Source organism: Sporosarcina limicola (assembly GCF_014873855.1).
In the GTDB taxonomy this organism is placed as follows: domain Bacteria; phylum Bacillota; class Bacilli; order Bacillales_A; family Planococcaceae; genus Sporosarcina; species Sporosarcina limicola.
Window position 1 is genome coordinate 1 of record NZ_JADBEL010000001.1, and the last position, 57,671, is coordinate 57,671.

Consider the following 57,671-nt stretch of genomic DNA (forward strand, 5'->3'; position numbering starts at 1 on the left):
CAACTTGACTATCCATTTATACAATCATTTATTCATGGCATCGAACAAGATATTAGTTCTGTCAAGTTAAGCATTCAGGAGCCGTGGAGTAACGGCCCGGTAGAAGGGCATGTCAATCGGTTAAAAACAATCAAACGAATGATGTACGGAAGAGCAAAATTTCAAGTGTTGAAAAACAGGGTTCTTTATGAACTATAATTATATTCTAATACTATTAACTTCTAGCAATGGAGCGGAATAGACCTTTTCCCCAAATGAGCGTAAGAGCCAGTAAACGTACCGATATTGATTGGATATCATCCATCTTCTTTGGATATTTTTCAATCGCAGCACTGAGCCGCTCCTCTGTTTTCGGACAATGATTGGGAAAATAGTCCGCAAAAATCGCTGGATACCTTTCGAAATACGTTTCCAAATCGACAACGGTGAGATCCTCTTTTGATTCAACTAATGATAGAAAGTCTGGAATGATATTGTGGATTTGCAAGTGAACTCCCCCCTTTCCTTTAGTTTACCTCATTCGTTTCCACTTTTCAGTTATTTTTGTTATATGAGTGACTGTCACTTTGCACTAGCATACTTAACGTCCCCATTGCATATGTTGGACTCAAGGGGGTTGTGCCGTGGCAGTGATAAAATCTACAGAGAAGGAAGTCGATCTTCTTGCACGATTGATGCGTGCCGAAGCTGAGGGGGATGGCCTTTTAGGTATGCTGATGGTTGGTAATGTCGGGGTAAACCGTGTGCGTACGGGTTGTCTTGATTTCAATGATATTCGTAATTTGGAGCAGATGGTGTTCCAGCGTCCTGGCGGCTTTGAAGCGACGACGAAATCTTACTTCTATCAGCGAGCGCGCGAACAGGACCGAAAACTAGCGAGACGGGTCATTGCTGGCGAACGTTTCCATCCGTCGACCCGTTCATTATGGTTTTTCATGCCTACCGGTGATTGCCCTGCCCAGTGGTATGGCCAGTGGAATACTGGTAGATTCAAATCACATTGTTTCTTCTCCCCTACGGAAAGCGATTGTCCGGAAATTTAAAATTGACGACGAGAGGATGACTAAATGGTCCAATATTATTGGAACCCTAATTTTCAACAGCAGCAACAACAGATGATACCCCCTCAAGTGACAATCCCGAGCGGAAGACCGCCTGGCTTACCTCAGCGAGAAGAATCCTACATCGAAAACATTTTGCGGTTAAATCGTGGTCAGCCGGGAACTTTTCACTTTTCGTTCGAACATGCCCTCGATTCGGGTAAGAATACGAAAACCGTGCGCGGCGTCGTGGAGGCGGCTGGTCGTGATCACGTCATCTTGAGCGAACCGAATACGGGACATCGTTTCCTGTTCCCGATGATCTATTTCGATTATGCCGAATTTGATAATGAAGTAAAGTATTTTACGCAACAACCATAATGAAAAAATCTTCCGACTGCCCGATGTGGGTTGCGGAAGATTTTTTGATTAATTATCAAGTTTTTGCTCTAGTGAACGTTGGAAGCTTTCGGGCTCATCCACGCGAATTGCAGCGGCAACAAATTCTTTTTCCCTTCCAAGGAACAACATCGCTTTGAGTGGGCGTTTGAAGTGAATAACACATTGTGGTTTTACCACTTCAAAATCACGGGCGATGAAGTCAATAATCCCTTCCTCTTTTAGGTTACACATTGACGCCTTTTCACCCCAATCAATCCGGTCAATTGCAGTGTATGGAATCTCCATACGTTTGCTGAGTCCGAGTGAGATCCTCATGTGATTTTCATCCAGAGTAAGTGGATTCAGTCGCACTGTTTGAATATCGGCAATGAAATAGATAACAGAATAGACATTGAGAACGAGAAGTACGATGGATAAGACCATCGATTTGTCGTGCAACCACCAATGAAATCCAAGTGTTTCAATGACAATCGCATGGATAAGCATCACATTGAATGCGATAAGGCTCGTTTTTTGATGGAGATAAAATCTTGATTCACCGATTAGCGGTTGTTGCTTCCAGGTTGCGAATGCATAGTAAAACATGAGTGTTTCAGCAGCAATCATTGTGATAAGCGGATGGGTGGATACTTTCTCTTTCACCATTACCGGAAATGCAAACAGGCTACTTACCTGGTCATTCTTAATTTCACCTACAATAGCGGGTAAATGCTTCATAAGAAGAATGATAAGACCCATTTCTGCTAGGACAATCAATCCTTCGATACCAATTGCAATATAGGGAATAAATTTGAATGGTTCGAAGTAAGTGGCGGGAATGATGAAGCGTGCTGCAACGAGCCCCAAGACCATAAATGTGATAAACCGTTTGATGGTGAAGCCTTTGTTACGGGTCATCGCAAGAATAAGAAGCGGCGCAACAATCGCCAAATCGAGCAAAGAGCCGAGGACAACCCCACTTGAGTCGGCTGGAATAGGCATAGCCGGTAACCGATAGATTATAAAATTGCTAACAAGAACGAGCAGGAGTACTAAACCAAATAGTCGTTGCTTTGATTGTGAGTGTGTCAAAATCAATGAAATCTCCCCCTTGTCTCTTAGTTTATCAAAAAAGGTTTGGGATGAACTACCAATAGTGTGACATATTGATGAATTTAAAAAAGACAAGGAAGATTTCCCTTGCCTTACTTACCAAATTTAACAGCTGCGACAATCAACATAATCCAACCAACAATGAATGCGACGCCGCCGATTGGTGTGATAGCGCCAAGAATCCCAACACCTGAGAGGCTTAGTACGTACAAGCTACCGGAGAAAATAATGATACCGGCCAATATCAGATAGCCTGCCCAAGATAACTGGGTTGACGGACCAAGAACAGCTGGACTCATGAGAATTCCGATGGCAATCAATCCGAGTGCGTGGAACATCTGATACTGGACAGCAGTTTCCCAGACTGCCAAATAATGTTCAGACAGTCTATCTTTTAGCGCATGTGCCCCGAATGCACCAAATGCAACAGCAATCGCCGCGTTGATAGCACCTGCAATAATGAAAAATGGCATGTTTCCTCCTACTTTCTTAGTTAAAATCGGCTTCACTTAGGAAAAGGGCTTAATGACTTCTCTAATCATATCCGTTTTAAAAAAATCATCTCTGCTCAAATGATGTAAATTTCCGTAATTTGAGAATACATCGTAATTTCCCCCGTTTGCTATCCGTCAGTTTCACATTTATATTCTCCAAGTTCACAAGGATATTCATCACTTCCCCTTGTTTATTCATCAGTTTCGCAAAGATATCCGTCAAGTTCACAATTTTATTCCCGAAACAAGACTTTGGAACTATTAAAAATCGAACAACGAGCCACCATTTGCGTCCTCTTCCTCGAGTAGCGTTCCTTCAAGTGAAGTGAGCGATTGTACTTCATTGCTGGAAGAGAGCATTTTAGGGACAATCCGCTCTTCCCGTTTCACTTCCCCACCTAGCGCAACTTCACAAAGCGATCTGACAGCGGATAATGCTTCCCGCATGGCGCGCTCGTCACCCGCACGTTTTGCGACGGACAATTGACGTTCCATTTCTGAAATGATCCGATCGTATGAAATCATCGCCTCACATCCCCCTTCTTCTGTGCGAAATTCAAACAATCCATGCCAGACGATCTTTTGACGACACTCGAGGGCAGTTCACGCGTTTTGAATCCATACGCCTTGCAACCACGCGGATTCCGCGGATCCCATGTTACGAAGAAATAGTGGCATTGAAAACAATTTACTGCCACAATGATCAACCTCTTTCCTCTTCACAGTATCACTGTTACTGTGCAAATTAAAGCGCGCCGCCTGTTTTACACCAGTCAATCGGCATTTCATCCCATGACTGCAAAATTCGGTTCGTTTCTGAGTACGGACGGCTGCCGATAAATCCGCGACTTGCGCTGAGCGGGCTCGGGTGGACCGATTCGATAATTGCGTGACGCGACGTATCGATGAGTTTCTTCTTATCCTGTGCTGGGCGCCCCCATAATATGAAAATGACTGGCTTTTCACGCTCCGATAACCGTTGAATCACTTCATTGGTAAACGTTTCCCATCCTTGACCGCGGTGCGAATTTGCCTGGGCTTCACGTACGGTAAGCACCGTATTGAGCATAAGTACGCCCTGTGCCGCCCACCCCGTAAGCGTGCCGCCAGCCGGTGGTTCACAACCGATATCCGATGCCAACTCTTTGAACATATTGCGGAGACTCGGAGGGATTTTCACACCCGGTTTCACTGAGAAGCTCAAACCATGTGCTTGTCCAGGACCGTGGTAAGGATCTTGTCCCAAAATGACGACCTTCACCTCATTAAACGGTGTCAATTTGAAAGCGGTCCACAGGTCATTCATATGTGGATAAATTATTTTCTCCGCGTATTCTTCCTTCAGAAATTCGCTTAGCTTCACATAATACGGTTTCTCAAATTCATTGCCGAGTAGTTTATCCCAGTCGTTACCGAATCTTTTTTTATCCATGCTTTGTCACTCCTTGAAATTGATTGTCACATCATAACCTGCGAATGAAAACATTTCACGCAACGTCTTCTCGGCGTTTTGTTGCGCCATTGTCAAGACACCGTGTTCCGCGGTTTCTTTCATTATCAGTTCTTTCGCTTCAGCAGCGAGTTCATATGCCTCTTCGATATTCGCTTTTTCACGAAAAATGCCTTCATATGAATACACTTCGACTTTATCGAAATAAATTTCCGCACCCCCTAAAAAGGTTGCAGGAGGCAATAGAAGTTTCGCAGTTTTCTTCTCTTCATCCACAATAACATCCTTGTCCGTCAACGTGGACAGATTAACACCTGCTTTTACGGAACCTGGGATGACGACGAGTAACTGCCGTTTTGTGCCTGGCAAATTAAGCCCAATGCTTTGGCCGAACAGCGTGTTATCTTGTCTTTCAATGACCACTTTTGTATAGGCCTCCGCTGTCGCCAGTTCGTTCAACTCCTGGATTTGCTCAAGGAATGCGCCTTTTGCTTCTGTGTATGTACTTCCCTGTTTCAGAAAATACATCGTCGCGAACGGTAAAGCAACGACAAGGAGTAAAATAAGTAGTGCGATTGCAATGAAGGTTTTTTTCCATAATGAAAAGAAAATTTTCCCTACGCCCCAGAAACCGGATGGGCGGTCTTCAATTTCATCCACCGTGACCGCGGTTTCATTCTCAGAAGCCTTCAATTCTTTCAGCAGTCGCTCGATTTCGTCCAACTTCCGCTCATCCGTCATGTCATCCCTCTTTTCCTCTTAATCCGACACTATCTTATACGTTTAGACTATAGGAAAGTTTCGATACAAACAACTAGAAAGACATGGTACGATTGAGTGGGAGGGATGCGATGTGGCCGATTTGGGGTTACGAGAAAAGATGAAAATAATTGCGCAAGCCGCAAAACATGGTGAAAATATACCTGAGGGCTCCAAAGGTGCAGGGCTTATCGCCTTTCTAATTCTTTTTGGATGCGCCATTATCGTCCTATTTGCACTCGCCATTGGGTTGATGATAAATGGACATAGAATAAGTGCGGCTGTCTTTTTCATCATCGCTGTACTCTTGACCTACTCCATCTTCAAAATGATGAAGGCTGACGACATTCAACATTTGTAATTTTTGTTCATCTTGATTAAGATTAATTGTAAATCCATTTAAATTAAAAGGGGACGTTCCACTATGACGTTGAAAAAGACTTTAACAATTGCAGGTTCAGATACATCAGGCGGCGCAGGAATCCAAGCCGATTTAAAAACATTCCAGGAGCATGGAACATACGGCATGACAGCACTTACGGTCATTGTGACGATGAATCCGGACAATCATTGGAGCCATAACGTTTATTCACTACCGATTGATGTGTTAAAAGCGCAAATTAAAACAGCATTATCCACAGGAGTCGACGCTATTAAGACGGGTATGTTGAGCACGGAAGAAGTCATCCAAACGGCGGGCGAGGCAATTACAGAATCTGGACTTGACCATGTTGTCATCGATCCGGTCATGGTATGTAAAGGCGAAGACGAGGTACTCAATCCAGGAAATGTCGACGCGATGGTCAAATACCTGCTTCCGAAAGCAGAAATCGTGACACCAAACTTGTTCGAAGCAGGACAGCTTGCAGGAACAAAAACACCGAAAACGATTGACGATATGAAAGTAGTCGCGGAAAAAATCCATTCACTTGGCGCACGCAATGTCGTCATTAAAGGCGGCAAACAATTGGAACATGCTAAAGCAGCAGACTTGTTTTATGACGGCAAGACGTTCACACTTCTTGAAGCAGAAAAGTCGGAAACACATTATAACCATGGTGCGGGTTGTACGTTTGCAGCTGCAATCACTGCGAATCTTGCAAATGGGCTTGCTGTGAAAGAAGCTGTCATCGAAGCGAAGAAATTTGTTACAGCCGCAATCGCGAATGGCTGGAAACTGAACGACTATGTCGGCCCCGTCATGCACGGCGCAAAAAACCGTTTTGGTGCACCTGAAATTACGACAACTGTAGTTTAATGAAATGAAACTTTTATCAGTGGGGGATCCCTTATCCCTCGCTGATTTTAAAATTGGCAGGGCAATCGGTTAAACTGTCATGGTTCGTACGAACTGACATGGCAATTCGGGGAACTGGAAGGGCAATCGGTTAAGCTGTCATGGCTCGTACGAACTGTCATGGCAATTCGGGGAACTGGAAGGGCAATCGGTTAAGCTGTCATGGCTCGTACGATGCTAGTCACATAGACAAAGCTGCATGACGTAGTCAATTTAGTCAATTTAGGATAACTAGATGCAACGACCAGGAGATAATCTTTTTCCCGGTCGCTTTTCTTGTTGTCCAGCTTCAGGCGCCAATCCCTCGGAGGCCCACAAGATGTGGGTCACGCAGCCGTTGCCGCAGGAAGCGGCGCCTTACGCTTTTCTTGTTTCAAACAGGGAAATCGCATTCAACATTCGTTTTCGATATACTTATTATGAAGTACTCTTTAAGGAGGTTTTTACATGGAGAAAGTTAAACCCGAACACTTACAGGAACTCATCACTTCCTTTGCAAATAAAGATGTCTACATCCATCTTGAAACAACGAATGGCTCCTATGCTGCTCATTTCAATGAAGGATTTTTCAATGCCGGCGCATTCATCCGGAATATCGTCATCAAATACGAACTCGGAAAAGTGGCTGGTGAGTCGCCACACCGCATCGGTTTGAAACTACCCTCCGGTTGGATTTATGCACAAGGAATCACCCATTATAAAGTCGACGAACACGGACGCCTTCTCATGGCTGGACTTGATCCTGAAGGGAAATTGGCGGTGGCGCTTGAAATAAGCGAGACACCATTCACGTATTAAGGAGGATTTATTGATGATAAAAAAAGAACGTCATGTATTGGTCATATTCCCTCATCCTGACGACGAGGCTTTCGGTGTATCCGGCACAATTTCCCTCTACAGAGAAATGGGCGTCCCCGTTACCTATGCTTGTCTGACACTCGGTGAAATGGGCCGGAATCTTGGAAATCCACCGTTTGCAAATCGAGAAACATTGCCACAAATTCGGAAAAGCGAGTTAAAAAAAGCGTGTGAAGCAATGGGGCTAGACGATTTACGAATGATGGGGTTACGGGATAAAACAATTGAGTTTGAAGACGATGAAAAAATGGTGCAGCTCGTCACAGATCTGATGGAAGAGACAAATCCTTCACTCGTCATTTCATTCTACCCCGGCCTGTCTGTTCACCCCGATCATGATGCCTCTGCACGCGCAGTTGTTCGTGCAGTTCGGAGAATTTCTGAAACAGAACGTCCCACTCTCTATACAATTGCATTCGCTAATAATACAATCGAGGTACTTGGTGAACCTGATATCACTCATGATATTACAACTGTTTCAAAGAAAAAATTTGCTGCACTGCAATCACATGCATCCCAAACCGTTTGGATGATGAAGGATATGGAAAAGAAATTAGAGGCGCAAGATCCTGATGCGATGAAATGGTTCCAGAATGAGCGTTTTTATACGTATCGATGGGATCGGGACTTTGAATAAGTTTTCTAACGGGGCCACAGTCTTTATGACTGTGGTTTTTTGCGAAAATTATAGACTGGAAAATAAAAGTAGGTTATACTTTATTTATATATGAAAAAAGACTGATAGCTTGTATACTTATACAAGCTATTCATTTTTAAAGAAGGGGAGAATTCAGTTGAAAAAATTTGGTCTTTCTACATGGCTATTGTTTCTATTACCATCGATTCTCGGTATTATTTTATTCATGATCCCCTTAAAGTTTAACAGCGGCTGGAAAGTACCGATTGCCAAACTAGCGGATCTTCTATCAGGCACGATTGCTCCTATCATGCCTTGGACTGCGACAATTATTCTTATGGTTGCTGCACTTGGTTCGATTTTATTTTTAGCTGTGAGGCCTAGTAAACGTAAACCATCATTTATTACGGGTTTATTCAAAGTATCGTTCTTCTGGACGGTTGTTCGGATTGTCGGAGCCGTGTTTGCATTACTCGTCATGCTCAAAGTTGGACCTGAAGCAATCTGGAGTGAGAATACCGGTGGCCTACTACTCGATCCAAATGAAGGACTTGTCACGTTTCTCTTCACCATTTTCCTTTTTGCAGGATTGTTGTTGCCACTTCTCCTTAATTTCGGGTTACTCGAATTTTTTGGAACGATGATGGTGAAAATCATGCGTCCACTATTTAAATTGCCTGGCCGTTCATCGATTGATGCGCTTACGTCATGGATTGGGGACGGAACAATTGGTGTACTGCTCACAAGTAAACAGTATGAAGAGGGCTATTATACGAAAAAAGAAGCGGCAATCATTGGAACAACATTTTCAGTCGTATCCATCACGTTTTCCATTATCATCATCGGATATGTTGGACTTGAAAAATATTTCCTACCGTTTTATGGAACTGTCATTTTGACTGGTCTCATACTCGCTTTTATTATGCCACGCATCTATCCGTTAGCTGGAAAAAAGGATGAATATATTGACGGAAGACCCTTTACTGGCGATGATGAAAAATTGCCTAAGGGATATAATTCATTATCTCACGGTCTTGAAAATGCATTGATAAAAGCGAGTACAAATCGCTCGTTTTTCAAAACGTTTACTGAAGGATTCAAAAACGTCCTTGATATGTGGATTGGTGTCATTCCTGTCGTCATGGCTTTCGGGACGGCCGCCCTCATTTTTGCGGAATATACGAGTGTCTTCACAATTTTAGGAAAACCATTCGAACCGATTCTATCCGTTCTAGGCGTTCCTGAATCAGCAGATGCCGCGCAACTTATGGTGGTTGGATTCACGGATATGTTCCTGCCAGTTATTTTGGCTAAAGGACTTATCACATCCCAATTGACATTGTTTGTCGTTGCTACGATTTCTGTGACACAACTTGTTTTCATGGCTGAAGTCGGCGGTTTACTACTAGGGTCAAAAATCCCAGTAAACTTTGTCGATCTCGTTGTCATTTTCCTTTTACGAACATTGATTGCGTTGCCTATTATCGCTGGAGTGGCACATCTTTTATTTTAATGGAATACGGAGAGGCCTCGCTTATCGTTGCGGGGCTTTTCCTGTTGGATTACTTTAAGTTTGAGTCGTAAGTTTCATGCGCGGTAGCAAGGCTCGTTTGCGCTTAGGCCTGCCTGATTTGTTACTTGGATGCGAGACTTCATTCCACACTAAAAACCACGGAATATATTCCGTGGCCTTTAGTGTTATGCACTCAATTTCAGCTTCAATTTCAACAGCATATCCGCTGTCATTTTATCCAAATTATAATTTGTTTTAAAACCCCATTCAGCAATGGCAACTGATGGATCGATTGAATCAGGCCAACTGTCAGCAATTGCTTGACGTACAGGGTCAACATCGTATGCGATTTCAAACGACGGAATATGCTTCTTGATTGAAGCGGCAATTTGCGATGGTTCGAAGCTCATCGCTGTCACATTAAACGCATTCCGATGATCCAATTTTGTAGGATCCGCTTCCATTAAATCAACAATCGCCTGCAACGCATCTGGCATATACATCATGTCCATATATGTGCCTTCCGCAATATAGGATGTATATTTCCGTTCTTCCAATGCTTTGTAATAAATATCGACCGCATAATCCGTTGTCCCTCCACCAGGTTGCGCTACATATGAGATAAGTCCCGGGAAACGGACGCCCCGTGTGTCGAGTCCAAACTTATGGAAATAATAATCGCAAAGTAATTCACCCGCGACTTTATTGACCCCATACATGGTCGTTGGGCGTTGCAGCGTATCTTGCGGCGTATCTTTTTTCGGCGTTGACGGGCCAAATGCACCAATCGAACTTGGTGTGAAAAATTGCATATTCAATTCGCGTGATACTTCAAGTGAATTCATCAACCCACCCATGTTGAGGTTCCATGCAAACAATGGCTCCTCTTCCGCTTTTGCAGATAATAGCGCCGCCATATGCATCATCGTATCTGCACCGAAATCTTTTGCAAGGGTATGCATTTTATTGGTATCTGTCACATCAAGAATTTCGAAAGGTCCCTCTATTGCTGAATTCGTACGACGTATATCTGTTGCCAATACATTATCCGTACCATATTCTGAACGAAGCTTTGCAATCAATTCGGAACCAATTTGCCCGAGAGCACCTGTCACCATTATTTTCTTCATTTCTATACACCCCATTAGTAGACGTTTGTGTTTTTGGAGAGAACACTCAATTCGAAGTTAATCATTAACTCATATTTAATCGATTAATTTCATTATAAGTTGTTCGTTCCAAAAACACAATAATGATTTCATTATATATAAAGTTATGTCGGATTTTTCTGGTATAATGAAAGAAAAATGCGAGGTGCATAATGTCTAAAAATAAGCCTTTCTTCTTTTCAAAAGTGTTCAAATTCGTTCTACTCATTGTTATCGGGACTCTACTTACGCTTATTTTATCTGCATATGGCGTTTCCAAATGGATTACCATTGTTGCGGTACTCACGCTATATGTTTCTGTCACCACCCTATGGCCGATTCACATCATCTACAAATCAAAATCACTCCGTTTTATTGACAACTACATTTCCAGCAATTATAAGAGACCCATTTTCGGTTATTCCTACGCTCTAGCCTATGGTAATAAACGCGATGTCGAAGATTCCTTGAAGCGCATCATGAACACATATAAACAAAAGGATATACAGGATGTATACGGAGCGAATCTGGCTATTTTTCAAAATGATTCCAGAAAACTGCTAGATCATGCAAATCATATCGCCGGACAGGAATTCAAGGATTATTATCAAGGATTTGCCTATGTGATGACTGGTAACTTTGAAAAAGCTGGGGAGTTTCTCGCAAAACTGCATACACCTTGGATGATTCATGCATTGAAAGCCCATCTTGCCCTAAAACGTGGCAATCAAGATGAATTTCGTCTGGAGGCAGATCAATCCATTAATAGTGCGATTGGTATGCAAAAGTATGTCCTGCATCATACATTGAGGCGAATAGAAAATGAAGAGTTTTCAATAGTTTGAAAAGGAAAAGTCTGCTTGGCCGCGGACTTTTTTGTTTGAGTGAGTATTTGCGTGATTGGGATGGTCTATTCGCATGACAGTTTCGGCGGTTGCCATGACAGTTCTGCGATTTGCCATGACAGTTGCCACGCGCCATTACAGTTTACTCGATTGCCCTCACAGTTCTGCGATTCGCCATGACAGTTGCCACGCGCCATTACAGTTTACTCGATTGCCCTCACAGTTCTGCAATTTGCCATGACAGTTGCCACGCGCCATTACAGTTTACTCGATTGCCATGACAGTTCTGCGATTCGCCATTACAGTTGCCACGCGCCATTACAGTTTCGACGGTTGCCATGACAGTTCTGCGATTCGCCATGACAGTTGCCACGCGCCATTACAGTTTCGACGGTTGCCATGACAGTTCTGCGATTCGCCATGACAGTTGCCACGCGCCATTACAGTTTACTCGATTGCCCTCACAGTTCTGCAATTTGCCATGACAGTTGCCACGCGTCATCCAATTCAATTCAAAAACCCCGGACAGCCTTAGCTACCCGGGGTACGTTTACCAATTCAATTATGAAATTACGCCAAGTTCTTTTCCAACTTTAGCGTAGATTTCTAGTGCATTGTCGAGCATTTCTTTCGTATGGGCTGCAGTCGGCATATTGCGGACGCGGCCTTTTCCTTTGGCAACTGTTGGGAAGACGATTGATTTTGCGTAGACGCCTTCTTCCGCGAGACGCTTTGAAAACTGTTGTGTCAACTTCTCTTCGCCTATGATGCAAGGGGTAATCGGTGTTTCCGATACGCCAATGTTAAAGCCGAGCTTGGAGAGTCCAGCTTTCAAGTAGTTACCATTTTCCCACACTTTGTCATGGAGTTCAGTGGATTCCATGATTTTATCGAGCGCGCCCATGATTGCCGCAACGTCGCCAGCTGGAAGTGCTGTAGAGAACAGGAAGGGACGTGAACGAACTTTCAACCAATCAATTAATTCCTGCGTCCCTGCGACATAGCCACCTACGACACCAATTGCTTTCGACAAGGTACCAATTTGGAAATCAATCTCTTTTTCAAGACCGAAATGTTTCACGGTCCCTTTTCCTTTGCCCATGACGCCAGATCCATGCGCATCATCGACATAGGTGATCAAATTGAATTCCTTCGCAATCTTGACAATTTCCGGAAGATTGGCAACGTTGCCGTCCATCGAAAAGACACCATCCGTAATGTACATTACTTTCTCATACAAACCAGATTCCATCGTCGCTTTCGCTTTCGCACGAAGGTCATCCATATCCTGATGATTAATGCGGATGACTTTCGCACCAGAAAGGCGGCAACCGTCAATGATTGAAGCGTGGTTCAGTTCATCCGAAAGAATCGCATCCTTTTTGTTCATAACTGCAGAAATCGCCGCCATATTACAATTGAGACCAGATTGGTAGAAAATCGCTGCTTCGGTTCCTTTGAACTCCGCAAGCTTCTCTTCAAGTTTCACATGGATATCGAGCGTACCGTTTATCGTGCGAACAGCCCCTGCACCGACGCCGTATTTTTCAGTTGCTGCAATCGCAAGCTTCTTTAAATCTTCATCAGTCGCTAACCCCAAGTAGTTATTTGATGATAAATTAATAAGGTCATTGCCTTTTATTTTAATAATTGGGCCATTTGGACCTTCAACTGGATCGATTTCATTATAGAGGCCTTGTTCACGGAGTTCTTTTAAATTTTCCCGTAAAAATGTATCGAGTACTTTTGACAAAGCAATCTTCCTTTCAAACTGATGATACCTCTATTTTACCACACGTTGAACCCTTGTGTAGAATGAGGTACATCCCGGTCAAAAAAGGTTAAAGAGTACTTTTGATTTCTCTTCAAAAGCGGCTTGCTTAATGGCAGAATCCATTGTACTAATCATGCTATTTTCAGCTTGTGCATAAGACTGCATATACCCAGTCGCGTCGAGGATTTTTTCTCTATAGGCCTCACTAATACGGCTGATTTTCTCTTCCGCATCCGTATCATCCGTACACATCTGTACGAGGTCCAGCAATTCATCTCCCGGACGTTCCGGATCGTAGGCATGCGGTTTCGTCGCGTCGAGAATGCAAACCGACAATTCTTTGAAAAGGACGAGATCCACCCCACTCGGATCGAGTCCGCACCATCCGTAAAGAACGTCAAATCCTCGTTTTTCTGCTACAGCTCCAAGCGCTTTCATCAGCGTCGATTTACCAGTGCCAGGAAGACCCTTAATAAGGATCCGCCTTTCCGTCCGCTTTGTAATCGAGGGAATGAAATCCTGCGCCCCACCCGACGTCAATGAACCGATAAGCCTATGTGAAACAGTCGATTTTTTATTTAACTCGACTATTCCAAACAACTCTTCTATTAACGATTCAATAAGTTTTTCATGTAGATCCCACATCATCCGCTCGATGTTCACCACTTCCCACTCGTCGTGGATTTTCTTTGCAGCGGCAAGCGTTTCTAAAGATTTTACAAGCGCGGTCTCCGCTTCTCCCAATTTTCCTACGACAAATCCGTTCTGCTCACGTAACTTTGCTTCATCGTACACATCGTAAAAGCTGACTACTTGGTGCCGCCCCCCTATATCCACAGGTTCTAGTGCAACCGGATGTGACGCTTGAATGAAGAGGATATTTGGACCTTTCACGAAAATGGCATCCGTCTTGTCAGGTTGCACGGGGTTCATGAATCTGTCAACATCAAATCCCCGTTTCACAAAATGCATCACGGTTTCATTTAATAAGTTTGAAATTGCATTCGTCGGAGGACACTTCAAAAATAACGTTTTAGACGCAGAAGCAATCAGTGTGTCATATTTATGGGAAATCCCAAGTCCTGTATAGGCTGTCCCCATATATTGGGTTATCATTCCGTATATGTCGACCATCCTTTCTGTACATATGATTAACCTATGCGCGGATAACAAAAAAAAGCACCGCTTAGATGCGCGTGCTTCAAAAAATTCATTTTAGAATAAAATCTTTTCGTCTTCCTCACCTATCAATTTCAATAATAATTTCCGAGATTGAGGGAGCGTATAATGGACAAATTGCCCGATAAGGAGAGCGATTATAACTGTACCGACCCCAACAGGACCACCGAGCAGCCAACCAAGGAGCGCAACAACAACTTCAATCATTGTACGTATTCTCTTCACACTAATCCCCAGCTTATCGACTAGTAGAAGCATAAGACTATCACGTGGACCAGCACCAATATTCGGAGATACATAGACCCCGACACCATAGGACATGACTACAATACCTATTATAAAAATAGTTATTTGCCCGATTAGAGTAGTGAAATCTGGAAGCAACCAGTTAAATATGTCTATAAAAATTCCAAGAAGCAACATGTTGAGCCATGTTCCAATTTTCGGCCATTCTTTCAAAACCATAGCCGTCGCAATAATAATAACAAACCCTGTTATAATTCCCCATGTACCGATTGTTAATCCAAATTTTTGATATAAACCAACATGCAAAACATCCCAAGGTCCGATACCGAGACGCTGCCCTTTGATGGTCATTGAAATACCAAGGGAGACTATTAATAAGCCACCTAAAAAAAAGGCCCATCTCCAAAACAAAATCTTTCTCATTCTAATCCTTCTTTCTAAAACCTACACATTAAATGAAAAGCGCAAGGCGACGCTCAGACACTGTTCCATGTCGAAAAAATTTAAAAATCATCCACGAAAAGCATGAATGATTATTTCAATAACCTATTCATTGTAGCATGCGCATCGCCTAAGATACATGCTATCTATCTTTCACGATATCACAAAATGACGCATCAATTGAGTGAGCAAGCGCTTCAGGCACTAGTCTCAATTGTAATCCAGGTTTTCCTGCGCTAACAATTATTTTATCGATTTCCTTAGCAGAATGGTGAATAAACGTTGGATACTTCTTTTTCATACCAATTGGCGAACAACCGCCTCGCACATAACCCGTCTCTTTCGTCAGATCTTTCAACGGTAACATATCCAACTTCTTTACATCTGCTGCTCTCGCCGCTTTTTTCAGGTCAAGTTCGAGTGCCACAGGAACTAAAAAAATGAAAAGCTCTCTCAGTCCCGCAATTGTGACTAACGTTTTATAGACACTATCCACTGATTGCCCCGTTTTTTCTGCGACGGAGACACCGTCCAGCAAGCCGTCGTTTACATCGTACTCCATTAGATCGTAGACAATACTCTCGCCATCCAAAATCCGTACTGCATTCGTCTTTACTTTCTTATTTTGTTTAGCCATCCGTGCATCTCCTTTTCTGAAGTTGTCGAGAGCCAGGGTACCAGACGCTCCCCACTCAAAACGAAAAGGTCGCCATTTTATAGGCGACCTTACATATCTAATTACGCACTCTCATAATAATCAGGCCAACCTATCTCAAATCCATTTTGCTTCATTTGAATTTGATATGTGTAAGTTGAAATTGCCTTCTCGTACCTTTTTTGCACTTGAGGTAGTTCCCGTAAAACGTTAAAAGGAAGTTTCACAGATGCCTCTTTTACAGTTCCTGCCTCATTGATGGCCTTGGCATGATTATGAAGAGCAATTTTAGCTTCCATTCGCATAGTTTTAGCTGATGCTGTTGCTGCAAGTTGGTAATCTGCAGTCGACGGTTCCGGTATGAAAATTGCTTCAGTACGTACAGAACGCCAAATATCTATCGCTTCTTCAAGAGTTTTCCCGATTGGCAACGTAATTTGTTTAACTTGCCCTGCACCAAACTGCTCCGGTTGAGCTCTTCTCTCTAATGGAGCAGTTTCTGGTTCTTTTCTCCCTAACAGTAAAGCTTCTAGATTTTTTACTATTTTTTGATTTTCCCCATTGTATTTCACATTGCGGTCATAGGCACTTTCCGCATTTCTGCGCCTGATTGTATCATAATGTTGCGATTGCTCGCGGGCAGTCGTATGTGTCAAAACGGCATTCATAAACTTCACCTCCAAATAGTCCTTACAACACAAAACTGTTGATTACATTATACTTACTTTTTCAACTTAAATATATCCGACAAAAGTTCCTAAATTCACTCATTTTTCAAATAGCTTCTTAAGTGCATCTGCCATCGCCGTATTTTCTGGCTCTTCCTGCTTCTGCATGAATTTCTGAACATCACGCTTATCCGCCTTCTTTCCGCCAGAATTTTCTCTGCGCTTCTCAAATGCCGATAATTTCTCACGATGGCCGCATTTACAGACGAAAATCTTACCATCGCCCTCTCCACGCAACTCCAATTTCTTTTTACAGACAGGACATCTTGCATTTGTCAATGTGGAAACGTTTTTCCGGTGTCCACATTCTCGGTCCTGACAGACAAGCATCTTGCCACGTTTGCCGTTCACTTCCAGTAGGAGTTTGCCACAATCCGGACACGTTTTCCCAGTAACATTATCATGCTTGAATTTTTTATCATCCGTCTTGATTTCCGTTACCGTTTTTTTCGAGAATCCAATCATTTCTTTCATGAACGCTGCTTTTTTCATTTTACCATTCGCAATTTTCGACAATCCTTGTTCCCACTCCGCAGTTAGTGCAGGTGACTTCAAATCTTCTGGGACGAGTTCTAGTAGTTGTCGACCTTTTGATGTTGTGTAAATATCGTTCCCTTTTTTCTCCATGACGAATGAGCCGAATAACCGTTCAATGACGTCCGCGCGTGTCGCGACAGTCCCTAGTCCGCCCGTTTCACCAATTGTCTTGATGAGTTCTTTCGATTCACCTTGCATGAACTGCACAGGATTTTCCATCGCTCCTAGTAAAGTTCCTTCATTGAACCGTGCAGGTGGCTTCGTTCTCCCGTCCGTCATGACAACAGCATGGGTTTTCAGTTCATCACCTTTTTTGAATGAAGGAAGTGTATCCGTATCAGCTTCTTCTTCATCTGTCGAATAAACTTTCTTCCATCCTTCATCCGTGACTGTCCGGCCTTTTGCATTGAACATCTCACCGCCCACCACAAGTTCTACTAGTACCTGATCATAACGGAATGCGCCAAAGAACACGGCCAAAAACCGCTTAACGATTAAATCATACAGACGTTGTTCCTGGCTAGAAAGATTTTGGAGAATTGGCGTTTCCTCTGTTGGAATGATGGCATGATGATCCGATACTTTTTTATCATCAATGACGCCCTTCTGCGGTTTGACAGTTCCCGAACGAAGTAGCATATTGACTGCTTTCCGGTAGGGTCCGATATCAACTGCTTTAATACGCTCTTTCAACGTATTCTCCATATCTGATGTCAGATGTTTCGAATCAGTTCGTGGATACGTCACTGCTTTATGACGCTCATATAACCCTTGTAATGTCGACAGCGTTTCTTTCGCAGACCATGACCAACGGCGATGCGCTTCCTTCTGCAGTTCTGTCAGGTCAAATAATAACGGTGCAGGTTGTGATTTCGGTGTTGTTTTCACTTCAATCACTTTCCCTGTATGAACCCCGTCCAGTTTCGACAACAACTTTTCAATAATTTCTTTATCAAAAGACTGTGTCTGTCCTGCCTTATCATGCCAAGTAAACTTCGCCGTTTCCGTGAGTGCTTGCATGCCGTAAAACAATCTTGGTTTAAAGTCACGAATTTGCTTTTCCCGTTCCGCAATCATTGCAAGCGTTGGTGTCTGTACACGTCCTGTTGACAGTTGGGCATTGTATTTCACTGTCAATGCCCGCGTCGCATTTATACCGACAACCCAGTCCGCTTCCGCACGAGCAACCGCCGCCTCATATAAATTTTCATATGCACGACCGTCTTTCAAATTATTGAATCCGTCTTTGATTGCCTTATCTGTAACTGATGAAATCCATAACCGTTTAACAGGCTTGCGGACTTTCGCCATCTCTAAGATCCAACGTGCAACAAGCTCTCCTTCACGCCCGGCATCCGTTGCGATGATGATATCTTTGACATCATTACGCTTAAGCTGGGCCTTCACTACGTTGAACTGTTTTGATGTCTGACGGATTGGTACAAGTTTGAACGGCTCCGGTATGATAGGCAAATGTTCGAGCTTCCACTCCTTGAATTCATTGCCATAGCCTTCTGGATCCGCATGTGTCACAAGATGCCCGAGAGCCCATGTGACGATATAATTTGTTCCTTCGAGAAACCCGTTCCCTTTTTTATTGCAGCCAAGAACCCGTGCGATATCGCGTGCCACGGACGGCTTTTCAGCAAGTACAAGTGATTTGGACATAAGTAAATCCCCTTTCTACATACATCGATTATACGGTAGATTTAAGTTCAATGCATGTCGGGTGGATAAAATCAGGCCAAACAACAAAAAAACTCACCATAACCGCAAACATCAACTAAAAGGGAGAATAATGGTTTACTCATGCTGAATTTCCTGGAACTTCTGGGTTAAACTTGACCAACGATGACAGCACTCAATCTGTCCTTGCCGTCTTCCTGTTCAATAAATCTCAAAACCACATTATCCAATGCAATTTGATTGGCGTCGCCGACTTTGTGTGATAATAAACCCGCCCACATCGCTGTTTCTTTCAAAGGATTGGCCACATTAAACACACATTCTTTCACTTCAATCTTTTCATTTTCAGCTGAAATCGTTCCGTCTTCACGCAACTTCGCGAGGCGTACCTCTTCCGCATCCTCCCATTCGATGAAAAACGGATAGGGCAATTCATCCGAAATCGCTTGATCTACAAAAAGCATTTTCCACTTCCGCAACTTGTTATCCACTGTATACCGCTCTGCATTTAGTACGCCAGATGTCTTGAATCCCTTGATTTTAATTTCCTCATTGAATTCCTCAATACAATCCACAGACAGACAAATCGTTCCCCATCCTTCACTTGTTTCCAAATCATGAAGTAGCAAACTTGTAAGCGGATGATTCACATTTTCCGCGATGGCCATCTGTTCAATTGACAACCATTCGATATATGCATTCTTCACGTACATTAGTGCATTATGTGTCCCCCATTTTTCATGGCGACCACCGACAACAGCGTGACGTTCGATCGCTTGTTGCTCAGCCACTATTTGTACAGGTGCTTTTTCTGTGAAGTAAACAACATGGTCCAGTTTCATGGTAATATTCCCTCTTTCTTCATTATAAATGGGTAGAAGAAAAGCCTGCAATCTAACCATTGCAGGCTTCAAATTATTTGTCTTCGTTCAGAATTTTAATTGTTGCTAAAAATTCTTTATCGATTTCAGCGTTTGGTCTGTATGTGGCATTACTAACGACAACTGCAACAATCAGACAGAGGATGAAACCAGGAACGATTTCATAAAGAGTGTTATGCAATGCATCGACATTTCCCCAAATCATAACCATAACGGCACCGGCTATCATTCCCCATAGCGCTCCTTTTGTAGTAAGTTTACGCCAATAAAGAGATAGAAGGATAATTGGACCAAATGAGGCACCAAATCCAGCCCATGCAAACGATACGATATTTAAAATGGATTCATTATTCGGCCAAGCAAGTACCATCGCAATTAACGAGACAACAAGGACAGCCATTCTTCCTAAAAAGACATAATGCTTATCCGTTGCATCTTTCTTCATGAACGTTTTGTACAAATCTTCGACAAGTGCAGAAGACGATACAATTAATTGTGAAGAAATTGTACTCATAACAGCCGCAAGAACTGCCGCTAGCATGATCCCTGCGATAAATGGATGGAAGATAATTTGCCCGAGGACAATGAACACCGTTTCTTTATCCGCCAGCGTTACACCCGCATTCTGCTGAAAATAAGCAATCCCAACAAGTGCTGTGGCAACCGCACCGAACAGGCTTAAGAACATCCAGCTAATTCCGATTCGACGTGCCTTTTTGGCTTCCTTATGAGAACTAAGCGCCATAAAGCGGACAATGATATGCGGCTGTCCGAAATAACCCAGTCCCCATGCAACTGCGGACAAGATACCTAGGAAAGTTGCTCCTGATACGAAGTTCAGCAGTTGCGGATTTACAGTCCGGATACTTTCCGTAGTTTCTGTAAACCCTCCTGTAATGAATACACCTACAATCGGAACAAGGAGAAGGGCAAAGAACATAACGATACCTTGAACAACATCCGTATAACTGACCGCTAAAAACCCGCCGAATAATGTATAAAAAATAACGACAGCAGAAACAATCAGCAGACCGGCGTGATAGTTCAGCCCGAATGAGCTAAGGAAAAACTTACCGCCTGCAACCATTCCTGAAGACACATAAAATGTGAAAAAAGTAAGAATGATAACACCAGAAGCAATCCGTAAGAGACGTGATTTATCTTTCAAACGACTTTCCAAGTAACTAGGAATTGTAATAGAATCACTGGAAACTTGTGTATAGACACGAAGACGTGGTGCAACGAACACCCAGTTCAAGTATGCTCCGAGTGTCAAACCGACAGCAATCCATGCTTCAACAAGTCCATTAAGATAGATTGCACCAGGCAATCCCATAAGCAACCAGCCCGACATATCTGCAGCTCCGGCACTAAGCGCAGTAACAGCTGGACCAAGTGCACGTCCGCCAAGCATATAATCTGTTAGATTGGATGTACGTTTGAATGCATACCATCCAATGAAAATCATCGCCGCCATGTATAAAATAATTGCAATTAATTGATACATTTCAGTTGTCATATTGAATCCTCCTTTTATCAATAAATTCTATTATACCATATTTTATGCATAAAACCATTTCCGGAATACTTTACGAAATAAATTGTATAATTACTAGCTATATAAGTTAAATTTAAGTTTTATACTTCTTTTATTAATTCTATATATACTTGTTTGTCGCGTTTTTTTCAACTATTCAAGTATAAATGGGCCGATGATCTTTCGTTCAACTTATATAGCGACAAATTGTTTGCATCTCTCCGAAATTCCCTGGTAAATAAGGCTAGTCCGACGAGGAACTAGTTGAACACTAATAAGAAAAAGCGCATTTCCTCAATTTTCATAGAAACCCGACTTTCCTCATTGCTATTTATGTGATTTTTCAATAGACATCTCACGCAATTTAAACTTCTGGATTTTTCCTGATGCGGTCATTGGATATGCATCTATAAATTCAATGTACCTCGGAATTTTATAATAAGAAATACTTCCCTTACAAAATTCACGTACCGCCTTTGCATCCAGTTCCACTCCATCTTTCGGAATAATCCATGCCATCAATTCTTCACCGTATTTCGGATCAGGTACACCAACAACTTGTACATCGGATATTCCCGAATGAGTATATAAAAATTCCTCAACTTCTTTCGGATAAATATTTTCCCCACCACGAATAACCATATCCTTGATCCGCCCAGTAATATCGATATACCCTTCTTTATCCATAACGGCAATGTCACCTGTTCGAAGCCATCCCTCTTGGTCAATTGCAGCACGTGTTGCTACTTCGTTATTATAATACCCTTTCATTACATGATAACCACGTGTGCAGAGTTCTCCGGGTATCCCCACTGGAACATCTTCTCCAGTTTTAGGATTAATGATTTTCACTTCGACATATGGATGTGGTTTCCCGACAGTCGATACACGCTTTTCGATTGGATCGTTCGTCCTTGTTTGTGTAATAACTGGTGACGATTCCGTTTGCCCATAACAAATCGTAATCTCCTCGATTCCTAAATCTTCAATCACACGCTTCATCACTTCAATCGGGCATGTTGAACCTGCCATGATTCCTGTGCGTAACGTTGATGTGTCGAATTTCTTGAAATCTGGATGATTCAGTTCGGCTATAAACATCGTTGGAACGCCATGCAATGCCGTGCATTTCTCATCTTGCACGGCCTGCAAAACCCGAACTGGCTCAAATTGCTCTACAATTACCATCGCAGAGCCATGTGTCACTGCCGCAAGTGTCCCTAATACGCAGCCAAAACAGTGAAAAAACGGGACTGGAATGCACACACGATCTTGTTCGGTCAATTTCATATAATCTCCGATAATCTTCCCGTTATTAACCACATTATTATGCGTCAGCATGACCCCTTTCGGAAACCCGGTTGTGCCAGACGTATATTGAATGTTAATGACGTCATCCGGTTCAAGTGATTGAAAACGCTCTTCTAACTCAACATCAGTCACTCCATCCGCGTGCGACATGAATTCCGACCACTTATACATACCTTGTTCTTCACGCTCAGACATAAGGATAATCCGTTTGAAGTGTGGGAGCTTATCAGTTGAAATCCCACCCTTTTCACTAGTCAGCAATTCAGGGCAAACCTTACGGATAACTTCGATATAACTTGTTCCTTTAAAGCTCTCGTCCAAAATCAATGTCGTAGAATCAGACTGTCCCAGCAAATACTCCAATTCCGTTGCCTGATAATTTGTGTTCACCGTGACAAGGACAGCCCCCATCTTCCCTGTCGCAAATTGACTCAGCAGCCACTCTCGTTTGTTATCTGACCAAATGGCGACATGCTCGCCTTTAGCAATCCCCATACCGATAAAAGCTTTGGCAAGTTCATCCGTTTCTTCATCAAATTCCTGATAGGTTTTACGGACTTCATGTTCTGGATAAACATACGCCTCTTGTGTAGGATGCAATTGTGCCTGTTCCCTCACGATTCCCCCCACTGTTTTATGTAACAACATCATATACCATTCCCCTTTCCTAGCTCTACATCTAATGTTATCATATAATTCAGAACCTAAGAAACGATTTTTCTTAAATAAACTAAATAAATTCACAAAAATACCGTTCTCCCCCTCCTTTAGAGTGAACGGTATTCTATATTTCATTCCACAGGAAAAATTCGACCACGTTCGTCTTTATACACAACATGATGACGCGCAAGCTTTGTCGGTGAATCTAGGCCAGCCACTCCAGCGATACAAAACAGTCCTTCTCGCATCGTCAAAATATAATTCGTCACACGGAATTTCTTATCCTCCACAACAAGCCCTTGTTGCAACTTCTTATCCGTTGTCGCAACAGCTGCTGGACAATCATCGGTATGGCAACGATGCGCCATAATGCAGCAAACCGAAATCATGAAACCGCGCGCGATTTGGACAAGGCCTGCCCCATCGCAAGGACAATTGCCGCCTTGTCTGGTGTTGTAATCTTACCCGATGCAATAATTTTCACACAATCTCATACTTCACTCCAACTCATTGTTCCCACCCCTTTTCAAGCTTTATAGGTAGTTTACCGCTAACTAAGTCTGGTATTCTTAATTATATAGAAATTTTCTGGAGGGATTCCATGGTGATTAAATTGTTAACGGCTCATACATCCGTTAGGAAGTATAAAGACGTTCCACTATCGAAAGAACAAGTCCATGAGCTTATTCACGCAGGTCAACATGCTGCAAGTTCCCATTTTGTGCAGGCCTACTCTGTCATTCACGTAACGGATACCAGCAAACGGGAAAGACTAGCCGAGCTATCCAAAAATCCACGACAGTTTTTATCAGCAGGTGCTATACTCATCTTTTGTACGGATTATTGCCGACTAGAGAAGGCGGCGCATTTAATAGGTAGGGATATCGACTTTACACATGCGGAAAACTTACTTGTAGGTGCCATCGACGTTTCATTGTTTGCCCAGAATGTCGCCATTGCTGCAGAATCAAAAGGCTATGGCATATGTTACATCGGCGGCGTACGCAATGCGCCACAGGAAGTTAGCAACTTACTTGGTTTACCAAAAGGCGTTGCTCCGATGTTTGCCATGTCGATTGGCATACCTGACGAGGCGAATGAAGTGAAACCGAGACTACCCATCGAAGCAATCATTCACGAAAATAGCTATGATCCCGATAAATACGACGAACTCATTCCCGCTTATAACCAAACCATGAACGATTATTACGTAAGTCGTGGAGCAAATCAGAAAAATACCAATTGGTCCGAGGACATGGCAAGTTTTCTAGGCGCGCCAAAACGGCAGCATATGAAAGAGTTTTTGAAAGAGCAGGGATTTGAGTTTAACTAGGAGCGATTGCGATGCAATTTGAAGAATTAGTAGATGAACTGACACGCCGTATGATGGATGGCTCATTCATTAGCGGTACAGTTAGCCAACCCCGTACGAAGACTGATGAAGTGAAACGTGTCAAGGTAAAACCCGTGGAACTCAAAGGCGAGCTACATATTCAATTTGAATACCAATTCGAACGCGTTTTAAAACACGAAAACGTAACAGCCGATGAAGTACATGGTAAGCTCGAAGAATTATTGGAACGCTTCAGACAGGTAAACAGTGAGTTTACTGATGAAAAAGTTCATATACAACTGTCAAAAAAACGCAAAGTAATGTGGAAATCGGATAAGGTGCAGTCCAGGAAAGTCGCCGATCTATCGCATAACCGAAAGAAAAATTATTTACTTGATGAGTTCACACCCTACCCATTTTTAGTACGACTTGGCGTGCAGACACCTGATGGTAAAGTAAAAAAACAAAAGCATGACAAATTTCGGCAGATCAACCGGTTTGTCGAATTCATCGACGATTCCCTTGCTCATTTACCAACAGACCGCCCTGTCCGCATTCTCGATTTCGGCTCTGGAAAATCATATTTAACGTTTGCGCTCTATCATTATTTGCGCATTGAAAAAGGCCTCGACATTCGTGTAACTGGCCTTGATTTGAAAAAAGAAGTCATTGAGGAATGTAGTGTCATTGCGCAAGATCTTGACTACGAAAATCTAGAATTCCTCGTCGGCGATATAAACGATTACAATGACGAAACGTCCGTCGATATGGTTGTCACACTTCACGCTTGTGATGTTGCAACCGACATGGCACTCGCCCGCGCAGTGAAGTGGGGAGCGAAAGTTATTTTAAGTGTTCCTTGTTGCCAACACGAACTGTTCAATCAAATCAAGTCGCCCGCACTCGATGTCATGCTTCAGCATGGACTTATCAAAGAACGATTCGCTGCACTCGCCACCGACTCAATCCGTGCTGAATTGCTGTCACTCGTCGGTTACGAAACACAACTATTAGAGTTCATTGACATGGAGCATACGCCGAAAAACATCTTGATACGTGCGTATTATACAGGACAGGAACCTTCTGCTGCTGACTTTACACGCTACAATGAATTCAGAAATTTATTGAATGCTGAGCCGTTTTTGGAAGGGGAATTGAAGGATTTGTTGGATAAATGAGTGAACCAATCCACTAGCGGGAGTTTTTTAATTGTGCGGATCGGTCGCTTCGATGAAGGTATCAGTCGCTTGGGCGTGAGATTGGTCGCTTCGATGCGTGAATCGGTCGCTTAGGCGTGGGATTGGTCGCTTCGATGAAGGAATCAGTCGCTTGGGCGTGGGATTGGTCGCTTCGAAAAAGGAATCGGTCGCTTGGGCGTGGGATTGGTCACACAAAAAGATATTCAATAGATAATAACAACCACTCTTGGTAAACTCACCAAGAGTGGTTATCTTTTCAATCATACACCCAAATAGGCTTTAATGATCTTATCATCTTCACGTAATACATCCGCTGTATCACTCATAATAATATTTCCAATCTCGATTAAATAGCCCCTGTTTGCCAAACGCAATGCAGCTTTGGCATTTTGCTCAATCAGCAAAATCGTCGTCCCTTGTTTGTTGATTTCCTGTATGATTTTCATGATTTCTTGGACAATGATTGGCGCCAATCCCATAGAGGGTTCATCCAACATAAGTAGTTTTGGATCCCCCATTAACCCGCGACTAATGGCGACCATTTGCTGTTCTCCACCACTCAATGTACCTGCTAGTTGCTTCGAACGTTCCTTCAATCGGGGAAACAAATCAAATGAGCGCTCAATTCCTTCTTTCACCCACTTTTTGTTCTTTCTGAATACATATGCCCCTAATTCTAGATTCTCTGTAACGGTTAACCCTCCAAAGATTCGCCTTCCTTCAGGGACATGAATAATTCCTAATTCAACAATTTTATGCGGAGGAAGACCAACAATACTCTGCCCATTCCATTCGATTTCACCAGATTTCGGTCTAATAATACTAGAGATTGTTTTAAGTGTAGTGCTTTTCCCTGCCCCATTACTACCAAGCAAGGTAACAATTTCACCTTTATTTATTTCCAAATTTATATCATTTAGCGCTCGAATTTTCCCGTAATAGGAGTTTACATCTGAAAGTTTTAATAAGGGTTTCAAACAGCATCCTCCTTACCTAAGTATGCTTCAATTACCTTTTCGTCTTGCAACACCTCATGCGGAGTCCCCTCTGCAATCTTACAACCATAGTCAATTACGGTAATATGTTCAGAGATTTGCTTTATCAAAGCCATATCATGTTCAATCATAAGTACGGTAATATTAAATTCATCACGAATACGTCGAATAAGATTTATCAAGTATTGCTTTTCTTCAAAATTCAACCCCGCAGCCGGCTCATCAAGAAGGATTATTTTCGGCTTTGTCGCCAAGGCACGTGCAATTTCCAAATACCTTTGCTCACCATAAGGTAAGTTTTTTGCAGCTCGATTCGTATACTTACGTATTCCAACAAAATCAATGCATTCCCGTGCGACTTCTTCTATTAACTGTTCTTCTGTCTTTTGGTTCTTTGTACGAAATAATGCGCCCCATACCGTTTGTTTTGTTCTGCAATGCATTCCCGATTTCACGTTATCTAATACGGACAAGTTCGGAAACAAACGAAGGTTTTGAAATGTACGAGCCATTCCTAACGATGTTATCTTACTAGGTTTTTTATTTATTAAACTATCGCCGTCTAAGATAATCTCTCCACCTGTAGGCCGATAAAATCCAGTAATCATGTTGAAAACTGAAGTTTTTCCCGCCCCGTTAGGTCCAATAATACTGGATATACTATTTTTTTCAACAGTAAAAGACAAATCATCAACAGCTAGTAATCCTCCAAATTGAAGTTTTAGATTCTTAACAGTTAAAATAGACATTTGATACCCCTCTCTTTCGAAGTTAGCGCCTATTAATAAGCCTTCTCTACTCCGAACCACGCTATAATTTATAGTGCATCAAACAGGCACTGATTGCTTCTTATCTTTAGATTCATCCTCTTCCAGATCGTCCTCATCGTCTGCTTCATGTTTTGCTGGCCATATTCCTTGAGGACGGAATACCATCATAACAATTAAGGAAACCCCAAATATTAAGTGACGCCAGTCATCTACACCACGTAAAATTTCTGGAAGTACAATGACCAAAGCAGCACCAACAACAACGCCTCGGATACTACCAAGCCCACCTAATACAACAGCGAGTAAAATCATAACCGATTGCTGGAAGCTAAAACTTAATGGTGCAATTGCAGTCATTTTAACAGCGAATACTGAACCTGCAAAACTACCAATAACCGCTCCGGATGCATACGATAATAATTTAAGACGGATACGATTAATACCCATTGCTTCGGCGGCGTCCTCATCTTCACGTATGTATACCCACGCTCGGCCTATTCTGGAATTACCTAACCGATAGACAATGATGATTGAAAGGATGGCGACCACTAAGATTAAATAATAAAAATCTTTTTGAGTTGACAAGACATAACTACCAATAGTAGGTCTAGGAATACCATAGATTCCTGAAGCTGATCCCGTAATCTCTAAGTTAATCGCCAATATTCTTACTATTTCACCGAAACCAAGTGTTACAATTGCTAAATAGTCACTTCTTAACCGTAGAGTTGGCGCACCAACAATGACTCCTGCAACGACCGCAAACAGGAAGGCCACAGGTAAGGTTAACCAGAAGGACCAGTGGAAAGTTGTCATTAAAATTGCTGTCGTATAAGCCCCAACTGCAAAGAATGCTGCATAGCCCAAATCCAATAACCCTGTATAACCAACAACTATATTTAATCCTTGAGCTAAGACGACATAAAAAAGAACGAACGTTAAGACATCTAACCAATAGATATTTAGAACGAATGGAAGGACCAACATTACAATGATAAGTAGTGACAGAGATTGTTTCTTATTTTTCATAAACTTTTTCATAGTTACATCCTCTCCATTTCTTTCGCTCCAAGTATTCCCGTTGGTTTAAATACTAAGAACAAGATGAGAATGCCAAATGCCAATACATCTTTCCATGATCCGCCTAAGTAAAAGGTTCCGTATGCCTCAACAATTCCAAGAACAAATCCACCTAGCATTGCACCTGTTATATTCCCGATTCCTCCTAAAACAGCGGCTGTAAAAGCTTTCAACCCAATAATGAAGCCCATCATGAAATTTATCGTTCCATAATAAACACCTGACATAATTCCTGCCCCGGCAGCTAAAAATGCCCCGATAAAAAAGGTTAGCGCAATAATTCGATACACATTAACCCCCATTAAACTAGAGGCCGTCTGATCTAATGCAATGGCACGCATTGCCTTTCCATAAATCGTTTTATCGATAAACAATCGTAGACCAATCATCAATAAGGCAGATAGTACAATCATTCCAATTTGGGCATATGAAATTTGAGCTCCAACTATTTCAAATCCATTTTTAGGCAATGAAATCGGATACACTTTATAAGATGCTCCCCATCCAAGCATTGAGGAGTTTTCTAGCGTTAAAGAAACACCGAGTGCTGTTATAAGGATAGAAAGCCGTGGTGCCAAAAGTAATGGACGATAAGCAAGCCTCTCCACGCCCATTCCTAGAAGTCCAACAATAACCATTGTGATGATAAACACCATTCCAATACCTAACAAACCTGTATTAAGTCCTCCATCCCCAGTTACAAGGGAAAGTAATGTAAATCCTACGAAAGCGCCGATCATATACAAATCACCATGTGCAAAGTTTAAGAGTTTAATAATTCCATAAACCATTGTATATCCTAAAGCTATTAAACTATAAAAGGCACCAATCACTAGTCCATCGAATAGAATTTGTAAAAAAATATCCACTAACTCACACCCTTTTCTATGCTGTTTTTCGTTAACTTAACAGTAGTAAAATGAGGAAAGTACCAATTGAGTGAAGTTCCATTTCGTTATGTAAAAGAATAAGTATCGTTGGAGCCGTTTACTCATTTCACAATGTTTAAACGCTCCAACGATTAAATACTTTTATTTTTCTAAAGTGAAATCTCCATCTACTACTTTCATAACATGGAAGTTTGATGAATTTAATGAATTCGTATCATTAAACTCAATCTCTTGTCCAATTCCTTTAAAACCCTTTGTCTCTTTTAATGCTTTTCTAAGCGCATCCTTATCTGTGGAATTTGCTCTGCTCAGCGCATCGACCAATAGATTTACACTATTATAAGATAGGGCAGAAAATGGTCCTGGGTCCGTGTCATATTTACTTTTGTAATCCTTAACAAAATCTTCTGCGCCAGGGATGAAGTTTGCTGTAGGTGTTGCCGTTACTAATAGATCGCTCGCATATTCTGTGCCAGCAATTTTGATAACATCCGGCGAATAACTTCCATCACCAACCATAAATAAACCTGGCACGCTCTTCTCTTTAAACTGTTTCACCATAAGACCAGCAGCAGCATAATAACCAGTAAAGTACGTCCCATCCGGATTAAGTGACTTCAGCTTCGTCATCAAAGAACCAAAGTCTTTTTCTTCAGGATTGATTGCTTCAAAAGCGATTACTTCTCCACCATTTGCTTCAACAGCCTTTTTGGCGAAATCAGCCATATCTTTAGCATATGCAGAGTTATCGTGAATAATCGCAATCTTTTTTGCGCCTTTTTCATTAAAATAATCGGCACCTGTTTGAGCTTGGTCGGGAACTAGCCCATTGATTAAAAATAGGTTTTCATACCCTTGCGCAGGTAATTCTGATGAATTGGCTGCTGCAACAATAATAGGAATCTTTGCATTTTCAAAAACGCCTGATGCAGGCAACGTTGCCCCTGAACAATAGCCTCCAACAACCGCTGTCACTTCCTGAGAAACAAGCTTATTGGCTGCGGTAGTTGCCGTTTGAGGATCACATGCATCATCAGCGACTTTCAGTATCAATTTCTTCCCTAAAACGCCGCCATCTGCATTCACTTTATCGACTGCCATTTTCATCGCATTTAACATGTCTTGCCCATCCGTTGCATTATTTCCTGATATAGGAAGAATAACGCCTATAGAGATCTCGCTACCACTGCTTTTCTCGCCTTCATCCGAACAACCGCTAAGAAAAAGTGAACAGATTAGCATAAACCCAATTATGAACATAAAACTTTTTTTCAAATTAATTCCCCCTACAATTTTTATAAGAAGCATACTTCTCCTAACTAACCTCCAAAACGTCTGTCGGAAAAACCGATCCGAATACCGCTAATTGTTCACCTCCTTTTTTTCACTGAAAAGTCAATTAATAAATAGCATTATAATGCCTAAATGTGAATCAATATGATTTTCACACAGCATAAAAAACCACTTATACGTATTTAAATTTGTATTATTACGCTATATTTCAATTATTTCAATATCTTAACAGTTGTAAAACCGAAAGTCTACAAGTTTTTAACAACTTCTTTTCGAATCGTTAAGGCAATCTCCTCGCCCAAGATAGTTCCACCACTGATGAAAAATTCCCGTTTTGAGTGCTTTCCATAATAATCCTTCTTCCACTTTTATGATCATATAATACTTATTGCAAGTTGCGTGCCAATAATCAAATCATTCGATATTGTTGCTATCTACCGAATTTTCCCCCCTATAATTGTATAGAAATTTATACATGTATATTATAAGGGGTCGTCCACAGTCACCCACACAATTAATATACTATTCCAACAATTATAAAAGGACGAAAAAAACAGGCTGACAAGGAATTCTCCTCGCCACCCTGGTAAATTTATTCGACTACACTTATAACCGGTTTATCGTAGCTGTTACCAAACAGTTCGACAGTTACCTTGACCATCTGTTGAATTTCTAAAGGTTTATCTTTCCCATCGGTCTTTACGTTTGCAATACGATCTACTTCTTCATAGCCTTCAATCACCTTACCAAAAGCCGCATACTTTCCATCTAATCTAGCTGTCGGTTTATGCATGATAAAAAACTGGGAGCCTGCCGAATTTGGATCTTCAGTTCTTGCCATGGAAATGACGCCCTCAATATGTTTCATATCGTTTGCATGCCCATTCTCACTAAATTCTCCAGCAATCGTATAGCCGGGGCCTCCCTCACAACTAGCAAGAGGGTCTCCACCTTGAATCATAAATCCAGCGATTGTTCTATGAAATGTTAGGTTATTAAAAAATCCTTTAGTTGCAAGATCTATGAAGTTTTTTACCGTGTTAGGAGCAATTTCCGGAAACAGTTCGACACGAATTTCACAACCATTTGACATTACAATTATTGCAATTGGATTTTTCGATAGTTTATTCTGATCCATTATTCTCCTCTACCTTCCACATAAGCATCTCGGAAATAAATATTACCTAGAATACTTCTCTTCCAACCTTTTACGTGTTCAGCCATCATCATTACATTTGTACTATGATAAATCGGCAAAATTCTCATTTCATTCATCAATATATCTTCAGCATTGTGCATAGCCTCAATAGATTTTGACGGATCTAGTTCTCTTTTTGCTAATTCTAGATGTTTATCATACTCTTCACTTGTCCAATTCGTCATATTATTCGGGCTATTTGAAGCGAATACATCGAAGAATGTCATAGGATGCGCATAATCTCCACCCCAGCCCATGTTTCCAATATCATAATCATGGACTTCGACTTCTTTACGATAAACCTTCCATTCCGCAGATTTTAATTCCAAATCAATATTCAAATTCTTCTTCCACATTTGTTGTAATGCCTCTGTCACTTTTTTTGCAGTATCATTTGAATAATACTTTAATGTAAGCTTAGGGAAACCTTGACCATCCGGATAACCTGCTTCCGCAAGAAGTTTCTTAGCTTCTTCAATATCACCAGTCTCCGTTAGACCATAAGTGCCGCCTGCTTCTCTAAAATCTTGGCCTTCTAAAATCATGCCACCCGGTATTAAAGCGAAAGCTGGCTCTTGTCCACCTTGTGTAACGTTCTCGACTATTTCTTTACGGTTTATGGCTAGAGCTAAAGCTTTTCTAACCTTTTCATCATCTAAAGGCTTAACCTTATTGTTAAGTAAAAAGTAAGTTGTACCAAGTGCTGGTAGGACGATAAATCGATCGTCATTCGCTTTTAATCTGGCTATTTCTGCTGTAGGAACTCCATTAATGCCATCTACATTATTCGATTCCATAGCCGTAAGACCCGTAGCCAATTCTGGTACAATGCTAAACTTGATTTCTTCTAATTTTACGTCATCTTTGCCCCAGTAATTCTCATTTTTCACAAGTGTATAAGACTCACCGAATTTTAATTCTTTCACCTTAAATGGCCCATTGCTAATAAATGTTTCTGGGTTTCTGTGCCAAGCGTCTGGATCTTTATCAACAGCGCTTTTCTGAACAGGAAAATAAGATGAAAAAGCAAACATTTGCATCATATAAGGTACTGGAGATTCTAGTGTAACTTCTAGTGTTGTATCATTCACAACTTTAACACCTAGTTGGTCTACATCTACTTCACCATTATAAAATTTTTCTCCATTCTTAATATAGGGATACATCATGAAAGAATAATCAGAAGCCGTAGCAGCCGTCATGACTCTTGTCCAAGAATATAAAAAGTCATTCGCGTTCAATGGCGTTCCATCAGACCATTTAGCATCTTCTCTTATATTAAATGTGTATACAAGGCCGTCCTTACTGACATCCCACGACTTTGCCACACCTTCTTGCGGCTCATAGTTTTCATCCATTTGTACCAATCCCTCAAAAGCATTTGACAGAATTGGAGCGGCATACGTTTCTGCTGTAAGTCCTGGATCTAACTTATCTGCTTCATTGTTGAGTACATATACAATCTTTTGTGAATCAGAGCTACCCGGAGTATCCTTCGCATCTGGCACTTTATCCACGTCTTTTTTACCCTCTTTACCTGAATCAGCTGCACTGCATCCTACCACTAGAAATGCTAATAGAAGGACGAAAAAAAGGACGAAACCTCTACTTTTATTCATATTATTTTCCCCTTTCAATTTTAACTGTCTATTAATAAATGACTATTCTCGGATAACAGTCCCCGATTAAAATCAATTTACCCCTTTTAATTATTACAGTAAATGACAAGCCGCCAAATGATTAGTTCCTATTTCTTTGAGTAACGGCTCTTCCTTCTTACATATATCCATTGCGTATTTGCACCTAGAAGCAAATCTACATCCCGGTGGAGGATTAAGCGGACTCGGAAGATCTCCGTCCAATAAAATATCCTCTTCCGGCTTTGCTGCTTGTGGGTCAAGAAAAGGTACAGAGGCTAGTAATGCTTTTGTGTAAGGGTGTGCAGGATGTTTATACACTTCCTCGCTGTCCGCAATTTCAACTAGTTTTCCCAAATACATGACGCCCATTCGGTTCGATATATATTTAACCATTGAAAGATCATGGGCAATAAATAAGTAGGTCAATCCCATTTCTTCCTGTAAATCTTGCAGCATATTCACTACTTGTGCTTGAATTGAAACATCTAGCGCCGAAATTGGTTCGTCACATATTACGAAATCAGGATTCACAGCCAAAGCTCTTGCAATCCCAATTCTTTGTCTTTGCCCACCACTGAACTCATGAGGATATCTCGTCGCATGCTCTTTTTTTAATCCCACTTTATGCAAAAGATTCTCTATGATATCCATTCGTTCATGCTTAGAACCAATCTGATGCACTAACAGCGGTTCGGATATTATATCTTTGACAGTCATTCTAGAATTCAATGATGCATAAGGGTCTTGAAATATCATTTGCATTTTCTTTCTGTGTGACTTTAATTCAGATTCTTTCAATTTACTAATATCAACGCCGTCTAATATAATCTTTCCTTCCGTTGATTCGTGAAGTCTAATAATTGTTCGTGCAGTAGTCGATTTACCACAACCTGATTCTCCTACCAATCCAAGTGTTTCACCCTTCTTGATTGTGAAACTTACATCATCTACTGCTTTTAAAAGTGCAGGTTCTTTGCTGAATAACTTTTTACCCATATTGAAGTATTTTTTGAGATTGTGAACTTCCAACATATTTTCGTTATTCATATAATTCATCACCTTCACTCAGAAAATCACTTTTGGGTGCTTCTTCATGTAAAAGCCAGCACATGGAGCGATGTCCTTCTTGTATATAGGTATGCTCTGGACAAGTTGTTGTACATATTTTCATAGCATAATCACATCTTGGCGCAAATGGACAGCCTTCAGGAGGGTTAACCAAATTAGGTGGAGTTCCTTTAATTGGTTCTAGTCTACTTTGCTGATCCATGTCTGGTCTGGGAACTGATTTTAAAAGACCTAGCGTATAAGGGTGTTTAGAACGATAAAATATATCTTCTACCGACCCCTCTTCCATAATCATGCCACCATACATGACAACTATTCTCGAACATATATCTGCCACTACTCCTAAATCATGCGTAATTAGCATAATCGATGTATTAAATTCGCCTTTAAGATTTTTCATTAGTTTTAAAATTTGTGATTGTGTAGTTACATCTAATGCTGTCGTCGGTTCATCTGCAATTAACAAATCAGGCTCACAAGAAAGTGCTATAGCAATCATCACACGTTGCCTCATCCCTCCACTGAATTCAAAAGGATAATCTTTCATTCTTTTTTCTGCATCCGGTATTTTCACCATATTTAAAAGGTTAATCGCCTTTTCTTTCGCTTGTTTCTTATTTAAGGGTTGATGCTCTATGATTGTCTCCATAATCTGTTCCCCCACAGTAATTAAGGGATTCAATGAAGTCATGGGATCTTGAAAAATCATCGAAATTTCATTGCCTCGAATTTTCCTCATTTCTTTCTCAGACCGTTGAGCTAAGTCTTGACCTTTATAAATGATATTTCCACTTATTATTTTCCCCGGATGTTGGAGCAGTTTGAGAATCGACATAGCAGTGACGCTTTTTCCGCTACCTGATTCTCCTACCACACCCACAACCTCTCCTTTATTTATCGTAAGATCAACATCTCTCACCGCTTTAACTTCACCAAAATGTGTGAAGAAAGAAGTTTGTAAGTGATTTACTTTAAGCAGTATTGAATCATCTTTCATTTCCTGGTTCATAGTCACACCTCCTATTTACGAAGCTTTGGATCCAAAGCGTCTCTTAAGCCATCACCGATCAAATTAAAAGCAATCATGGTAATACAAATCGCGATTGCCGGGAAAAACAGTTGGTATGAGAATGAGCGGATAGACTCTAACGCTTCATTACAAAGAGTTCCCCACGATGCCATAGGTGCGGTAACACCAAGCCCTATAAAGCTCATAAAAGCTTCCATAAAGATTGCACTTGGAATAAGCATAGTCAATGTTACGATAATCGCTCCCATGGCATTTGGTAAAAGATGTGTTGTTATTATTTTTAAAGGTTTAGTTCCGATTGTTTTAGCTGCATATACAAATTCTTCTTCTTTTAAAGATAGCATTTGTCCCCGAACGACACGGGCCATATCAACCCAATATACGGAACCTAGAGCAATGATAATGCTGAGAAGTCCGGAATTAAGTACAACCATTATCAATATCACATATAATGTCAACGGGATAATGCTGATGATATCAACAATTCTCATCATTATATTATCTACTTTTCCTCCAAAAAATCCGGCAATTCCACCGTACATCATTCCAATTAAGAAATTAACTAATGCTGCTACTACAGCTACAAGTAGGGAGACCCTAGCTCCATACATAATTCTGGTTAGAAGGTCTCTACCTAAATGGTCAGTTCCAAGGAGATTAGTTTTATTTGAGACATTTTTATGTTCCCCAAACACTTTCCCATTCTCATCTGTAAGAACTAACGTATTTTTTGTACTGTAATCAATTATTGCAGTCCCATTTCCTACTGTATAAATTAATTGTTTTTTAATCATATCTTCTTTATCTTTTTCTAGAACTCTGATAATTTCTCCATTTGACTTAGTAAGATACAATTTCATATTTTTATGAAGATATAAATACTCTTCTCCAACTTTGTATATATCGTATCTTGGAGGAATATTAGAGGTTGATAGGTTTTGATTATCATACGTATGATTTGTTAATAGTGGACCCACAAGCGCAAATAAAATTAGCGCTAGTATGATTATTAGACCAAATAGGGCTCCCTTGTTACCTCTCAACCTTCTCCAAACATCTTGCCAGTAAGTTAAACTGACATGAGACAAGCTCTTTTCATCCTTCTCACTTTCAGGAAGCTTCCCCCACAGAGTTGGATCTATACTGGGCTGTTGTTTAGCAACGACATTCTCTATCGTTTTTTCTGTCATCCTACTGCATCCCCTTACTTATTTAATTTAATTCGGGGATCGATTAATCCATAGATTAAATCCACGATAAACACGATGACTACTAATATAACAGCGTAAAATATAGTGATTCCCATGATCGTTGTGTAATCTCGATTGGTGATACTTTGAACAAAATGGCGCCCTATCCCTGGAAGAGCGAATATCTTTTCAATTACAAAGGAGCCTGTTAGCATGGCTGCTATGAGTGGACCTACTATTGTTACTACTGGAATTAAACCGTTCCTTAGACCGTGCTTAATAATGATTTTCGATGGTCGAAGTCCCTTTCCCCTAGCTGTTCGCATATAGTCCTGCTGAAAAACTTCAATCATGCTTGATCTTGTTAATCTAGACACAAACGACAGAGAAAATCCAGAAAGCGCCAAAACAGGTAAGATATATCCTTGCCATTGTTCAACCCCATATGCAGGCGTCCAGCCTAGCTTTAATGAGAATACATACAACAGTAAAGTTCCGATTACAAAAGAAGGAATTGTAACTCCTAAAGTTGCAAGTAACATGACTAGAGTGTCTGGCCATTTGTTTTGATTGAGAGCCGCAAAAATGCCAATTGGTATACCCACTATTAGAATAAGAGCTACGGACAACAATCCTACTTTTGCCGAAACAGGTAACCCCGCTTTTATTAATTCATTGACGGTCATCCCTTCGTATTTAAAAGACGGGCCAAGATCAAATTGGGCTACACTTTTTAAATAATCAAAGTATTGTTTCCATAGTGGATCATCTAGATGATACTTTTCACTCAATGCCTTTGCTACAGCTTCGGGAACATTTTTATCGCCTGTAAAAGGGCCCCCCGGAATAGAATGCATGAGGAAGAAAGTCAATGTAATAATCATGAATAAAGTAATAATAATAGCTACTAATCTTTTAACAACATACAGTGTCATACAAAAACCCCTTCACCTATATTCTCCTAATGTTTTACTTAATTGATATAATATTTTACTTTTTAAAAAAATGCGTAATTCCCTAAAAAGTTATTATTATACAATAAACTTACAAAATAACCCTATTACACTAATAATAATTCACTTTCTTGAATTAATGTTACGTTAATCAAATTTAATTGTCAATACTATTTCACTATTACAAATAGATAATAATGTAGCCACTTTCATGACCCGTACCAGTCAATTATTCACATAAAAATGATTTGCTTTATGAAAAAAAAAAAAAAAGAAACCTGTCTTTTGTAAACGACATGCTTCCCTTTTTGCATTTCAGTATAAGTGTTTATCAAACGCATTTACATTGGCAAGTAAAAAAGGATTCCCTACCTCTCACATGCAATCAAATCTTTATCGCGATCTCTTGCTGTATTTGCATTATAGATTGCCTCAGATACAAACGGTTTATATTTCGTTTTGCCACCCTTGTTTTTGGCAGTGGAAGATTTCGCCACGCCGCCCGAGTATTCTTTGTTCATCTCTTTACAATTAGCAAATTTCACAACTTTCGGTGCCGGCGCTGCCTCAACTTTCATTCCGCTGAATGACAAACTGATTACGATGGCGAGTGTCAGCAATAATGTACATACTTTTTTCATTTAATCACCTCCAATCAGGCATAGCGAATGAGTGATTCAACTATTTCAATTGCGTCTACATTTCCGACAATGTCTACATCATTTTCAACAAGTAGTCCATACAAGTCATATATCCAATTCCTAACTATAGAATCATCATCGGAACCTTTTTCCATGAACGTCAATATGTTCCCTCAGCCCTGAATGATTCAATTTTTCATAATGTAGAACATCGAAAAAATAAGGGATTGTCGTTTCTTCATTCAACTCAAACAACACTTTCATTAAGACCTCACTCGTTATTTTCGGACCCTTCAATGCAATATCCACGTCTGAACCCTTTTTAAAATTTTCCATGGCCCTACTTCCAAATACAATAATTTCTCCAATTTCAGGATATTTTGCGAACACTCTACGCATTTCGGTGAGATCACGTTCTATTAAGCCGAACATCATTCCATTTCCCCCTGTAACTTGACACTTAGTTGTTTCATCATAGGGATAAATGTCGTAATGATTTTAGAAATCGCTTTTTTCGCTTCCTCTTCATCGTATAAATGAACTGTAGTGTTTCGCATCACAAGCCCGTCTAACCAATCATGTCCATTGCCAATTAGTTCAATCTGCACAGCTGTCTTGATGGATTCACGAGGGCTTTTTACAATTAATCCTTCAGACTCCAGATAGTCCTTCATTAGTTTCCAAGAAAGTTCAAAAGTCATTTCGAAAAACTGAATAATTCCAGCCTGCTCCAATTCATTTCCCGGTTCTTCTTTCGTATATTTCTCAAGGAGCGCAAACGACCTTGAAAAGTTCTCAAACCGCTGTTTCCACCGTATATCTTTGTCATTCATTCCGATTCCTCCAATCTCACTCCCAAGAATACATAACCATTCCGTTCACTTAGCTCCGAAAAAACGACCGGCACCCTTTCGCTAAAAATCGGCCCATCTACAACAACGGTATGGAATTCACCGGATTCTCCGCATGAATCAATACCGAGCGCTTCGAGTTCGTCCATTAGTTCTGTTGTGAATTTCCGACCGATGAAATGCGCAGGCATCGTTTTTGTGTTAACGACGATGATATAGGCCTCAAATCCGACTTCGATGAATTCTTCTAGTATTTTTCGACGCGGTTCCATCCATAATGGGTGGACTGCTTCCATCTCAACTTTCGCACATGTGGTCTGGACCCAGTTCAAATGATCTTCAATATCGATATCACCGAAAACACCATGATAAATACCTACTACTTTACATTCTTTCATTGCATCCAGAAACTGTGCTTCATAGCTTTCCCAATCCGCTCCCCTAATCATAAGGGGAACGCCCAGGCTCTCTCCTTGCGCTTTCACTATTTCAATTGGCAATGCATGCGATTTAGATTGTTTTTCATCTGGCTCAAACATTGTCAATAACTGTTTAGGGATTGCCCCTGCTTTGATTGCCCGATAATAGGCCATTGCGGAGTCCTTGCCGCCACTCCAAGATGCAACAAATGATTGGTTTTCCAATTCATATTCAACCTCTATTCCTATTTCGTCACTGATTCCTTCATATATACTAGAAATCATACCATATTTCCACTAATATCGGGCTTAGGTAACTGAATACTTATTATTTTAATCAACCCAAAACTTTCCACGTAGCCAGCCCGTCAAATAATATAGAACGTGATCGCGACGCGTTGAGAAATGAAGAAGGTGACCTTTTGTCATGACAAAAAACGAGAAATTCATACTTGTAGAAAACTTCATAGTAGAAAATCGGGAAGCCCACTACCGTTTGGCGTACGGTTATGTGAAAAACAAGGAAAATGCACTCGATATCGTTCAGGATGCGATTTTAAAGGCGCTCAACTCGATTGATCGTCTGGAAGAGCTCGCCTATTTAAAAACGTGGTTTTATCGAATTATCGTCAATACCGCGATTGATTTCATCCGAAAGCATCAGCGTGTGACGTTGATGGATGACGACATTCTCGTTCTTCATCTACCTAAGATTGAAGATGAGTTGACCGACATGGATCTTCAAGATGCGATAGACCAGTTGCCACCACAGTATAAAAGCGTTATCATTCTCCGCTTTTTCGAGGATTTGAAAATCGAGGAGATTGCTGAAATCATGGGAGTGAATGTCAACACGGTCAAGACGAGGTTATACACGGCTTTAAGGAAACTACGGGTTGAAATGGGAGAGGAGTTTACATTATGAAAAAGTTAAACAATTTGAAAAATAAATATAATGAAATTGAAATTCCTTCTGAGTTGGAGGATGTTGTGAAGTCATCGATTCGTCAGGCAAAAACGACAGGTAAGAAACGCGGTTATGTAAAACAATGGACAATCGGTGCTGCAGCAGCAGCCGCTTTGTTTATAGGCAGTATCAATATGAGTCCATCTTTTGCGCAAGCAATGGTGAATGTACCTGTATTGGGTACCATCGTTGAGGTGTTCACTATACAGCAAATGACGATTAATGAAGTGGATCACCAAGCCGATTTGAAAACGCCGGCAATTGAAGGATTGACGGATAAAGGACTACAAGCTGCATTAAACGAGAAGTACATTGCAGAGAATAAAATGTTATTCAAACAGTTTGAACAGGATGTTGCGGAATTGGAAAAAGCGGGCGGCGGTCATCTTGGCGTGCACACAGGATATGAAGTTGTAACGGATACCGACCAACTGCTATCCATTGCACGATATGAAGTAAATACAGTTGGGTCGTCTTCAACTACGATGAAATATGACACAGTCGACAAACAAAATAATGTTTTGATTACGTTGCCAAGTCTATTTAAAGGTAATCTCTATATCGATGTCATCAGTAAATACATTGTGAATGAGATGAAAGCGAACATGGCGGCAGATGAAAATATAACGTACTTCCTCTCCACTGATGAATTTGGTGGGTTTGAAAAAATCTCAGCGGATCAGTCTTTCTATATCACAGCGGACAATAAACTTGTCATCTCTTTCGACAAATATGAAGTAGCACCAGGTTCGATGGGTGTTCTGAAATTTGAGATTCCAACTGACCTTGTGAAAGAATTGTTGGTTAGTAACACCTATATTCATTAATCGTATGTCCCGCACATGGAGAAATCCGTGTGTGGGATTTTTTGTTGGATGAGGGGTTACTTCTACGGCAAGCAACCGATTTCACTGGCGAAGCGACTGATCTTTCAATCAAGCGACCGATTTCACCGGCGAAGCGACCATTCTTACCTACAAACGACCGTTTTCACTGGCGAAGCGACTATTCTTACCTTCAAGCGACCGTTTTCACTGGCCAAACTACTGATTAGCCATTTATCCAATTTAAAAAACTCCTCCATATCCCAAATTTCTCAGGGGTAGGAGGAGTTTACTAGTATTCATGCTGGCATCGGTGTGTCTGTTGGTTCTGCATAGCCTTCTTTATATGTTTCATCAATAAACTCACGAATTTCTTTCAATGATTTTCCTTCCTTTGTCATCTGAACGGATTGGACTGCAATATCGAGACATACTTGACAACGTGTACCGTGGTCATCCCACACGATAGAACCATCTTCACGAATTTCATCGATAAAACAGTTCATGTTGCTGCCATGTCCTGCGCTTTCACCACATCCACAATAACAGGGCATCCATTTAATAATGTCTGCTGCCGTTCCTGCAACTTGGTAGACGAGTCGCATATTTTCTGGTTTATCATCGAGAAATACTGGTAACTTATCAACGGAAGCCGTCACTTCCTGCAAATCACCGTTTGGCAATTGTTTATGATCACCATGTGCCATTTCGTGATTTTCTTCATTATCAATCTGCGCTTTTTCGCTACATGCTCCGAGGACAAGAACCATCGCCAGTAAAGTTAGCATTAGACTCTTTTTCAATTGGTGTCCACTCCTTCATATTCTGAATTGTCCTTTTAGCATATCGGAGTTTCGTACTGTCGTGGGTTACAATTTTGTGGACAATCAAGTATGGCGCCGATTAGCTTGTTGTTTAATCCAATAACGGATTCCTTTTCCCACATGCGGCTCATCCTCAAAACGTGGAATGACATGTAAATGGGCGTGTGGAATCGATTGCCCACCCGTTTCCAACCGACTGAATAATCGTCGTGTCCGTAGCGTTTTTCCAAATAAACTTTCGCCTTGAGCAATAGTTTCTGCGTATCCGCCCATTCTTCCACCGTCAATGAAAATACATTAACAGCATGTCGCTTCGGAACAATAAGCCCGCTTATATCCAACACCTTCTGTTCAGATGATTTTTGGATATAAGCGCATGTTTCGTTTTCAAAAATGATTTGTTGTTCTGGATCCGCGAGTAAATTGCAATATGGACAATCTTTTTCGTACATCACTGACTCGACTCCTTATCTCCCAATCATTTTCGATGGATCGACGTATTCATCAAATTGTGACTCCGTTAATAATCCAGTTTTGAGTGCCGCTTCTTTCAACGTTGTACCTTCCGCGTGAGCCATTTTTGCGATTTTCGCTGCATTTTCATAGCCTATATACGGATTGAGGGCCGTGACCAACATAAGTGAATTTTTCACTTTACGGTCGATTTCTTCACGGTTTGGTTCAATGCCGATTGCGCAGTTGTCGTTGAAGCTAATCATAGCGTCACTTAACAACGTTACCGATTGTAGGAAGTTGAAGATGATGACTGGTTTGAAGACGTTCAATTCAAAGTTGCCTTGGCTGGCTGCAAAACCGATTGTCACATCGTTCCCCATCACTTGAGCAACGACCATGGTCAGTGCCTCACTTTGTGTCGGGTTCACTTTTCCTGGCATGATGGAACTGCCCGGTTCATTTTCCGGAATCGTAATTTCTCCAATACCAGAACGCGGTCCGCTCGCGAGCCAACGTACGTCATTGGCGATTTTCATAAGGTCCGCAGCGAGTGCTTTGATGGCGCCATGTACGTAGACGACTTCATCATAACTTGTGAGTGAATGAAATTTGTTGGTCGCTGATGTGAATTCGATGCCGATCGCTTTGCTAATTTCGACGGCCACGCGGTCACCAAATCCCACAGGAGCGTTCAATCCCGTTCCTACAGCTGTTCCGCCGATTGCGAGTTCTTTCATCGATTCGACGCTGTCTGTTAGCATTTTTCCGGTTTTCTCAAGCATCCGATGCCAGCCGCTGATTTCCTGACCAAGCGTCAAAGGGGTTGCATCTTGGAGATGAGTGCGACCGATTTTGATAATGTCCATAAAGCTTTGCGATTTTTCACCAAGCGTATTTTTTAGTTTGGCAATTGAAGGCAGAAGTTGCTGTTCGACCGCGACGACACCTGCGACATGCAAGGCTGTTGGGAATGTGTCGTTCGAACTTTGCGATTTGTTAACATCGTCGTTCGGGTGGAGTTTTTCTACTTCTCCCCACTCTTCTAGCAATTGATTGCCACGATTGGCTAGCACTTCGTTCATATTCATGTTAGATTGCGTTCCGCTTCCTGTTTGCCAAACGACGAGTGGAAAATGGTCGTCCAATTCGCCTGCAATCACTCCATCCGCTGCGGCCGAAATGGCTTTCATCTTCATTTCTGACAGAGCACCTTGGGCATGACTTGCGATTGCCGCCGCTTTTTTCAGATGAGCAAATGCGCGAATGATCCCGATCGGCATTCTTTCGCCACCTATTTTGAAGTTCTGTTTACTGCGCTGTGTCTGCGCGCCCCACAGCTTGTCCGCAGGTACTTTTATTTCACCGAATGTGTCATGCTCAATACGATAATCCATAATGCATCCACCTTTCGTTTATCTCTACTTCCATTATCCCATTATTGGCCTCTTTTTTTCATGTGCCCAGTCTTGGATGAAGGCTTGTTGCCTCGGATTCAAGTTTGCGGGTAACTCATTTCGTCCGAAGAATCGGTGCTCTTTACTTTCTTCGCCATCCTGTTTTAGCTCTCCAGAAAAGGTATCTGCATGAAAAATAATTTGCACACTATATACTTGGTCCCCGTTTGGATACGTCGCAAAACATGACTCGCCAGAATAAAGTCCAAATAATTGAAGTTCATCTACAAGTAAACCAGTTTCTTCAAAGGTTTCTCTCTTAGCCGTCTGCTCAAAAGTTTCACCAAGTTCCATGACACCGCCAGGTATCTTCGTCCGAACGATTTTGCAATACTATTTTATCACCTTTCGTTATGATTATGCCACACCCCACCGTTAAGAGTAGCTCCTTGCCAACCAATTTCCTCATTGTTTGAATATAATCCATGTTACTTCCCCCTTTTGCGCATTGTCTCTGTAATTTAGGTATATACAAAAGACCCGGTTACCCGGGCCTTCTTACAAATTTTCATTTCCAATTGAACTGATTTTTCTCCAGTATTTCCAGGAATGCTTCAACCACTATGGGATTGAATTGTGTTCCTTTTCCATTCTCAAGTTCTTTCACAGCTACCTGTATAGTCAATGCCTTTTTGTATACACGATCCGTCGTCATTGCATCGAATGCATCAACGACGGATACGATGGAGGATTCTAGTGCGATTTCATCATTCTTAAGACCATATGGATAACCCTTTCCATCGAATCTTTCATGATGTTGCTCAACGATGAATGCAACATCCTTTAGCCACAAAATCGGGTGGTTTCGTATGATTTCCGCACCCTCCGTCGTATGAGTCTTCATAATTTCCCACTCCTCGGATGTTAGCTTCTCTGGCTTATTTAGTATATCCACAGGTACAACCCGCTTGCCGATATCATGAAAATAGGCTCCCCACCTTAGTGTGCGGAGACTTTCCTTCGGTAATCCAAGATGCTTCCATACTTCGATTGAATAATCTTTGATTCGGTTGCAATGCATATAGGTATAATCGTCAACTGCCTCAATCGCATCCGCCTCTATAAGAAGTAATTGTGTTTCAAAAAATCGGGGCTCATAACTTTTCGCATCCATTTTGATCAAAATATCCACATTCGTCTTTCCATAAAACGAAATGATCTGTTCATATTGTGATACATCGATTGTTTCACCAATCTCCAAAATACGACGTTTTCCCCTACACTCCATTTCAACGACTCCGTTTAGTATCGTATACGTCTCTACTAAAGCATCTTCTGAATTGTACTGGGCCCAAAGTATTCCATCCTCACGCAATGAATAAAGTGCATTCGACAATCCGTCCCATCTTCCTAGTAAGATAACGTCCGCGTGACAATAACGAAGCTCCGGGTAACCATCATCTGTATAGTCGTGATAAGACTGATTTTCAGCAAACTTCATAAGCATCCCCCCGGATTAATCCACATGATTGTCAGACCTCGTCTGAATACTTCCATTATAACAAATTCAACATGAATTTCATACACAATTTTCCATATTGTTGTCAAATAATGTCGATTACAACTCTTTGTTCGTATACGATGTATGATTGATTTATAGTAAATTATAGCTAAAGGGAAACTTCAATCAGAGAGGGTTTTTCTCATCCCCCACTGATTTTAACAAGGAACTCAGACTAAGAGCATCGCATCCTGTGATAACGTCTGAGTGACCAACATCCTGTTACCCGAACCACTCGGGCTTTAAAGAGGAATCGAACTTTATTCCGCAACACTTCGGGCAGTTGATCCTCCACTTACACTTCTTGGTGGTCTTACTGCCCGTTAATGTAAGATAAATAAGGGAGTGTTTAAAATGTTAATAAGAAACTCTGCAAGGGCTTTATTAATTCAAAACAATGCTGTATTGGTTGTTAAAGCAGTTGAACCTTATGGGGAGTGTTATTTCTTACCGGGAGGTGGGCAGGAGCCAGGAGAAAACCTTCGAGATACTGTGCAACGTGAGTGTATGGAGGAATTGGGGGCAGAAATTGAAGTAGGTGATATGCTTTTTGTACGTGAATATATTGGTGAAAATCATATGTTTGCTCAATACGATTCGATGATCCATCAAGTTGAGTATATATTCATTTGTCATTTAAAAGATCCTCTACAAAAACTAACTATGGGGCTTAATGCCGATGATGGGCAGATAGGAATAGAATGGCTTTCGTTGAGTGACATGGCCCAACTCAATTTTTACCCGAAGGCAATGCTTGGCTATGTAGTAGATTATCTGAATGGTAAACAGGTTCCTACTTATATTGGTGACACCATCTAATACTAGGTTGAGAGTAAAATAAAAAGACCCAGTTTCCCCGGGTCTTTTGCTAGTTAAAGTTCCTGTCTTAATGCATTAATGACGTCAATTTTCGTTGCTTTACGTGCTGGACGCCATCCTGAAATCATCGCCACGCCAATGCTAATTGTAGATGCGATTAAGATTGAGATGGTCCCTACAAAAACAAGTCCCGCTTTTAGTGCTAGGAAAAAGACATCGAGCTGATCCAATTCATTCGCGATGGAATAAACGCTATATCCATCATCTTTCAATGCAGATGATACCGATTTAACATTTTCTAATTCATCAGCGTAGACATTCACATTGCCATAAAAATGAAGCCTTTCTTAAGAATATGGATTACAAGAAGGTGAAACGTTTGATAGTTTTGTATGTCATTGCACGGACGGGCTTCCTTTTACTTGGCGGATATACTTTTATTCGTTTGTTGATTAGCGGAATAGTTAAAAGTAATTTATTCAACACATAAAAACCGGAACGCTTTATGCGCTCCGGCTCTCCCTACTAGTAAAAACTTATTCTTCTTCGCTAACCGCCAACTCTTCTATAACAGCTTGTTTCGTATTTGCGGCTTTCACTTCGTTTGTTAGTTGGTCAATACTCGGACGGATGTTACCTTTGCCAGAGTAGTTTGAAAGCATTTCTTTTACATCAATGCCTGACGAAGCTTTCAACGTTTCTTGCAGCGTCGACATTAAGTTTGTTGCGTAGGACGTGATTTTATTGGCACCGCCGCCTTCGCCACCTCCCGTATCAACGACTGTAATCTTATCGATATTAGCAAGTGGACTTGCGATTTGTTTCGCGTATTCAGGAAGCATGTGGACAATCATATCGAGCATTGCCGCTTGACCGTACTGCTCGAATGCTTCCGCAATTTTCCGTTTCGCTTCCGCTTCTGCAAGACCTTTTAGACGGATAATATCCGCTTCTGATTCACCTTGTGCACGCAAAGAATCGGCTTTCGCCGTCCCGTCAAGGCGGACTTTTTCCGCATCAGCTTTCGCACGAGCTTCAATTCGATATTTCTCAGCATCCGCTTCAGCCATCTGTTTTGATTTATCGGCTTCGGCATTTTGCTCGATTGCATAGCGATCCGCGTCCGCTTTTTTCTTCACTTCTGAATCGTACTGCTTCTCACGACGTAGAATCTCTTTCTCTTCCAGTTCAATCTGCTTTTGACGTTCGATAATTTGAATTTGCATTTCTTGCTCCATGACTTCCTGCTTTGAGCGAGCTGTTTGCAATTCATACGCTTGGTCGGCACGTGCTTTCGCGACGTCCTGTTCAAGTCGGTATTCTGCAACTTTCAACTGATTCTCTTTTTCGGCTTCTGCAATTTCCGTCGCACGTTCAATCTCCGCTTTTTGTGCTTCTTTGGATGCTTCAGCATTTTTAATGCGCGTTTCTTTCTCTGCCTCAACCGTTGCGATATCGGCATCACGCTTTACTTGTGCAATACGTGGTTTCCCGAGTGAGTCGAGATAGCCGTTTTTATCGCGCACATCTTTAATTGTAAATGAAACGATAACGAGTCCCATTTTCGAAAGATCCTGCGAAGCAACACGTTGCACTTCCTGAGAGAACATATCGCGATTTTTATAAATTTCTTCCACTGTCATCGAACCGAGAATCGAACGCAAATGACCTTCCAATACTTCTTTCGCTTCGTTTTCACGATCCGCTTTTGACTTCCCTAAAAACTGCTCAGCAGCTGTTGCGATTTCTGCAATCGATCCACCAATTTTAATGATCGCTGTTCCATCCGCCATAACTGGAACACCTTGCTCCGTATACACTTCCGGCGTCGTCACTTCGAGTTTGCTCGATAATAGACTAAGTGGTGCCGCTTGTTGGAATACGGGGAAGACGAACGTTCCGCCCCCGCGGATGATTTTAATACGGTTGCCCGACTCATCCTTATGTACATTTTTCGACCCAAGATAACTTCCTGTCACGATGAGTGCCTCATCTGGCCCAACCGTGCGGTACTTCGTAATGAAGACAAGAATAATAGCCAATAAAACAAATACGACAACACCAATTGCAATCCAAATTTCCATCATCTTTTTCCCCCTTTACCTTATTTGAAGCGAAATGGTTCATACTCCTTGACGATGAATGTGCCATCCTTCACTTCGATAACCAATACTTCTTTTTCATAATCAATTGCCGTGTTCTCGTACCCTGCTGCCCTTTTTGAAATCACTCCATTGACCGTCTCGATGACGATTTCGCCGAAGCCATCGACAGGAACAGGCGTGATTACCTTACCGACTTGGCCTATAAGTGACTCATCCGTATAGGCCATCGACACTTCCGCAGACTTTAATGGAAGAAGGACAAAGAAATAAAGAAGTAAATCAAGTACAAATGCGACGGCGATTGCAACTGCCAGTATGAGTCCACTACTCCAATTTGTAACTAGTTCCAAAACATATCCAACAGCTGCAACGAATGTTAAGAAAGCAAGGATGACTGCTGGATCTAAAAACGGACTTCCTTCACCAATTCCTTCTACTATATCGCTGAAAAGGACGTACAGTAACGTTGCAAGACCTGCGATAATCAGCGCGTATAAATAGACTTGCACAATCGGCATGCCAAACAGTTCCATTCCATCACCTCCGATTCTACTCTTTTCCGACCTACCTATGTATACGTATAAATACACCATTAGTTTCAATTTGCAGAAAATTAATTATGGATCCTCATCTTTTTCATTGAATGGTTTAATTTAATTAAATCTAAAAACGAATTTCATTGGATAAATACCCTTTTGTGCAGTATTATTTATATTACATCCAAAGACTCAATTTCAATTAATGGTGCTTCATAACAATTGGCACTTTATCCCTCGAAATACGTGTCGAATTTTGTTCTTATTTGAATGATTCTTTGCTATGATAGGAATACTAAAATTCATTTCCGGAGACGGATGGAGGCTCACTAATGTTTGGTCAAAGAAAAGAAGATCCTTTTTTCACAGCACTGCTTACAATTGCAGAAAATGTGCAAGAAGCGGTTCATTATGCGAATGATTTCAAAGTGCATACAGTAACAGATTTGAAGGAAGTGAGCATCAAGCTCAAAAACTATGAAACGGAAGGCGATACGCTTATCCACGAACTCATTACGAAGCTTAACAAGTCATTCATGACACCGATTGAACGGGAAGACATCTTACAACTATCCATCAAGATGGATGATATTTTGGATGGCATCGAGGAATTTGCAGCACATCTCGAAATGTTCTCTCTGACTGAAATCGATGAGTATGTCCAAAAGTTCATGGATAATATCGTGAAAAGCACGGATGAGATTGTTAAAGCAATGAAATTACTCGCTCGGAAGAAACTTGTTGAGATGCGTGATCATACGGTAATCATAAAAGAGTACGAACGTATTTGTGATGAGATTCTTCGTACTTCCATCAAACAACTTTTCATTAGTGAAAAAGATCCAATCCGTATCATCCAATATAAAGACGTTTATGAGCAGCTTGAAGATATCGCAGATTACTGCCAAGATGTGGCGAATACAATTGAAACAATCATAATGCGCAACGCGTAAGGAGGAGCAGAGTGGATACAGTACTTTTCCTTACAATTCTTGTTGTCGTTTTTGCGCTTGCTTTTGACTTCATTAACGGTTTTCATGACACTGCGAACGCTATCGCAACGTCTGTTTCGACACGTGCACTAAAGCCTCGGACTGCCATCTTAATGGCCGCCATCATGAACTTTGTCGGGGCTCTTACTTTTACAGGAGTCGCCAAAACAATTTCAAAGGATATTGTGGACCCGTTCGTTCTCGAAAACGGAGCACTTGTTATCTTAGCTGCACTCACTTCAGCAATCTTTTGGAATCTGATTACATGGTATTTTGGGATTCCTTCCAGTTCATCACATGCCTTGATTGGTTCAATCGCTGGTGCGGCTATTTCTGCGGCTGGTTTCGGCATTTTGAATTATGGTGGATTTTCAAAAATATTACAAGCACTCCTTATTTCACCATTCGTCGCAATTGCGGGTGGCTTCCTACTGATGTCGCTGTTCAAGGTTTTATTGAAGAATAAAAATCTATTCAAGGCCAATAAGCGGATTCGTTATTTACAAATCGGTACCGCTGCACTGCAATCGTTCACACATGGGACAAACGATGCGCAAAAAGCGATGGGTATCATTACGATGGCGCTCATCGCCGCAGAACTGCAGACATCGGATGACATTCAACTTTGGGTCCGGATTGCGGCCGCGACTGCGATGGGTCTTGGTACATCAATTGGCGGATATAAAATCATCAAAACCGTCGGCGGCAAAATCATGAAAATCCGCCCTGTACACGGGGCTGCTGCTGATTTATCATCCTCATTGATCATTTTTGGCGCGACACTCATCCATTTACCTGTAAGTACGACGCATGTCATTTCCTCTGCAATCATGGGTGTCGGTTCTGCTCAACGTGTAAAAGGAGTTAAGTGGGGCGTTGCTAAAAAGATTGTTATTACGTGGATTATCACTTTACCAATTTCCGCAACAATCGCCGCGATTGTTTATCAAATTCTTAACTTGTTTTTTTAATTTCAACATATTGCTTGCTTTGTGATTTGGGCTCTGCTATGATAAAGAAGAATTATTTTTGTTCGGCGTGATGGTCTAGAAATACATCTTGACCGCTTCAAGACTTGAGCAAGGATAGTAATACAATGTGTGCCTAAAGCACACGAGGAGGAAACAAACATGGAACAAGGTAAAGTAAAATGGTTTAACGCAGAAAAAGGTTTTGGATTTATCGAACGTGAAGATGGCGACGACGTATTCGTACACTTCTCAGCTATCCAAGGCGAAGGCTTCAAGTCTCTTGAAGAAGGCCAAGACGTGACATTTGAAATCGAGCAAGGCCAACGCGGTCTTCAAGCTACAAATGTAAACAAAAACTAATCTGAATTAACCATTCAAAAGCCAGCCCTTTAGAGGGTTGGCTTTTTTCTGTATGTATTTATTTAAATGATGGATTGGAGAGGGTTATCACCCCCTCAGTATGCGTTATCATCGCTTCAGAGGAGTCTATCCCGCTATCGTCCACTTCATCACCGACACGGGCCAAATTATCACCATCTACCACCCTACCCTACCCTAAAAAAAGACTTTTCTCATATTATCCGCTACTATAGAAAGATAGAATAGATACATAGGAAGGATGGATGGTATGCACACACTTGCTCGTTTTGTTACGAGGGCACATAAAATAATCATCATCGCGTGGATTACCCTATTTGCAATCATGGCCTTTTTCGCTATTAAGTTGCCTGGATTACTCGAAGGGGACGGCTTCGAAATGAAGGGAGAGCATGCCCTTGTGATGGATATCGTTTCGAATACTTTCGATATGCCTGCCGAGACGATGTTCCTCGTTTTCAATAACGTTACCGATGATAAAATCGAGGCCACACTCAGTAAAGTCAACAAACTTGGCTTGACATCAGATATTGTGTCACCACTAGATAACAAGACACAATACAAAGACCATGTCTCCTACGCTTTGCTCCATTTTGAGAGTGAATCGAAAAACATGTCTGATGTCGTCACGCAGATTCGTGATGCAATGGGCGATGAAAAAGGAATTACCCTTACAGGTGCTTCCGCAATTTCAAAAGATATTAACGCTGCAAGCCAGCGTGATTTGATGACGGCGGAGGCGATTGGATTACCGATTGCCATTATTGTACTCCTATTTGCATTCGGAACAGTCGTTGCTTCATTCGTACCGCTCATCATTGGCGTTGTAACGGTTGTTTCCTCATTCGGAATCTTAACCCTTCTTGGCGGGAAAATGGACCTATCCATTTTCGTTCTAAATATCGTTCCAATGCTTGGTCTTGCACTTAGTATCGATTTCGCATTGCTGTTCATTAGCCGCTACCGAGAAGAAAGGAAAAAAGGAGAACTACTCGATGCGGTCGCAACGACAATTCGAACAGCAGGAAGATCCGTTATTTTTTCGGCATTTTGCGTATTCATCGGTTTGGGTGCGATGATGCTCATCCAAGTTGATATTTTCCAAAACATCGCAGTCGGTGGGATGATTGCTGTAGCGGTGGCCGTCCTCAGTTCGGTGACATTACTGCCTGCTGTGCTGATTGTTCTCGGTGAACGGATTGACAAATGGCGTTTATTGAAAGAGAAAGCAAACGGAACTGACGCTTGGCGTAAGTTTGCAAATCTTGTCATTAAGCGCCCCGTTTCCATTATACTTGTTGCGTTCATTTTACTAGGCATTGCATTGATTCCTGTAAAAAACATGGAATTAACGATTCCCCAAATTGACTCGTTGCCGAAATCGTATGACACACGGCAAGCCTTCGAATTAATGGACAAAACGTTTGGACTTGGTGACCAATCATCCATCTATGTCGTGGCAAAGCGCGCAGGTGGGTGGGTGGATGATGCTGGCCTCAAGTCTATGAAGAAACTCGAAGATGAACTGACAAAAGATCCACTCGTGCAAGAGGTGACCACAATCTTCACTGCGAGCGAAACCGGTTCGGTGGAAGAATGGACACAAGCAATGACGGTTCCTGAAGTGGCAACTAGTCTCACACCACTTCTTGAAACGTTTGTTAATAATGATAAGTTATTGATTCCTATAACACTTGCAGCCGGTGGATCTACCGATGAAGCACAAGAATGGGCCCGTCATTGGTCTGATAAAAAGACCGAGTGGAATCTTTTAATCGGTGGACAACCGAAATTCAACCAGGAAATATTCGATGAAATTTGGGATAAAATCGTGTATGTCCTACTCGTTATCGTCGTTTCGACATTCATTATCCTAATGATTGCCTTCCGGTCGATCTTGATTCCGATTAAGGCAATTTTGATGAACATCATTGGGTTGTCCGCGACATTCGGCATCCTCGTTTATATATTCCAATACGGCCATTTCGGTCTCCAGGAAGGGACGATTGCGCTCATTATTCCAGTCATCGTCTTCAGCCTTGTCTTCGGACTGAGCATGGACTATGAAGTGTTCCTTATTTCAAGGATGCAGGAAGAGTATGCAAAGTCATTCGACAATGACCGTGCTACCGTGGAAGGACTTGCGACGACAAGTAAGGTCATTACATCAGCGGCGCTCATTATGATTGTTCTTACTGGGGCCTTCGCTTTCACTGACGTCATGCCCGTGAAACAAATCGGTGTGGGCATCGCCATTGCCGTCGCAATCGACGCAACGATTATCCGTCTCCTTCTCGTTCCAAGCCTGATGAAACTATTTGGTAAATGGAACTGGTGGCTGCCGTTTCGAAAAGGGCCTTATAAAGCCGGGAATTGGCATTAAATCGGAGCGCAGGGCCCAAAGGAAGAGCCATCCATGAACTCTGGAAATCCAGGGTCCTTGGACGGCCTTTTTTTATAAAGACAATCCAGAATAATCTATTATCATTAAATTGAACTATAGCAGAAATAATATTGCGTCGTCAATCCCCTTTTTAAAGTATTTGAAACTGCCCAGTAACTCCGGTCGATTGTATAATGAAATATACCGACTTGATAAACGAAAAACAGATCAACATCATTGCTTCTATAAACACGCTGTACTATTCTAAAACAGATTCGAAGTTGGAAAAAACATGCGGAATGGTGAGGATATCTAATTGAGAGGTTCACAAACATTAGAACGTGGTTTAGACATATTATTTGTATTAACTGAAGCAGGACGTACTTTAACAGTACCTGAAATTGCCGAAAAAGTTTCTTTACCGGAAAGTACAACCTATAGATTTATTCAAACTTTAGAACAGAACGGAATAGTTGAGAGAAAGGGGCAGGGGCAAATTGGATTAGGCTTTAGAATATTAGATATGGCCCGTGGTTTAACCCAGCAAATAGATTATCAACTTAATATAATTGCGCATCCATTTATGGAGAGTCTTACAAATAAGACTGGTGAAACCACGGTTTTAGCGGTTAGAACTGGATTAAATGTTGTTGTAATTCAAAGAATAGAGAGCGCCCATTTCATACGAATGGCGGTTGATGAAGGAAAAAACCTTCCACTGCTTGAAGGTGCTTCCGGAAAGGCGTTATTACCTTTTGAAAATCAAAAGGTTATTGAACAGACTTTAACACACTTAAAAAATCCGAAAAAAATAGCTGATTTAGCTTCTCAATTAAATGCTATTCGTGGCAAAGGATTCGTTATAACGAAAGGGGAAGTTGATAAAGATGTCATAGGGATAGGAGCGCCAATATTTAATCGCTTTAACCAAGTCATCGCAAGTTTAACGATTGCAGGACCTAGCTTCCGAATCTCTAAAGAACAGAGCGAACTCTTTGCAAAAGAATTATTGATTACGGCAAGAAAAATTACAGAACAGTTATCAATGACATGAATGAACATTAACTATTTTTTTATTGCGTGTTCAGTAGATAACAATTTCAAGTTAATACTAGAAAACAAACAGTTCGCGTATTCTGAATGACGTCTTTTCATTTGAAAACCATTTTTGCGGTTATTCAAATGAAAAGGCGTTCTTTATTTTTACAGAATAACTGTGGAACATAATCACAATAATGAAATCATTAATATATATGTTGAACTAAAGAATCCTACTAACAACGCTCGGCGCTTGGGGAAGGATGTAGTTCAATCCTTCCTTGGGGATGCCTTCGCTGGAGATTACGGGAAAATCATAAGTTCAACATATTATAGTAATACAAGCATAAATATTAATAGTTTTTTAAAAGTTTTCAAAACACTCTTGACCTTTGTCTAAATTTTTGTTAAATTGATTATGCATTTCAATTAATTATCGTTATTAGATATTTGATTATCATTAATTGATAACAAGATATAATATAAATTAAATGGAGGGTTATAAATGGGAGAAATAAAAGCGGCAAGAGGAATAGAATTACGTTGTAAAGGCTGGCGACAAGAAGCTCTCCTGCGGATGTTGGAAAACGTTTTGGAAAATGGAGAAAACCAAGACGAGCTGATTGTTTATGCAGCACTAGGAAAAGCAGCTAGAGACTGGGGATCCTATCATGCCATCGTCAAAACATTAAAGGAACTAAATGATGATGAGACGATGGTTATCCAATCGGGGAAACCAATCGGAGTATTTAAAACACATCTATTTGCTCCCCTTGTAATTATGGCCAATTGTAATGTTGTCGGAAAGTGGGCAACAAGTGATAACTTCTATGAAATGCAAGAAAAAGGACTTATTTGCTGGGGTGGTTTAACAGCCGGTGCTTGGCAATATATCGGTTCACAAGGGGTTATTCAAGGGACATATGAAATTTTCTCGAGAATTGCCGAAAAGCATTTCAATAGTAACCTATCAGGCAAATTTATTTTGACTGCTGGCTTAGGGGGAATGGGAGGGGCCCAACCACTAGCTGGATTCATGGCGAAAGCTGCGATTCTCTGTGTTGAAGTGAATGAAGAACGAATTGATAAGAGGATTGAAGTAGGCTACTTGCAGAAGAAAGCAACTGATTTATCCGAGGCTCTTGAATGGATTGCTCAGGCTAAAGAGAATAATGAAAGCGTTTCAATCGGCCTATTAGGCAATGCTTCTGAAATTTATCCGGAAATTTTGAGTAGAGGAATAATTCCTGACATTGTTACGGATCAAACATCTGCGCATGATTTGGTCTACGGATACGTTCCAGGTGGTTATACACTTGAAGACGTGAAAGTTGTACGTGTTGAAAACCAGAAAAAACTTGAAGCCGATGCGAGGGCATCCATTGCCACAGAAGTTCGAGCAATACTTGAGTTTAAACGTCAAGGCTCGATCGTTTTCGATAACGGAAATAATATTCGCACGCAAGCTTTTGAAGGAGGTGTAACGGACGCATTTGATATTGATATTTTTACAGAGGCTTACTTGCGCCCGCTCTTTAGTCGGGCAATCGGTCCGTTTAGATGGGTTGCACTAACCGGCAATGCTGAGGATATTAAGAAAATTGATAACTATATACTCGAAGAATTCAAGGATAATGAAACCGCAGTTAATTGGATCAATTTAGCTAATAAGTATGTTCCATTCGAAGGGCTGCCTGCGAGAATTGGCTGGTTCGGGCATGGAGAACGTACAAAAATAGCTTTAGCTGTTAACCAAATGGTGAAAGATGGAACGTTAAGTGGACCAATCGCTTTTTCACGCGATCATCTTGACGCGGGAGCAATGACACATCCGAATATCATGACAGAAAATATGAAAGATGGAAGCGACGCTATCTCCGACTGGCCACTAATTAACGCAATGTTACATTGTTCTTCAATGGCTGACCTTGTCGTTATTCATTCGGGAGGCGGCGGTTACATGGGATATATGACAAGCTCAGGTGTAACGCTCGTAGCTGATGGTAGTGAAGAAGCAGCAATGCGATTAAAGCATACGTTGGACAATGATACAGGACTTGGTGTATTGCGCTATGCAGATGCCGGTTATGAAGATGCATTAGACGAAGTAGAGAAAAAAGGGATTAAAAGAATTGAAGTTCAAAATGTACAGGGGGCATCAAAATGAGAAAGTTAACACTAAAAGATGTGGAAGCAGCAGTAAAAGGAGGTTCTATTTTCGCGAGTGGTGGCGGTGGTTGGGTCGAACATGGAATGGAAATCGGGACGGCGGCTGTTACAATCGGTCAACCTACATTAGTTTCCGTCGATGAACTGCCGGACGATGCGATTATTATTACGACAACGGCAATTGGCGCGCCGGCCGGAACAACCGACTGGCAGATGCTTGGAAAAGACTATATTAAAGCTGTTGAGCTCGTGCAAGAAAAATATGATGGTAAAATTGTTGGCGTTATGACACCACAAAACGGAATGTCAAGTTCTATTAATGGTTGGCTTCCAGCCGCGGCCCTCGGCCTTGTTGTAGTTGATGCAACCGGGGATATCCGCGCCCATCCAACCGGGAATATGGGAGCGATGGGTCTAAACTCTAATCCTGAATATGAAACAATTGAAGCAGTAGCAGGTGGAAAGCCAGAAACCGGTTCGTATATTGAATTGGTCGTAAAAGGGAGTCCTGCTAAAACTTCTTCCATCTTACGT

At 41.4% G+C, this 57,671-nt stretch carries 63 protein-coding genes and 1 pseudogene (1 of these 64 running past the window's edge); 22 read left to right on the forward strand and 42 right to left on the reverse strand.

The features are described from left to right. Positions 1–198 (forward strand): transposase (locus H4683_RS00005; RefSeq protein WP_192596782.1); only part of this gene is annotated, 198 nt, incomplete at its 5' end. 16 nt (positions 199–214) lie between these two features. Here H4683_RS00005 and H4683_RS00010 read toward each other — a convergent pair. After that, complete coding sequence (locus tag H4683_RS00010) at positions 215–487, reverse strand: hypothetical protein (RefSeq protein ID WP_192596783.1); 273 nt, start codon at positions 485–487, stop codon at positions 215–217. Between the two features lie 136 nt (positions 488–623). On the opposite strand from H4683_RS00010, the gene H4683_RS00015 reads away from it, so the two are divergent. Together H4683_RS00015 and gerQ are read left to right on the forward strand one after the other, a co-directional pair. Beyond that, positions 624–1,043, forward strand: a complete 420-nt coding sequence (locus H4683_RS00015) for a cell wall hydrolase (protein ID WP_338062362.1) — start codon at positions 624–626, stop codon at positions 1,041–1,043. Positions 1,044–1,067: 24 nt separating this feature from the next. Continuing rightward, positions 1,068–1,421 (forward strand): spore coat protein GerQ, encoded by a 354-nt coding sequence (gerQ, locus tag H4683_RS00020; protein ID WP_192596784.1) that lies wholly within the window; start codon positions 1,068–1,070, stop codon positions 1,419–1,421. Positions 1,422–1,469: 48 nt separating this feature from the next. On the opposite strand, the gene H4683_RS00025 is transcribed toward gerQ, so the two are convergent. From H4683_RS00025 to H4683_RS00045, 6 genes are all read right to left on the reverse strand, one after another. After that, on the reverse strand, positions 1,470–2,519 hold the full coding sequence (locus H4683_RS00025) for a beta-carotene 15,15'-monooxygenase (RefSeq protein ID WP_192596785.1): 1,050 nt from the start codon (positions 2,517–2,519) through the stop codon (positions 1,470–1,472). A 107-nt stretch (positions 2,520–2,626) separates the two neighbouring features. After that, positions 2,627–3,007, reverse strand: a complete 381-nt coding sequence (locus tag H4683_RS00030; RefSeq protein WP_192596786.1) for a DUF423 domain-containing protein — start codon at positions 3,005–3,007, stop codon at positions 2,627–2,629. Between the two features lie 282 nt (positions 3,008–3,289). Beyond that, positions 3,290–3,553 (reverse strand): YwdI family protein, encoded by a 264-nt coding sequence (locus tag H4683_RS00035; RefSeq protein ID WP_192596787.1) that lies wholly within the window; start codon positions 3,551–3,553, stop codon positions 3,290–3,292. Continuing rightward, positions 3,550–3,726, reverse strand: a complete 177-nt coding sequence (locus H4683_RS21185) for a uracil-DNA glycosylase (RefSeq protein ID WP_338062374.1) — start codon at positions 3,724–3,726, stop codon at positions 3,550–3,552. The genes H4683_RS00035 and H4683_RS21185 overlap by 4 nt, the downstream gene beginning before the upstream one ends. Positions 3,727–3,773: 47 nt before the next feature. After that, the gene (locus H4683_RS00040) at positions 3,774–4,460 is read right to left on the reverse strand and encodes a uracil-DNA glycosylase (RefSeq protein ID WP_192596788.1); all 687 of its coding nucleotides are present in this window, start codon (positions 4,458–4,460) and stop codon (positions 3,774–3,776) included. 6 nt (positions 4,461–4,466) lie between these two features. Then, the gene (locus H4683_RS00045) at positions 4,467–5,219 is read right to left on the reverse strand and encodes a DUF4230 domain-containing protein (protein WP_192596789.1); all 753 of its coding nucleotides are present in this window, start codon (positions 5,217–5,219) and stop codon (positions 4,467–4,469) included. A 112-nt stretch (positions 5,220–5,331) separates the two neighbouring features. On the opposite strand from H4683_RS00045, the gene H4683_RS00050 reads away from it, so the two are divergent. From H4683_RS00050 to H4683_RS00070, 5 genes are all read left to right on the forward strand, one after another. After that, on the forward strand, positions 5,332–5,598 hold the full coding sequence (locus tag H4683_RS00050; RefSeq protein WP_192596790.1) for a hypothetical protein: 267 nt from the start codon (positions 5,332–5,334) through the stop codon (positions 5,596–5,598). Positions 5,599–5,661: 63 nt separating this feature from the next. Beyond that, the gene (gene thiD, locus H4683_RS00055) at positions 5,662–6,495 is read left to right on the forward strand and encodes a bifunctional hydroxymethylpyrimidine kinase/phosphomethylpyrimidine kinase (RefSeq protein ID WP_192596791.1); all 834 of its coding nucleotides are present in this window, start codon (positions 5,662–5,664) and stop codon (positions 6,493–6,495) included. Between the two features lie 486 nt (positions 6,496–6,981). Further along, positions 6,982–7,332 carry a YojF family protein gene (locus tag H4683_RS00060; RefSeq protein WP_192596792.1) on the forward strand — a complete coding sequence of 117 codons (351 nt, stop codon included), beginning with the start codon at positions 6,982–6,984 and terminating at the stop codon, positions 7,330–7,332. A gap of 10 nt (positions 7,333–7,342) precedes the next feature. Continuing rightward, positions 7,343–8,029, forward strand: a complete 687-nt coding sequence (gene bshB2 / locus H4683_RS00065; RefSeq protein WP_192596793.1) for a bacillithiol biosynthesis deacetylase BshB2 — start codon at positions 7,343–7,345, stop codon at positions 8,027–8,029. 157 nt (positions 8,030–8,186) lie between these two features. Beyond that, the gene (locus H4683_RS00070; RefSeq protein WP_192596794.1) at positions 8,187–9,542 is read left to right on the forward strand and encodes a YjiH family protein; all 1,356 of its coding nucleotides are present in this window, start codon (positions 8,187–8,189) and stop codon (positions 9,540–9,542) included. Between the two features lie 185 nt (positions 9,543–9,727). On the opposite strand, the gene H4683_RS00075 is transcribed toward H4683_RS00070, so the two are convergent. Then, entirely contained in the window at positions 9,728–10,672 is a 945-nt protein-coding gene (locus H4683_RS00075) for an L-threonine 3-dehydrogenase (RefSeq protein ID WP_192596795.1), read from the reverse strand. A gap of 191 nt (positions 10,673–10,863) precedes the next feature. Between H4683_RS00075 and H4683_RS00080 the strand changes: the two genes are divergently transcribed. Beyond that, complete coding sequence (locus H4683_RS00080; protein ID WP_192596796.1) at positions 10,864–11,535, forward strand: hypothetical protein; 672 nt, start codon at positions 10,864–10,866, stop codon at positions 11,533–11,535. A 562-nt stretch (positions 11,536–12,097) separates the two neighbouring features. Here H4683_RS00080 and H4683_RS00085 read toward each other — a convergent pair. The 10 genes and pseudogenes from H4683_RS00085 to H4683_RS00130 form a co-directional block, all read right to left on the reverse strand. Next, positions 12,098–13,288: a glycine C-acetyltransferase gene (locus H4683_RS00085; RefSeq protein ID WP_192596797.1), complete on the reverse strand. Its 1,191-nt coding sequence runs from the start codon at positions 13,286–13,288 to the stop codon at positions 12,098–12,100. A 78-nt stretch (positions 13,289–13,366) separates the two neighbouring features. Beyond that, complete coding sequence (locus H4683_RS00090; RefSeq protein ID WP_192596798.1) at positions 13,367–14,425, reverse strand: hypothetical protein; 1,059 nt, start codon at positions 14,423–14,425, stop codon at positions 13,367–13,369. Between the two features lie 99 nt (positions 14,426–14,524). Beyond that, entirely contained in the window at positions 14,525–15,157 is a 633-nt protein-coding gene (locus tag H4683_RS00095; protein WP_192596799.1) for a YczE/YyaS/YitT family protein, read from the reverse strand. A 160-nt stretch (positions 15,158–15,317) separates the two neighbouring features. Next, positions 15,318–15,812, reverse strand: coding sequence for a Cys-tRNA(Pro) deacylase (ybaK, locus tag H4683_RS00100; protein WP_192596800.1), 495 nt, complete (start codon positions 15,810–15,812; stop codon positions 15,318–15,320). Positions 15,813–15,913: 101 nt separating this feature from the next. Further along, the gene (locus H4683_RS00105; RefSeq protein WP_192596801.1) at positions 15,914–16,498 is read right to left on the reverse strand and encodes a hypothetical protein; all 585 of its coding nucleotides are present in this window, start codon (positions 16,496–16,498) and stop codon (positions 15,914–15,916) included. Positions 16,499–16,597: 99 nt separating this feature from the next. Further along, the gene (locus H4683_RS00110) at positions 16,598–18,763 is read right to left on the reverse strand and encodes a DNA topoisomerase III (protein WP_192596802.1); all 2,166 of its coding nucleotides are present in this window, start codon (positions 18,761–18,763) and stop codon (positions 16,598–16,600) included. Between the two features lie 167 nt (positions 18,764–18,930). Continuing rightward, on the reverse strand, positions 18,931–19,623 hold the full coding sequence (locus H4683_RS00115) for a VOC family protein (RefSeq protein WP_192596803.1): 693 nt from the start codon (positions 19,621–19,623) through the stop codon (positions 18,931–18,933). A gap of 73 nt (positions 19,624–19,696) precedes the next feature. Then, a complete protein-coding gene (gene putP, locus H4683_RS00120; RefSeq protein WP_192596804.1) occupies positions 19,697–21,181 on the reverse strand; it encodes a sodium/proline symporter PutP in 1,485 nt (494 codons plus the stop codon). A gap of 345 nt (positions 21,182–21,526) precedes the next feature. Continuing rightward, entirely contained in the window at positions 21,527–23,161 is a 1,635-nt protein-coding gene (locus H4683_RS00125; protein WP_192596805.1) for an AMP-binding protein, read from the reverse strand. A gap of 140 nt (positions 23,162–23,301) precedes the next feature. Then, positions 23,302–23,660 (reverse strand): annotated as a pseudogene (locus H4683_RS00130) (glutamate synthase-related protein); the annotation flags it as partial. 111 nt (positions 23,661–23,771) lie between these two features. On the opposite strand from H4683_RS00130, the gene nfsA reads away from it, so the two are divergent. Next, positions 23,772–24,503, forward strand: a complete 732-nt coding sequence (gene nfsA, locus H4683_RS00135; RefSeq protein ID WP_192596806.1) for an oxygen-insensitive NADPH nitroreductase — start codon at positions 23,772–23,774, stop codon at positions 24,501–24,503. A gap of 11 nt (positions 24,504–24,514) precedes the next feature. Beyond that, a complete protein-coding gene (locus H4683_RS00140; protein ID WP_192596807.1) occupies positions 24,515–25,681 on the forward strand; it encodes a class I SAM-dependent methyltransferase in 1,167 nt (388 codons plus the stop codon). Between the two features lie 281 nt (positions 25,682–25,962). Here H4683_RS00140 and H4683_RS00145 read toward each other — a convergent pair whose 3' ends face one another. The 15 genes from H4683_RS00145 to H4683_RS00220 all read right to left on the reverse strand — a co-directional run bounded on the left by H4683_RS00145 (position 25,963) and on the right by H4683_RS00220 (position 40,005). Further along, positions 25,963–26,679 carry an ABC transporter ATP-binding protein gene (locus H4683_RS00145; RefSeq protein ID WP_192596808.1) on the reverse strand — a complete coding sequence of 239 codons (717 nt, stop codon included), beginning with the start codon at positions 26,677–26,679 and terminating at the stop codon, positions 25,963–25,965. After that, complete coding sequence (locus H4683_RS00150; protein ID WP_192596809.1) at positions 26,676–27,446, reverse strand: ABC transporter ATP-binding protein; 771 nt, start codon at positions 27,444–27,446, stop codon at positions 26,676–26,678. The genes H4683_RS00145 and H4683_RS00150 overlap by 4 nt, the downstream gene beginning before the upstream one ends. 78 nt (positions 27,447–27,524) lie before the next feature. Then, positions 27,525–28,508, reverse strand: coding sequence for a branched-chain amino acid ABC transporter permease (locus tag H4683_RS00155; RefSeq protein ID WP_225941793.1), 984 nt, complete (start codon positions 28,506–28,508; stop codon positions 27,525–27,527). A 2-nt stretch (positions 28,509–28,510) separates the two neighbouring features. Then, positions 28,511–29,416 (reverse strand): ABC transporter permease subunit, encoded by a 906-nt coding sequence (locus H4683_RS00160; protein ID WP_192596810.1) that lies wholly within the window; start codon positions 29,414–29,416, stop codon positions 28,511–28,513. Positions 29,417–29,578: 162 nt separating this feature from the next. Then, positions 29,579–30,712, reverse strand: a complete 1,134-nt coding sequence (locus H4683_RS00165) for a branched-chain amino acid ABC transporter substrate-binding protein (protein WP_225941794.1) — start codon at positions 30,710–30,712, stop codon at positions 29,579–29,581. Between the two features lie 610 nt (positions 30,713–31,322). Next, positions 31,323–31,868 (reverse strand): peptidylprolyl isomerase, encoded by a 546-nt coding sequence (locus H4683_RS00170; protein WP_192596811.1) that lies wholly within the window; start codon positions 31,866–31,868, stop codon positions 31,323–31,325. Further along, the gene (locus H4683_RS00175; protein WP_192596812.1) at positions 31,868–33,547 is read right to left on the reverse strand and encodes a peptide ABC transporter substrate-binding protein; all 1,680 of its coding nucleotides are present in this window, start codon (positions 33,545–33,547) and stop codon (positions 31,868–31,870) included. Before H4683_RS00175 ends, H4683_RS00170 begins: the two co-directional genes overlap by 1 nt. Positions 33,548–33,640: 93 nt before the next feature. Beyond that, positions 33,641–34,615, reverse strand: a complete 975-nt coding sequence (locus tag H4683_RS00180; RefSeq protein WP_275403048.1) for an ABC transporter ATP-binding protein — start codon at positions 34,613–34,615, stop codon at positions 33,641–33,643. Continuing rightward, entirely contained in the window at positions 34,608–35,645 is a 1,038-nt protein-coding gene (locus H4683_RS00185) for an ABC transporter ATP-binding protein (RefSeq protein ID WP_192596814.1), read from the reverse strand. Before H4683_RS00185 ends, H4683_RS00180 begins: the two co-directional genes overlap by 8 nt. Positions 35,646–35,656: 11 nt before the next feature. Further along, positions 35,657–36,856: an ABC transporter permease gene (locus H4683_RS00190; RefSeq protein ID WP_192596815.1), complete on the reverse strand. Its 1,200-nt coding sequence runs from the start codon at positions 36,854–36,856 to the stop codon at positions 35,657–35,659. A 14-nt stretch (positions 36,857–36,870) separates the two neighbouring features. Further along, positions 36,871–37,791, reverse strand: coding sequence for an ABC transporter permease (locus H4683_RS00195; RefSeq protein ID WP_192596816.1), 921 nt, complete (start codon positions 37,789–37,791; stop codon positions 36,871–36,873). A gap of 386 nt (positions 37,792–38,177) precedes the next feature. Then, a complete protein-coding gene (locus tag H4683_RS00200) occupies positions 38,178–38,450 on the reverse strand; it encodes an excalibur calcium-binding domain-containing protein (RefSeq protein WP_192596817.1) in 273 nt (90 codons plus the stop codon). 135 nt (positions 38,451–38,585) lie between these two features. Beyond that, complete coding sequence (locus tag H4683_RS00210; RefSeq protein ID WP_192596818.1) at positions 38,586–38,885, reverse strand: nucleotidyltransferase family protein; 300 nt, start codon at positions 38,883–38,885, stop codon at positions 38,586–38,588. After that, the gene (locus H4683_RS00215) at positions 38,882–39,283 is read right to left on the reverse strand and encodes a nucleotidyltransferase substrate binding protein (protein ID WP_192596819.1); all 402 of its coding nucleotides are present in this window, start codon (positions 39,281–39,283) and stop codon (positions 38,882–38,884) included. The genes H4683_RS00210 and H4683_RS00215 overlap by 4 nt, the downstream gene beginning before the upstream one ends. Next, complete coding sequence (locus H4683_RS00220) at positions 39,280–40,005, reverse strand: Dph6-related ATP pyrophosphatase (protein WP_192596820.1); 726 nt, start codon at positions 40,003–40,005, stop codon at positions 39,280–39,282. The genes H4683_RS00215 and H4683_RS00220 overlap by 4 nt, the downstream gene beginning before the upstream one ends. Before the next feature lie 142 nt (positions 40,006–40,147). Here H4683_RS00220 and H4683_RS00225 point away from each other — a divergent pair, with 142 nt between their 5' ends. The 3 genes from H4683_RS00225 to H4683_RS00235 are packed head-to-tail and all read left to right on the forward strand — an operon-like array spanning position 40,148 to position 41,741. Then, the gene (locus H4683_RS00225) at positions 40,148–40,645 is read left to right on the forward strand and encodes an RNA polymerase sigma factor (RefSeq protein ID WP_192596821.1); all 498 of its coding nucleotides are present in this window, start codon (positions 40,148–40,150) and stop codon (positions 40,643–40,645) included. Then, positions 40,642–41,514: an anti-sigma-V factor RsiV gene (rsiV, locus tag H4683_RS00230; protein WP_192596822.1), complete on the forward strand. Its 873-nt coding sequence runs from the start codon at positions 40,642–40,644 to the stop codon at positions 41,512–41,514. The genes H4683_RS00225 and rsiV overlap by 4 nt, the downstream gene beginning before the upstream one ends. A 29-nt stretch (positions 41,515–41,543) precedes the next feature. Then, on the forward strand, positions 41,544–41,741 hold the full coding sequence (locus H4683_RS00235; protein ID WP_192596823.1) for a hypothetical protein: 198 nt from the start codon (positions 41,544–41,546) through the stop codon (positions 41,739–41,741). Between the two features lie 69 nt (positions 41,742–41,810). On the opposite strand, the gene H4683_RS00240 is transcribed toward H4683_RS00235, so the two are convergent. The 6 genes from H4683_RS00240 to H4683_RS00260 all read right to left on the reverse strand — a co-directional run bounded on the left by H4683_RS00240 (position 41,811) and on the right by H4683_RS00260 (position 45,686). Next, positions 41,811–42,314, reverse strand: coding sequence for a PCYCGC motif-containing (lipo)protein (locus H4683_RS00240; RefSeq protein ID WP_192596824.1), 504 nt, complete (start codon positions 42,312–42,314; stop codon positions 41,811–41,813). Between the two features lie 35 nt (positions 42,315–42,349). Continuing rightward, positions 42,350–42,790, reverse strand: a complete 441-nt coding sequence (locus tag H4683_RS00245) for an HIT family protein (RefSeq protein WP_338062363.1) — start codon at positions 42,788–42,790, stop codon at positions 42,350–42,352. 12 nt (positions 42,791–42,802) lie between these two features. Then, on the reverse strand, positions 42,803–44,185 hold the full coding sequence (gene fumC / locus H4683_RS00250) for a class II fumarate hydratase (protein ID WP_192596825.1): 1,383 nt from the start codon (positions 44,183–44,185) through the stop codon (positions 42,803–42,805). Between the two features lie 33 nt (positions 44,186–44,218). Further along, entirely contained in the window at positions 44,219–44,539 is a 321-nt protein-coding gene (locus H4683_RS00255; protein ID WP_338062364.1) for an NUDIX domain-containing protein, read from the reverse strand. Continuing rightward, positions 44,526–44,672, reverse strand: a complete 147-nt coding sequence (locus H4683_RS22085) for an NUDIX hydrolase (protein WP_338062365.1) — start codon at positions 44,670–44,672, stop codon at positions 44,526–44,528. The genes H4683_RS00255 and H4683_RS22085 overlap by 14 nt, the downstream gene beginning before the upstream one ends. Positions 44,673–44,753: 81 nt before the next feature. Continuing rightward, positions 44,754–45,686: an HD-GYP domain-containing protein gene (locus tag H4683_RS00260; protein WP_192596826.1), complete on the reverse strand. Its 933-nt coding sequence runs from the start codon at positions 45,684–45,686 to the stop codon at positions 44,754–44,756. Positions 45,687–46,100: 414 nt separating this feature from the next. Between H4683_RS00260 and H4683_RS00265 the strand changes: the two genes are divergently transcribed. Beyond that, positions 46,101–46,565 carry an NUDIX domain-containing protein gene (locus H4683_RS00265; protein WP_192596827.1) on the forward strand — a complete coding sequence of 155 codons (465 nt, stop codon included), beginning with the start codon at positions 46,101–46,103 and terminating at the stop codon, positions 46,563–46,565. Positions 46,566–46,618: 53 nt separating this feature from the next. Here the strand turns inward: H4683_RS00265 and H4683_RS00270 are convergent, their stop codons facing one another. From H4683_RS00270 to H4683_RS00280, 3 genes are all read right to left on the reverse strand, one after another. Beyond that, the gene (locus H4683_RS00270; RefSeq protein ID WP_225941795.1) at positions 46,619–46,888 is read right to left on the reverse strand and encodes a hypothetical protein; all 270 of its coding nucleotides are present in this window, start codon (positions 46,886–46,888) and stop codon (positions 46,619–46,621) included. Positions 46,889–47,101: 213 nt separating this feature from the next. Then, positions 47,102–48,652, reverse strand: coding sequence for a flotillin family protein (locus H4683_RS00275; RefSeq protein WP_192596828.1), 1,551 nt, complete (start codon positions 48,650–48,652; stop codon positions 47,102–47,104). A 17-nt stretch (positions 48,653–48,669) separates the two neighbouring features. Next, positions 48,670–49,203, reverse strand: coding sequence for an NfeD family membrane protein (locus H4683_RS00280; protein ID WP_192596829.1), 534 nt, complete (start codon positions 49,201–49,203; stop codon positions 48,670–48,672). Positions 49,204–49,538: 335 nt separating this feature from the next. On the opposite strand from H4683_RS00280, the gene H4683_RS00285 reads away from it, so the two are divergent. From H4683_RS00285 to H4683_RS00315, 7 genes are all read left to right on the forward strand, one after another. Next, positions 49,539–50,159 carry a DUF47 domain-containing protein gene (locus H4683_RS00285; protein WP_192596830.1) on the forward strand — a complete coding sequence of 207 codons (621 nt, stop codon included), beginning with the start codon at positions 49,539–49,541 and terminating at the stop codon, positions 50,157–50,159. 11 nt (positions 50,160–50,170) lie between these two features. Beyond that, a complete protein-coding gene (locus H4683_RS00290) occupies positions 50,171–51,169 on the forward strand; it encodes an inorganic phosphate transporter (protein WP_192596831.1) in 999 nt (332 codons plus the stop codon). Positions 51,170–51,328: 159 nt separating this feature from the next. Next, positions 51,329–51,529: a cold-shock protein gene (locus H4683_RS00295; RefSeq protein WP_067205063.1), complete on the forward strand. Its 201-nt coding sequence runs from the start codon at positions 51,329–51,331 to the stop codon at positions 51,527–51,529. A gap of 268 nt (positions 51,530–51,797) precedes the next feature. After that, positions 51,798–53,930 (forward strand): MMPL family transporter, encoded by a 2,133-nt coding sequence (locus tag H4683_RS00300; protein ID WP_192596832.1) that lies wholly within the window; start codon positions 51,798–51,800, stop codon positions 53,928–53,930. Between the two features lie 316 nt (positions 53,931–54,246). Beyond that, positions 54,247–54,984: an IclR family transcriptional regulator gene (locus tag H4683_RS00305; protein WP_192596833.1), complete on the forward strand. Its 738-nt coding sequence runs from the start codon at positions 54,247–54,249 to the stop codon at positions 54,982–54,984. 489 nt (positions 54,985–55,473) lie between these two features. Then, positions 55,474–57,135: a urocanate hydratase gene (locus H4683_RS00310; protein ID WP_192596834.1), complete on the forward strand. Its 1,662-nt coding sequence runs from the start codon at positions 55,474–55,476 to the stop codon at positions 57,133–57,135. Next, a protein-coding gene (locus tag H4683_RS00315; RefSeq protein WP_192596835.1) for a DUF917 domain-containing protein crosses the window boundary here: on the forward strand, positions 57,132–57,671 show its beginning. The gene runs 567 nt beyond the window's last position; 540 of the gene's 1,107 nt are visible here — the first part of the coding sequence; the start codon lies at positions 57,132–57,134; its stop codon lies beyond the right edge, outside the window. The genes H4683_RS00310 and H4683_RS00315 overlap by 4 nt, the downstream gene beginning before the upstream one ends.

Bases quoted from the DNA above. Each gene is read 5' to 3' on its own strand.
- gerQ (WP_192596784.1), top strand. From the start codon at position 1,068: ATGGTCCAATATTATTGGAACCCTAATTTTCAACAGCAGCAACAACAG.
- H4683_RS00030 (WP_192596786.1), bottom strand. From the start codon at position 3,007: ATGCCATTTTTCATTATTGCAGGTGCTATCAACGCGGCGATTGCTGTT.
- H4683_RS00035 (WP_192596787.1), bottom strand. From the start codon at position 3,553: ATGATTTCATACGATCGGATCATTTCAGAAATGGAACGTCAATTGTCC.
- H4683_RS00040 (WP_192596788.1), bottom strand. From the start codon at position 4,460: ATGGATAAAAAAAGATTCGGTAACGACTGGGATAAACTACTCGGCAAT.
- H4683_RS00045 (WP_192596789.1), bottom strand. From the start codon at position 5,219: ATGACGGATGAGCGGAAGTTGGACGAAATCGAGCGACTGCTGAAAGAA.
- thiD (WP_192596791.1), top strand. From the start codon at position 5,662: ATGACGTTGAAAAAGACTTTAACAATTGCAGGTTCAGATACATCAGGC.
- H4683_RS00060 (WP_192596792.1), top strand. From the start codon at position 6,982: ATGGAGAAAGTTAAACCCGAACACTTACAGGAACTCATCACTTCCTTT.
- H4683_RS00075 (WP_192596795.1), bottom strand. From the start codon at position 10,672: ATGAAGAAAATAATGGTGACAGGTGCTCTCGGGCAAATTGGTTCCGAA.
- H4683_RS00080 (WP_192596796.1), top strand. From the start codon at position 10,864: ATGTCTAAAAATAAGCCTTTCTTCTTTTCAAAAGTGTTCAAATTCGTT.
- H4683_RS00090 (WP_192596798.1), bottom strand. From the start codon at position 14,425: ATGATAACCCAATATATGGGGACAGCCTATACAGGACTTGGGATTTCC.
- H4683_RS00095 (WP_192596799.1), bottom strand. From the start codon at position 15,157: ATGAGAAAGATTTTGTTTTGGAGATGGGCCTTTTTTTTAGGTGGCTTA.
- ybaK (WP_192596800.1), bottom strand. From the start codon at position 15,812: ATGGCTAAACAAAATAAGAAAGTAAAGACGAATGCAGTACGGATTTTG.
- H4683_RS00105 (WP_192596801.1), bottom strand. From the start codon at position 16,498: ATGAATGCCGTTTTGACACATACGACTGCCCGCGAGCAATCGCAACAT.
- H4683_RS00110 (WP_192596802.1), bottom strand. From the start codon at position 18,763: ATGTCCAAATCACTTGTACTTGCTGAAAAGCCGTCCGTGGCACGCGAT.
- H4683_RS00115 (WP_192596803.1), bottom strand. From the start codon at position 19,623: ATGAAACTGGACCATGTTGTTTACTTCACAGAAAAAGCACCTGTACAA.
- putP (WP_192596804.1), bottom strand. From the start codon at position 21,181: ATGACAACTGAAATGTATCAATTAATTGCAATTATTTTATACATGGCG.
- H4683_RS00125 (WP_192596805.1), bottom strand. From the start codon at position 23,161: ATGATGTTGTTACATAAAACAGTGGGGGGAATCGTGAGGGAACAGGCA.
- nfsA (WP_192596806.1), top strand. From the start codon at position 23,772: ATGGTGATTAAATTGTTAACGGCTCATACATCCGTTAGGAAGTATAAA.
- H4683_RS00140 (WP_192596807.1), top strand. From the start codon at position 24,515: ATGCAATTTGAAGAATTAGTAGATGAACTGACACGCCGTATGATGGAT.
- H4683_RS00150 (WP_192596809.1), bottom strand. From the start codon at position 27,446: ATGTCTATTTTAACTGTTAAGAATCTAAAACTTCAATTTGGAGGATTA.
- H4683_RS00155 (WP_225941793.1), bottom strand. From the start codon at position 28,508: ATGAAAAAGTTTATGAAAAATAAGAAACAATCTCTGTCACTACTTATC.
- H4683_RS00170 (WP_192596811.1), bottom strand. From the start codon at position 31,868: ATGGATCAGAATAAACTATCGAAAAATCCAATTGCAATAATTGTAATG.
- H4683_RS00175 (WP_192596812.1), bottom strand. From the start codon at position 33,547: ATGAATAAAAGTAGAGGTTTCGTCCTTTTTTTCGTCCTTCTATTAGCA.
- H4683_RS00180 (WP_275403048.1), bottom strand. From the start codon at position 34,615: ATGAATAACGAAAATATGTTGGAAGTTCACAATCTCAAAAAATACTTC.
- H4683_RS00185 (WP_192596814.1), bottom strand. From the start codon at position 35,645: ATGAACCAGGAAATGAAAGATGATTCAATACTGCTTAAAGTAAATCAC.
- H4683_RS00190 (WP_192596815.1), bottom strand. From the start codon at position 36,856: ATGACAGAAAAAACGATAGAGAATGTCGTTGCTAAACAACAGCCCAGT.
- H4683_RS00195 (WP_192596816.1), bottom strand. From the start codon at position 37,791: ATGACACTGTATGTTGTTAAAAGATTAGTAGCTATTATTATTACTTTA.
- H4683_RS00200 (WP_192596817.1), bottom strand. From the start codon at position 38,450: ATGAAAAAAGTATGTACATTATTGCTGACACTCGCCATCGTAATCAGT.
- H4683_RS00210 (WP_192596818.1), bottom strand. From the start codon at position 38,885: ATGATGTTCGGCTTAATAGAACGTGATCTCACCGAAATGCGTAGAGTG.
- H4683_RS00215 (WP_192596819.1), bottom strand. From the start codon at position 39,283: ATGAATGACAAAGATATACGGTGGAAACAGCGGTTTGAGAACTTTTCA.
- H4683_RS00220 (WP_192596820.1), bottom strand. From the start codon at position 40,005: ATGATTTCTAGTATATATGAAGGAATCAGTGACGAAATAGGAATAGAG.
- H4683_RS00225 (WP_192596821.1), top strand. From the start codon at position 40,148: ATGACAAAAAACGAGAAATTCATACTTGTAGAAAACTTCATAGTAGAA.
- rsiV (WP_192596822.1), top strand. From the start codon at position 40,642: ATGAAAAAGTTAAACAATTTGAAAAATAAATATAATGAAATTGAAATT.
- fumC (WP_192596825.1), bottom strand. From the start codon at position 44,185: ATGGATTATCGTATTGAGCATGACACATTCGGTGAAATAAAAGTACCT.
- H4683_RS00255 (WP_338062364.1), bottom strand. From the start codon at position 44,539: ATGGAACTTGGTGAAACTTTTGAGCAGACGGCTAAGAGAGAAACCTTT.
- H4683_RS22085 (WP_338062365.1), bottom strand. From the start codon at position 44,672: ATGGATTATATTCAAACAATGAGGAAATTGGTTGGCAAGGAGCTACTC.
- H4683_RS00260 (WP_192596826.1), bottom strand. From the start codon at position 45,686: ATGAAGTTTGCTGAAAATCAGTCTTATCACGACTATACAGATGATGGT.
- H4683_RS00265 (WP_192596827.1), top strand. From the start codon at position 46,101: ATGTTAATAAGAAACTCTGCAAGGGCTTTATTAATTCAAAACAATGCT.
- H4683_RS00275 (WP_192596828.1), bottom strand. From the start codon at position 48,652: ATGATGGAAATTTGGATTGCAATTGGTGTTGTCGTATTTGTTTTATTG.
- H4683_RS00280 (WP_192596829.1), bottom strand. From the start codon at position 49,203: ATGGAACTGTTTGGCATGCCGATTGTGCAAGTCTATTTATACGCGCTG.
- H4683_RS00285 (WP_192596830.1), top strand. From the start codon at position 49,539: ATGTTTGGTCAAAGAAAAGAAGATCCTTTTTTCACAGCACTGCTTACA.
- H4683_RS00295 (WP_067205063.1), top strand. From the start codon at position 51,329: ATGGAACAAGGTAAAGTAAAATGGTTTAACGCAGAAAAAGGTTTTGGA.
- H4683_RS00300 (WP_192596832.1), top strand. From the start codon at position 51,798: ATGCACACACTTGCTCGTTTTGTTACGAGGGCACATAAAATAATCATC.
- H4683_RS00310 (WP_192596834.1), top strand. From the start codon at position 55,474: ATGGGAGAAATAAAAGCGGCAAGAGGAATAGAATTACGTTGTAAAGGC.